The 56,467-nt window shown below is 55.0% G+C and carries 58 protein-coding genes and 2 tRNA genes (1 of these 60 cut by a window edge); 23 read left to right on the top strand and 37 right to left on the bottom strand.

The window, feature by feature from the left end; translation table 11 throughout:
• The 8 genes from pnp to ABLV17_RS15140 all read right to left on the bottom strand — a co-directional run.
• Positions 1–37 carry the 5' portion of a polyribonucleotide nucleotidyltransferase gene (pnp, locus tag ABLV17_RS15175; protein ID WP_045377942.1) on the bottom strand. 2,099 nt of this gene lie to the left of the window's left edge, so the window shows 37 of its 2,136 coding nt (coding positions 1–37); the start codon lies at positions 35–37; its stop codon lies beyond the left edge, outside the window.
• 241 nt (positions 38–278) lie between these two features.
• Positions 279–548, bottom strand: coding sequence for a 30S ribosomal protein S15 (rpsO, locus tag ABLV17_RS15170; protein WP_015369527.1), 270 nt, complete (start codon positions 546–548; stop codon positions 279–281).
• 148 nt (positions 549–696) lie between these two features.
• Positions 697–1,641: a tRNA pseudouridine(55) synthase TruB gene (truB, locus tag ABLV17_RS15165; protein ID WP_045394942.1), complete on the bottom strand. Its 945-nt coding sequence runs from the start codon at positions 1,639–1,641 to the stop codon at positions 697–699.
• Positions 1,641–2,042, bottom strand: coding sequence for a 30S ribosome-binding factor RbfA (gene rbfA, locus ABLV17_RS15160; RefSeq protein ID WP_002918248.1), 402 nt, complete (start codon positions 2,040–2,042; stop codon positions 1,641–1,643). The genes truB and rbfA overlap by 1 nt, the downstream gene beginning before the upstream one ends.
• A 105-nt stretch (positions 2,043–2,147) precedes the next feature.
• A complete protein-coding gene (gene infB, locus ABLV17_RS15155; protein ID WP_015369525.1) occupies positions 2,148–4,838 on the bottom strand; it encodes a translation initiation factor IF-2 in 2,691 nt (896 codons plus the stop codon).
• Positions 4,839–4,862: 24 nt separating this feature from the next.
• Positions 4,863–6,350 (bottom strand): transcription termination factor NusA, encoded by a 1,488-nt coding sequence (nusA, locus tag ABLV17_RS15150; protein ID WP_015369524.1) that lies wholly within the window; start codon positions 6,348–6,350, stop codon positions 4,863–4,865.
• A 27-nt stretch (positions 6,351–6,377) separates the two neighbouring features.
• Positions 6,378–6,830: a ribosome maturation factor RimP gene (rimP, locus tag ABLV17_RS15145; RefSeq protein WP_015703598.1), complete on the bottom strand. Its 453-nt coding sequence runs from the start codon at positions 6,828–6,830 to the stop codon at positions 6,378–6,380.
• A gap of 206 nt (positions 6,831–7,036) precedes the next feature.
• Positions 7,037–7,113, bottom strand: a tRNA-Met gene (locus tag ABLV17_RS15140).
• Positions 7,114–7,419: 306 nt separating this feature from the next.
• On the opposite strand from ABLV17_RS15140, the gene argG reads away from it, so the two are divergent.
• The 3 genes from argG to ABLV17_RS15125 all read left to right on the top strand — a co-directional run bounded on the left by argG (position 7,420) and on the right by ABLV17_RS15125 (position 10,288).
• Positions 7,420–8,763, top strand: coding sequence for an argininosuccinate synthase (gene argG / locus ABLV17_RS15135; RefSeq protein WP_015369521.1), 1,344 nt, complete (start codon positions 7,420–7,422; stop codon positions 8,761–8,763).
• 170 nt (positions 8,764–8,933) lie between these two features.
• Positions 8,934–9,563: a winged helix-turn-helix transcriptional regulator gene (locus ABLV17_RS15130; RefSeq protein WP_087859924.1), complete on the top strand. Its 630-nt coding sequence runs from the start codon at positions 8,934–8,936 to the stop codon at positions 9,561–9,563.
• A 173-nt stretch (positions 9,564–9,736) separates the two neighbouring features.
• Positions 9,737–10,288, top strand: coding sequence for a YfaZ family outer membrane protein (locus tag ABLV17_RS15125; RefSeq protein WP_087859925.1), 552 nt, complete (start codon positions 9,737–9,739; stop codon positions 10,286–10,288).
• 38 nt (positions 10,289–10,326) lie between these two features.
• Here ABLV17_RS15125 and ABLV17_RS15120 read toward each other — a convergent pair whose 3' ends face one another.
• The 7 genes from ABLV17_RS15120 to rlmE all read right to left on the bottom strand — a co-directional run bounded on the left by ABLV17_RS15120 (position 10,327) and on the right by rlmE (position 16,718).
• Positions 10,327–10,722 (bottom strand): hypothetical protein, encoded by a 396-nt coding sequence (locus tag ABLV17_RS15120; RefSeq protein WP_271032061.1) that lies wholly within the window; start codon positions 10,720–10,722, stop codon positions 10,327–10,329.
• A gap of 149 nt (positions 10,723–10,871) precedes the next feature.
• Positions 10,872–10,958 (bottom strand) — tRNA-Leu (locus ABLV17_RS15115).
• Positions 10,959–10,967: 9 nt separating this feature from the next.
• Entirely contained in the window at positions 10,968–11,297 is a 330-nt protein-coding gene (gene secG, locus ABLV17_RS15110) for a preprotein translocase subunit SecG (RefSeq protein ID WP_015369517.1), read from the bottom strand.
• Between the two features lie 227 nt (positions 11,298–11,524).
• Positions 11,525–12,862, bottom strand: coding sequence for a phosphoglucosamine mutase (glmM, locus tag ABLV17_RS15105; RefSeq protein WP_213316674.1), 1,338 nt, complete (start codon positions 12,860–12,862; stop codon positions 11,525–11,527).
• A complete protein-coding gene (gene folP, locus ABLV17_RS15100; RefSeq protein WP_063414636.1) occupies positions 12,855–13,703 on the bottom strand; it encodes a dihydropteroate synthase in 849 nt (282 codons plus the stop codon). The genes glmM and folP overlap by 8 nt, the downstream gene beginning before the upstream one ends.
• Before the next feature lie 351 nt (positions 13,704–14,054).
• Positions 14,055–15,989, bottom strand: a complete 1,935-nt coding sequence (gene ftsH / locus ABLV17_RS15095; protein WP_015369514.1) for an ATP-dependent zinc metalloprotease FtsH — start codon at positions 15,987–15,989, stop codon at positions 14,055–14,057.
• A 99-nt stretch (positions 15,990–16,088) separates the two neighbouring features.
• The gene (gene rlmE / locus ABLV17_RS15090; protein WP_008806638.1) at positions 16,089–16,718 is read right to left on the bottom strand and encodes a 23S rRNA (uridine(2552)-2'-O)-methyltransferase RlmE; all 630 of its coding nucleotides are present in this window, start codon (positions 16,716–16,718) and stop codon (positions 16,089–16,091) included.
• 123 nt (positions 16,719–16,841) lie between these two features.
• Between rlmE and yhbY the strand changes: the two genes are divergently transcribed.
• On the top strand, positions 16,842–17,135 hold the full coding sequence (gene yhbY / locus ABLV17_RS15085; RefSeq protein ID WP_002918374.1) for a ribosome assembly RNA-binding protein YhbY: 294 nt from the start codon (positions 16,842–16,844) through the stop codon (positions 17,133–17,135).
• Between the two features lie 152 nt (positions 17,136–17,287).
• On the opposite strand, the gene greA is transcribed toward yhbY, so the two are convergent.
• Positions 17,288–17,764 carry a transcription elongation factor GreA gene (gene greA / locus ABLV17_RS15080; RefSeq protein ID WP_045394952.1) on the bottom strand — a complete coding sequence of 159 codons (477 nt, stop codon included), beginning with the start codon at positions 17,762–17,764 and terminating at the stop codon, positions 17,288–17,290.
• A 235-nt stretch (positions 17,765–17,999) separates the two neighbouring features.
• On the opposite strand from greA, the gene dacB reads away from it, so the two are divergent.
• Positions 18,000–19,433 carry a serine-type D-Ala-D-Ala carboxypeptidase gene (gene dacB / locus ABLV17_RS15075; RefSeq protein WP_047044712.1) on the top strand — a complete coding sequence of 478 codons (1,434 nt, stop codon included), beginning with the start codon at positions 18,000–18,002 and terminating at the stop codon, positions 19,431–19,433.
• 45 nt (positions 19,434–19,478) lie between these two features.
• Here dacB and cgtA read toward each other — a convergent pair whose 3' ends face one another.
• The 4 genes from cgtA to rplU form a co-directional block, all read right to left on the bottom strand.
• Positions 19,479–20,654, bottom strand: a complete 1,176-nt coding sequence (gene cgtA / locus ABLV17_RS15070) for an Obg family GTPase CgtA (RefSeq protein WP_045377966.1) — start codon at positions 20,652–20,654, stop codon at positions 19,479–19,481.
• Between the two features lie 15 nt (positions 20,655–20,669).
• On the bottom strand, positions 20,670–21,635 hold the full coding sequence (locus ABLV17_RS15065; RefSeq protein ID WP_015369509.1) for a DMT family transporter: 966 nt from the start codon (positions 21,633–21,635) through the stop codon (positions 20,670–20,672).
• Between the two features lie 99 nt (positions 21,636–21,734).
• Positions 21,735–21,992 carry a 50S ribosomal protein L27 gene (gene rpmA, locus ABLV17_RS15060; protein WP_002434222.1) on the bottom strand — a complete coding sequence of 86 codons (258 nt, stop codon included), beginning with the start codon at positions 21,990–21,992 and terminating at the stop codon, positions 21,735–21,737.
• Between the two features lie 21 nt (positions 21,993–22,013).
• Positions 22,014–22,325: a 50S ribosomal protein L21 gene (gene rplU / locus ABLV17_RS15055; RefSeq protein ID WP_015703604.1), complete on the bottom strand. Its 312-nt coding sequence runs from the start codon at positions 22,323–22,325 to the stop codon at positions 22,014–22,016.
• A gap of 260 nt (positions 22,326–22,585) precedes the next feature.
• On the opposite strand from rplU, the gene ispB reads away from it, so the two are divergent.
• Together ispB and sfsB are read left to right on the top strand one after the other, a co-directional pair.
• Positions 22,586–23,557, top strand: a complete 972-nt coding sequence (gene ispB / locus ABLV17_RS15050; RefSeq protein ID WP_213793684.1) for an octaprenyl diphosphate synthase — start codon at positions 22,586–22,588, stop codon at positions 23,555–23,557.
• A gap of 195 nt (positions 23,558–23,752) precedes the next feature.
• The gene (gene sfsB, locus ABLV17_RS15045) at positions 23,753–24,025 is read left to right on the top strand and encodes a DNA-binding transcriptional regulator SfsB (RefSeq protein WP_087859930.1); all 273 of its coding nucleotides are present in this window, start codon (positions 23,753–23,755) and stop codon (positions 24,023–24,025) included.
• Between the two features lie 62 nt (positions 24,026–24,087).
• On the opposite strand, the gene murA is transcribed toward sfsB, so the two are convergent.
• From murA to mlaF, 7 genes are all read right to left on the bottom strand, one after another.
• Complete coding sequence (murA, locus tag ABLV17_RS15040) at positions 24,088–25,347, bottom strand: UDP-N-acetylglucosamine 1-carboxyvinyltransferase (RefSeq protein WP_045394960.1); 1,260 nt, start codon at positions 25,345–25,347, stop codon at positions 24,088–24,090.
• A gap of 54 nt (positions 25,348–25,401) precedes the next feature.
• Positions 25,402–25,656, bottom strand: coding sequence for a BolA family iron metabolism protein IbaG (gene ibaG / locus ABLV17_RS15035; protein WP_015369504.1), 255 nt, complete (start codon positions 25,654–25,656; stop codon positions 25,402–25,404).
• A gap of 136 nt (positions 25,657–25,792) precedes the next feature.
• Entirely contained in the window at positions 25,793–26,083 is a 291-nt protein-coding gene (mlaB, locus tag ABLV17_RS15030; RefSeq protein ID WP_015369503.1) for a lipid asymmetry maintenance protein MlaB, read from the bottom strand.
• A complete protein-coding gene (gene mlaC, locus ABLV17_RS15025; protein WP_015369502.1) occupies positions 26,083–26,718 on the bottom strand; it encodes a phospholipid-binding protein MlaC in 636 nt (211 codons plus the stop codon). Before mlaC ends, mlaB begins: the two co-directional genes overlap by 1 nt.
• Positions 26,719–26,736: 18 nt before the next feature.
• Positions 26,737–27,288, bottom strand: coding sequence for an outer membrane lipid asymmetry maintenance protein MlaD (mlaD, locus tag ABLV17_RS15020; protein WP_213793685.1), 552 nt, complete (start codon positions 27,286–27,288; stop codon positions 26,737–26,739).
• Between the two features lie 4 nt (positions 27,289–27,292).
• Positions 27,293–28,075 carry a lipid asymmetry maintenance ABC transporter permease subunit MlaE gene (gene mlaE, locus ABLV17_RS15015; protein ID WP_015369500.1) on the bottom strand — a complete coding sequence of 261 codons (783 nt, stop codon included), beginning with the start codon at positions 28,073–28,075 and terminating at the stop codon, positions 27,293–27,295.
• A 7-nt stretch (positions 28,076–28,082) separates the two neighbouring features.
• The gene (mlaF, locus tag ABLV17_RS15010) at positions 28,083–28,895 is read right to left on the bottom strand and encodes a phospholipid ABC transporter ATP-binding protein MlaF (RefSeq protein ID WP_015369499.1); all 813 of its coding nucleotides are present in this window, start codon (positions 28,893–28,895) and stop codon (positions 28,083–28,085) included.
• 206 nt (positions 28,896–29,101) lie between these two features.
• Between mlaF and ABLV17_RS15005 the strand changes: the two genes are divergently transcribed.
• The 11 genes from ABLV17_RS15005 to npr are packed head-to-tail and all read left to right on the top strand — an operon-like array spanning position 29,102 to position 36,986.
• Positions 29,102–30,079 (top strand): calcium/sodium antiporter, encoded by a 978-nt coding sequence (locus tag ABLV17_RS15005; protein ID WP_113373138.1) that lies wholly within the window; start codon positions 29,102–29,104, stop codon positions 30,077–30,079.
• Positions 30,080–30,093: 14 nt separating this feature from the next.
• Positions 30,094–31,080 carry an arabinose-5-phosphate isomerase KdsD gene (kdsD, locus tag ABLV17_RS15000; protein ID WP_015369497.1) on the top strand — a complete coding sequence of 329 codons (987 nt, stop codon included), beginning with the start codon at positions 30,094–30,096 and terminating at the stop codon, positions 31,078–31,080.
• A gap of 14 nt (positions 31,081–31,094) precedes the next feature.
• Complete coding sequence (gene kdsC, locus ABLV17_RS14995; RefSeq protein WP_015369496.1) at positions 31,095–31,661, top strand: 3-deoxy-manno-octulosonate-8-phosphatase KdsC; 567 nt, start codon at positions 31,095–31,097, stop codon at positions 31,659–31,661.
• The gene (gene lptC / locus ABLV17_RS14990) at positions 31,658–32,233 is read left to right on the top strand and encodes an LPS export ABC transporter periplasmic protein LptC (protein WP_015369495.1); all 576 of its coding nucleotides are present in this window, start codon (positions 31,658–31,660) and stop codon (positions 32,231–32,233) included. The genes kdsC and lptC overlap by 4 nt, the downstream gene beginning before the upstream one ends.
• Positions 32,202–32,747 carry a lipopolysaccharide ABC transporter substrate-binding protein LptA gene (gene lptA / locus ABLV17_RS14985; protein WP_015369494.1) on the top strand — a complete coding sequence of 182 codons (546 nt, stop codon included), beginning with the start codon at positions 32,202–32,204 and terminating at the stop codon, positions 32,745–32,747. The genes lptC and lptA overlap by 32 nt, the downstream gene beginning before the upstream one ends.
• Positions 32,748–32,753: 6 nt before the next feature.
• Positions 32,754–33,479, top strand: a complete 726-nt coding sequence (gene lptB / locus ABLV17_RS14980; RefSeq protein ID WP_004206203.1) for an LPS export ABC transporter ATP-binding protein — start codon at positions 32,754–32,756, stop codon at positions 33,477–33,479.
• Between the two features lie 47 nt (positions 33,480–33,526).
• Positions 33,527–34,960: an RNA polymerase factor sigma-54 gene (gene rpoN, locus ABLV17_RS14975; RefSeq protein ID WP_047044697.1), complete on the top strand. Its 1,434-nt coding sequence runs from the start codon at positions 33,527–33,529 to the stop codon at positions 34,958–34,960.
• Positions 34,961–34,982: 22 nt separating this feature from the next.
• Positions 34,983–35,270, top strand: a complete 288-nt coding sequence (hpf, locus tag ABLV17_RS14970; RefSeq protein ID WP_004125711.1) for a ribosome hibernation promoting factor — start codon at positions 34,983–34,985, stop codon at positions 35,268–35,270.
• 58 nt (positions 35,271–35,328) lie between these two features.
• Entirely contained in the window at positions 35,329–35,817 is a 489-nt protein-coding gene (gene ptsN, locus ABLV17_RS14965) for a PTS IIA-like nitrogen regulatory protein PtsN (protein WP_015369492.1), read from the top strand.
• Positions 35,818–35,862: 45 nt separating this feature from the next.
• The gene (rapZ, locus tag ABLV17_RS14960; RefSeq protein ID WP_015369491.1) at positions 35,863–36,717 is read left to right on the top strand and encodes an RNase adapter RapZ; all 855 of its coding nucleotides are present in this window, start codon (positions 35,863–35,865) and stop codon (positions 36,715–36,717) included.
• Entirely contained in the window at positions 36,714–36,986 is a 273-nt protein-coding gene (npr, locus tag ABLV17_RS14955; protein ID WP_002918431.1) for a PTS phosphocarrier protein NPr, read from the top strand. The genes rapZ and npr overlap by 4 nt, the downstream gene beginning before the upstream one ends.
• A gap of 22 nt (positions 36,987–37,008) precedes the next feature.
• On the opposite strand, the gene mtgA is transcribed toward npr, so the two are convergent.
• From mtgA to ABLV17_RS14935, 4 genes are all read right to left on the bottom strand, one after another.
• Positions 37,009–37,734, bottom strand: coding sequence for a monofunctional biosynthetic peptidoglycan transglycosylase (gene mtgA, locus ABLV17_RS14950; RefSeq protein ID WP_113373140.1), 726 nt, complete (start codon positions 37,732–37,734; stop codon positions 37,009–37,011).
• Positions 37,731–38,384: an isoprenoid biosynthesis glyoxalase ElbB gene (gene elbB, locus ABLV17_RS14945; protein ID WP_087859933.1), complete on the bottom strand. Its 654-nt coding sequence runs from the start codon at positions 38,382–38,384 to the stop codon at positions 37,731–37,733. The genes mtgA and elbB overlap by 4 nt, the downstream gene beginning before the upstream one ends.
• 234 nt (positions 38,385–38,618) lie before the next feature.
• Entirely contained in the window at positions 38,619–40,955 is a 2,337-nt protein-coding gene (gene arcB / locus ABLV17_RS14940) for an aerobic respiration two-component sensor histidine kinase ArcB (protein WP_087859934.1), read from the bottom strand.
• A 107-nt stretch (positions 40,956–41,062) separates the two neighbouring features.
• Complete coding sequence (locus ABLV17_RS14935; RefSeq protein WP_213316678.1) at positions 41,063–41,989, bottom strand: TIGR01212 family radical SAM protein; 927 nt, start codon at positions 41,987–41,989, stop codon at positions 41,063–41,065.
• 685 nt (positions 41,990–42,674) lie between these two features.
• Here ABLV17_RS14935 and gltB point away from each other — a divergent pair.
• Both gltB and gltD read left to right on the top strand, forming a co-directional pair.
• Complete coding sequence (gene gltB / locus ABLV17_RS14930) at positions 42,675–47,135, top strand: glutamate synthase large subunit (protein WP_072050360.1); 4,461 nt, start codon at positions 42,675–42,677, stop codon at positions 47,133–47,135.
• Between the two features lie 9 nt (positions 47,136–47,144).
• A complete protein-coding gene (gltD, locus tag ABLV17_RS14925; protein ID WP_087859936.1) occupies positions 47,145–48,563 on the top strand; it encodes a glutamate synthase subunit GltD in 1,419 nt (472 codons plus the stop codon).
• Positions 48,564–48,678: 115 nt separating this feature from the next.
• Here the strand turns inward: gltD and sspB are convergent, their stop codons facing one another.
• The 5 genes from sspB to zapE form a co-directional block, all read right to left on the bottom strand.
• A complete protein-coding gene (gene sspB, locus ABLV17_RS14920; RefSeq protein ID WP_045394985.1) occupies positions 48,679–49,176 on the bottom strand; it encodes a ClpXP protease specificity-enhancing factor in 498 nt (165 codons plus the stop codon).
• A 3-nt stretch (positions 49,177–49,179) separates the two neighbouring features.
• Positions 49,180–49,818, bottom strand: a complete 639-nt coding sequence (gene sspA, locus ABLV17_RS14915) for a stringent starvation protein SspA (RefSeq protein ID WP_015369483.1) — start codon at positions 49,816–49,818, stop codon at positions 49,180–49,182.
• Between the two features lie 309 nt (positions 49,819–50,127).
• Positions 50,128–50,520 carry a 30S ribosomal protein S9 gene (rpsI, locus tag ABLV17_RS14910; protein ID WP_000829818.1) on the bottom strand — a complete coding sequence of 131 codons (393 nt, stop codon included), beginning with the start codon at positions 50,518–50,520 and terminating at the stop codon, positions 50,128–50,130.
• A 15-nt stretch (positions 50,521–50,535) separates the two neighbouring features.
• Entirely contained in the window at positions 50,536–50,964 is a 429-nt protein-coding gene (gene rplM / locus ABLV17_RS14905) for a 50S ribosomal protein L13 (RefSeq protein WP_002918559.1), read from the bottom strand.
• Positions 50,965–51,211: 247 nt separating this feature from the next.
• Positions 51,212–52,342, bottom strand: a complete 1,131-nt coding sequence (gene zapE / locus ABLV17_RS14900; RefSeq protein ID WP_213793689.1) for a cell division protein ZapE — start codon at positions 52,340–52,342, stop codon at positions 51,212–51,214.
• Between the two features lie 190 nt (positions 52,343–52,532).
• Between zapE and zapG the strand changes: the two genes are divergently transcribed.
• From zapG to degS, 3 genes are all read left to right on the top strand, one after another.
• Positions 52,533–52,931, top strand: a complete 399-nt coding sequence (zapG, locus tag ABLV17_RS14895; protein WP_015703613.1) for a Z-ring associated protein ZapG — start codon at positions 52,533–52,535, stop codon at positions 52,929–52,931.
• 173 nt (positions 52,932–53,104) lie between these two features.
• Positions 53,105–54,472, top strand: coding sequence for a serine endoprotease DegQ (degQ, locus tag ABLV17_RS14890; protein WP_308957720.1), 1,368 nt, complete (start codon positions 53,105–53,107; stop codon positions 54,470–54,472).
• A gap of 87 nt (positions 54,473–54,559) precedes the next feature.
• The gene (degS, locus tag ABLV17_RS14885; RefSeq protein WP_015703614.1) at positions 54,560–55,618 is read left to right on the top strand and encodes an outer membrane-stress sensor serine endopeptidase DegS; all 1,059 of its coding nucleotides are present in this window, start codon (positions 54,560–54,562) and stop codon (positions 55,616–55,618) included.
• A 28-nt stretch (positions 55,619–55,646) separates the two neighbouring features.
• On the opposite strand, the gene ABLV17_RS14880 is transcribed toward degS, so the two are convergent.
• A complete protein-coding gene (locus tag ABLV17_RS14880; RefSeq protein WP_213316680.1) occupies positions 55,647–56,345 on the bottom strand; it encodes a hypothetical protein in 699 nt (232 codons plus the stop codon).
• Positions 56,346–56,467: the final 122 nt, after the last annotated feature.

The raw sequence follows: 56,467 nt of genomic DNA, 5'->3' as shown, positions 1-56,467 counted from the left end.
GGCCGTACTGGAATTTACGAACGATCGGATTAAGCAAAATTCTATCCTTTTATCTAAAAATGACGCCATATCCACGATATCGCGTCTGATGACCCGATCCTCTGCATCCTCGCGACTAATGACAACCTTTACCCGCCCCTGCGGATGAAGCCTCTCATTAGCCGCGCGAACCTCTGCATGAAGATCATTAATAGCAACAATACATGAGTTTTTAATGAATTGCTGCCGCCTGGTCGAAAAAAGGGGCCGTGAGGCCCCTTTTTCTGAAACTCGCAGAATTAGCGACGCAGACCCAGACGCTCGATCAGCGAAGAGTAACGTGCAACATCTTTACGTTTCAGGTAGTCGAGCAGTTTACGACGCTGAGAAACCATGCGCAGCAGACCACGACGGCTGTGGTGATCTTTTTTGTGCTCTGCAAAGTGACCCTGCAGGTGGTTGATCTGTGCAGTCAGCAGTGCAACCTGAACTTCAGTAGAACCGCTGTCGTTTGCGCCACGACCGAACTCAGAAACGATTTGTGCTTTAGCTTCAACGCTTAGAGACATTTTCAAACTCCAAAATTATAAGTAAAGAAAGGGTGCCGATCTCTAATTCAGCAACCCCTGATGCAACGCCCGAAAATGTTAAAACACTTTAGCGGACGTTAAGCGGCGATATTCTACTCGTAGCAGGCTTTTATCGCAACAAAAGCGCTCACTGCGGGTATTCCACCACCAAACGACGAGGCGCGACGCGGCCTTCATCGTCTATTTCGCCCATGCCGAGGAACTTGCCGGACTCGCTTTCCATCACCCGCACCAGCCCGTTAAGCGGCGCGCCTGACTGACGAACCGGATTACCGTTCTTAAAGTAGACCGCGGAAGTTTCTGGAATATGAACCAGCGGATAATCCGACGCCGGGCTGTCCATCGGCATCAACAGCGGGTCAAGCAGTTGAGCGGCGGGAATATCCTGCGCCGCCGCCTGTTCGACCAGCGCCTGCAGTTGTTCAAGAGTCACCATCCGCTCGACCGGGTATTTGCTCACCGCCAGGCGACGCAGGAAAATCACGTGCGCGCCGCAGCCAAGCTTCTCGCCCAAATCATCGATAATCGTACGGATGTAGGTGCCTTTCGAACAGTGGATCTCAAGCTCCAGTTCATCTCCTTCATGGCGAATAAACAGCAGCTCATAGACCGTAATCGGCCGGGCTTCACGCGGAACCTCAATACCCTGACGAGCGTATTCGTACAGCTTTTTACCCTGATATTTCAGCGCCGAGTACATCGACGGCACCTGCTGCGTTTCGCCGCGGAAGCTATCCAGCGCCGCCGCCAGCTGTTCTTCGCTAAAGGTGAGCGGGCGTTCTTCTACCACCTGGCCATCGGCGTCGGAGGTGTCCGTACGCTGACCAAGCTTGGCAATCACGCGATAACGCTTATCAGAGTCCAGCAGATACTGGGAAAACTTAGTCGCTTCGCCTAGACACACCGGCAGCATACCGGTCGCCAGCGGATCCAGCGCGCCGGTATGCCCAGCGCGGTTGGCGTTATAAATGCGTTTTACTTTCTGCAGCACATCGTTGCTGGAGGCGCCCTGAGGCTTATCCAGCAGCAATACGCCGTGCACGTCGCGGCCGCGACGACGAGGACGACTCATTAGTCCTCCTTGCTGTCGTCCGGGTTCACACGACGCTCATCGTCGTGTTTCACCACGCTGGTAACCAGATTGGACATGCGCATCCCTTCTACCAGCGAGTTGTCGTAGAAGAAAGTCAGTTCCGGCACGATGCGCAGGCGCATCGCTTTGCCCAGCAGAGAGCGGATAAAACCAGACGCTTCCTGCAGCGCTTTGATGCCCGCTTTCACCGCGGCTTCATCTTTGTCGTTGAGGAAGGTGACATACACTTTGGCATAGGCCAGGTCACGGGACATTTCTACGCCGGAAACGGTAGTCATCATGCCCAGACGCGGGTCTTTGATTTCACGCTGCAGGATGATGGCAATTTCTTTTTGCATCTCCTGGGCCACGCGCTGCGGGCGACCAAATTCTTTCGCCATAATAAATTCTCCAGAATAAAGACAAAAAAGGGGCCAAAAGCCCCTTTTTAAAATTATTGCCGGGTGGCGCTTCGCTTACCCGGCTTACGCTTAGCTATCTGACGATTAATCGATGCTACGCTGGATTTCGATGATTTCGAACACTTCGATCATATCGCCAACGCGAACGTCGTTGTAGTTCTTCACGCCGATACCACATTCCATGCCGTTACGGACTTCGTTAACGTCATCTTTGAAGCGGCGCAGGGATTCCAGCTCGCCTTCATAGATAACCACGTTGTCGCGCAGGACGCGGATTGGGTTGTGACGCTTAATCGTACCTTCGGTAACCATACAGCCCGCGATGGCGCCGAATTTCGGCGATTTGAAGACATCACGCACTTCAGCCAGACCAATGATCTGCTGTTTCAGTTCCGGAGACAGCATGCCGCTCATCGCCGCTTTCACTTCGTCGATCAGGTTATAGATGACGGAGTAGTAACGCAGATCCAGGCTTTCTGACTCGATAACTTTACGTGCGGAAGCATCGGCACGAACGTTGAAGCCAACCAGAATCGCGTTGGAAGCTGCAGCCAGGGTCGCGTCGGTTTCGGTGATACCACCTACGCCGGAACCGATGATCTTCACTTTCACTTCGTCGGTAGACAGTTTCAGTAAGGAATCGGAAATCGCTTCGACAGAACCCTGCACGTCCGCTTTCAGTACGATGTTCACTTCGTGAACTTCGCCTTCGGTCATGTTAGCGAACATGTTTTCCAGTTTAGATTTCTGCTGGCGAGCCAGTTTAACTTCACGGAATTTGCCCTGACGATACAGCGCAACTTCACGCGCTTTTTTCTCGTCACGAACGACGGTAACTTCATCACCCGCCGCCGGAACGCCGGACAGACCGAGGATTTCCACCGGAATGGACGGACCCGCTTCCAGCACTTCGCGACCCAGCTCGTCACGCATCGCACGTACGCGGCCATATTCAAAGCCACACAGTACGATATCACCCTTGTGCAGAGTACCTTCGCGAACCAGAACGGTAGCCACCGGGCCACGACCTTTGTCCAGGAAGGATTCGATGACCGCGCCGCTCGCCATACCGTTACGTACCGCTTTCAGCTCGAGAACTTCAGCCTGCAGCAGGATAGCGTTCAGCAGGTCGTCGATACCGGTACCGACTTTCGCTGATACTGGGATGAACTGCGCTTCGCCGCCCCACTCTTCCGGCATAACGCCGTACTGGGAGAGTTCGTTCTTCACGCGATCCATATCCGCTTCCGGCTTATCGATCTTGTTCACTGCAACTACTACCGGCACCTGCGCCGCTTTGGCGTGCTGGATAGCTTCCACAGTCTGCGGCATCACGCCGTCGTCTGCCGCCACGACCAGAACCACGATATCCGTCGCCTGCGCGCCACGAGCACGCATGGAGGTAAACGCGGCGTGGCCCGGGGTGTCCAGGAAGGTGATCATGCCGTTGTCGGTTTCTACGTGGTACGCACCGATGTGCTGGGTAATACCACCCGCTTCGCCGGAGGCAACCTTAGTAGAACGAATGTAGTCCAGCAGAGAGGTTTTACCGTGGTCAACGTGACCCATGATGGTCACTACCGGTGCGCGCGGTTCAGCCGCAGCGCCGGTGTCACGGTCGCTCATTACTGCTTCTTCCAGCTCGTTTTCACGACGCAGGATAACTTTGTGGCCCATCTCTTCGGCAACCAGCTGGGCGGTTTCCTGGTCGATGACCTGGTTGATGGTCGCCATCGCGCCCAGTTTCATCATCGCTTTGATGACCTGAGAACCTTTGACCGCCATTTTGTTGGCCAGCTCGCCAACGGTAATGGTTTCGCCGATCACAACATCACGGTTAACGGCCTGAGCCGGCTTCTGGAAGCCCTGCTGCAGAGAAGAACCTTTGCGATGTTTGCCGCCTTTACCGCCGCGAACGGCCGCACGGGCTTCTTCACGGTCAGCTTTCGATTCAGCGTGTTTGTTGCCTTTCTTCGCCGGGCGAGCAGCTTTGCTGTTACGGCCACGGCCGCGACCGCCTTCAACTTCACGATCGTTATCATCTTCAGCCTGACGCGCATGCTGAGACGTGGTTACGTGATAGTCGGTCGTTTCTTCTGGGGTTTCCGGAGTTTCACTCCAGTTTTTTTCATTTTCTTCAGCCATACGGCGTGCTTCTTCCGCTACACGGCGCGCTTCTTCTTCAAGTTTGCGGCGTGCTTCTTCTTCCGATTTGCGCTTCAGCTCCGCTGCTTCGTTCTCACGGCGGGTCTTTTCAGCCTGGGCGGTCTTGGTCATTTCGTCGGTATGTTGATTGCTCACTTTGTCTTTTTCCGCGGCTTCACGTTTCGCTTTTTCAGCGACTTCACGTTTAGCTTGTTCTGCGGCCTCACGTTCAGCTTTTAATTGCGCCTCGCGTTTAGCTGCTTCTTCAGCTTCACGACGGGCCTGCTCTTCCGCTTCACGCTGCGCCTGCTCTTCCGCGGCCAGGCGTTCAGCCTCTTGCGGATCGCGTTTCACAAAGGTGCGTTTCTTGCGGACTTCGATTTGTACCGATTTACTCTTTCCACCGGTACCTGGAATATTCAACGTGCTGCGCGTTTTACGCTGCAACGTCAGCTTGTCAGGCGCCGAGCCGTGTTCACGGTTCAGGTGCGTTAACAAGGTTTGCTTCTCTTGCGCGGTCACAGAATCATCAGCCGATTTGCGAATACCTGCATCAGCAAATTGCTGTATCAGGCGATCCACAGAGGTCTGAATTTCTGAGGCCAGCGCTTTAATAGTCACATCTGTCATGCTGTTCCTTCCTGCTACAGTTTATTACGCTTCGTCGCCGAACCAACAAATGTTGCGAGCAGCCATGATGAGTTCACCAGCTTTCTCGTCGGTCATACCTTCGATATCAGCCAGGTCATCAACGCCCTGTTCGGCGAGATCTTCCAGCGTACAAACACCACGGGCAGCCAGCTTAAACGCCAGAGCACGGTCCAAACCTTCCAGATTCAGTAAATCGTCGGCAGGTTTGTTGTCTCCCAGGCTTTCTTCCTGAGCCAGCGCCAGTGTAGTCAGTGCGTTTTTCGCACGCTCACGAAGTGCTTCAACGGTCGCTTCATCAAGGCCGTCGATTTCCAGCAGTTCTTTCATCGGCACATAGGCCAGTTCTTCCAGCGAGGAGAAGCCCTCTTCAACCAGTACGGTTGCGAAATCTTCATCAATATCGAGATATTTGGTGAAGGTATCGATAGCGGCATGGGCTTCAGCCTGGTGCTTAGCCTGCAGGTCATCAACGGTCATGACGTTGAGTTCCCAGCCGCTGAGCTGCGATGCCAGGCGGACGTTCTGACCGTTACGGCCGATCGCCTGCGCCAGGTTGCCTGCTTCTACCGCGATGTCCATGGTGTGTTTATCTTCATCCACCACGATGGACGCAACGTCAGCCGGCGCCATAGCGTTAATCACGAACTGCGCCGGGTTATCATCCCACAGGACGATATCGATGCGCTCGCCGCCAAGCTCGGTAGAAACCGCCTGAACGCGCGCGCCGCGCATACCTACGCAAGCGCCAACCGGGTCGATACGCTTGTCATTGGTTTTCACGGCGATTTTCGCACGAGAACCCGGATCGCGGGCTGCGGCTTTGATTTCCAGCACTTCTTCGCCAATTTCCGGCACTTCAATGCGGAACAGTTCGACCAGCATCTCCGGTTTGGAGCGAGTCACGAACAGCTGCGCGCCGCGCGCTTCCGGACGAACGGCGTACAGCACACCGCGAATACGGTCGCCCGGACGGAAGTTTTCACGCGGCAGCATATCTTCACGCAGGATCACGGCTTCAGCGTTGCTGCCCAGATCCAGAGTGATGTTGTCGCGGTTTACTTTTTTCACCACGCCGGTGATGATCTCACCTTCGTGCTCGCGGAACTGATCGACAACCATCGCGCGCTCAGCTTCACGTACTTTCTGTACGATAACCTGTTTAGCGGTCTGCGTGGTGATACGGTCGAAGGTGACAGATTCAATCTGATCTTCAACGTAGTCGCCGACGTTCATGCTTTCATCTTCGTAACGCGCCGCTTCCAGCGTGATCTCGCGAGTCGGTTGAGTCACCTCTTCAACCACCAGCCAGCGACGGAAGGTGTCGAAATCACCGCTTTTACGGTCGATTTCTACGCGAACGTCGATCTCTTGTTCGTATTTTTTCTTGGTCGCCGTTGCCAGAGCGCTTTCCAACGCTTCGAAAATCTTCTCGCGCGGCAGCGCTTTTTCGTTGGAAACGGCTTCAACAACAGCCAAAATTTCTTTGTTCATCGGGGCCTTTCACCTCAATCCAGACTGTTAAAAGTGGGGAACCAGGTTCGCCTTCTGGATGTTACTCAGCGCGAACACTTCATCTTTGCCTTCGACGGTTACCGTGATCATCTCACCGTCTACCGCTTTGATAATGCCCTGCCATTTACGACGGTTCTGTACCGCCATACGTAGCACCAGCGAAACTTCTTCACCGGTGAAACGTTGATAGTGTTCAGCAGTAAACATCGGACGGTCGAGACCAGGCGAAGAGACTTCCAGGTTGTAAGCGACGGTGATTGGATCTTCGACATCCATGACAGCACTGACCTGGTGGCTCACATCAGCACAATCATCAACATTGATGCCATCTTCACTATCAATATAGATGCGCAGTGTGGATGTGCGACCGCGAATAAATTCGATGCCGACCAGCTCAAAGCCAAGCGCTTCAACTGGCGCAGTGAGCATCTCTGTTAATTTTTGCTCTAATGTGGACAAACCCACCCCCAAGACATAAAAAAAGGGCGTATAGCCCAGTTATTCTGAAGTCAGATAACAAAAAACCCCGATAAATCGGGGCTTTAGATAACTGAACCCTGAGACCGCAATTGCGATCTGGAACACCTTCCAGAAGAATTCTTTCAAATCCGGCTACGAAGGACCTAGTCCTCACAGTATATTTGAAAAAGTACTTAATGGGAAAGTGGTTGCGGGGGCCGGATTTGAACCGACGACCTTCGGGTTATGAGCCCGACGAGCTACCAGGCTGCTCCACCCCGCGCCTGAAACGTGGCATATTTTACTCTTTCTGAGTAAAAGACGCAAATACTGCTGGGATTTGGTACCGAGGACGGGACATAAAATCGTGGTGAATTGTATCGATAAATCATATATTTTGTCAACATCCATTTTACACCACTCGCTTGCCGTTTATGCTGGCATTTCAGGCTTTTTTAGCAAAATCACCATCAGGCTCTTCCTGTCGCCAGCAAAAGATGATTAAATGAAAACTCACAATTAGTGCATAAAAATGCAAATTTGTTGTTGAGTCGAACTCACCACAGTCTATCTAGCAGGGTTTTATTTTATGACGACGATTCTTAAGCATCTCCCGGTTGGTCAACGTATTGGTATTGCTTTCTCTGGTGGACTGGATACCAGCGCCGCCCTGCTGTGGATGCGTAAAAAAGGCGCGGTTCCTTATGCATATACCGCGAACCTGGGCCAGCCTGACGAAGACGACTACGAGGCCATTCCGCGTCGTGCAAAAGAGTATGGCGCTGAAGGCGCTCGTCTGATTGATTGCCGCAAACAACTGGTGGCGGAAGGCATCGCGGCGATTCAGTGCGGCGCATTCCATAACACCACCGGCGGCTTAACCTATTTCAACACCACGCCGCTGGGCCGCGCCGTAACCGGCACCATGCTGGTTGCCGCGATGAAAGAAGACGGCGTCAACATCTGGGGCGACGGTAGCACTTATAAAGGCAACGATATCGAGCGTTTTTATCGCTACGGCCTGCTGACCAATGCGGAACTGCAGATTTACAAACCGTGGCTGGATAGCGACTTCATTGATGAACTGGGCGGCCGTCATGAAATGTCCGAGTTTATGATAGCCTGCGGCTTCGACTACAAAATGTCTGTCGAAAAAGCCTACTCCACCGACTCCAACATGCTGGGCGCGACGCACGAAGCGAAAGATCTCGAATTCCTTAATTCCAGCGTGAAAATCGTCAACCCGATTATGGGCGTGAAGTTCTGGGATGAAAGCGTAAAAATCGCCGCTGAAGAAGTGACCGTGCGTTTTGAACAGGGCCACCCGGTTGCGTTGAATGGCAAAACGTTCAGCGATGACGTCGAACTGATGCTGGAAGCTAACCGCATCGGTGGTCGCCACGGTCTGGGCATGAGCGATCAGATTGAAAACCGCATCATTGAAGCGAAAAGCCGCGGCATCTATGAAGCTCCGGGGATGGCACTGCTGCATATCGCCTACGAGCGCCTGCTGACCGGTATCCATAACGAAGATACCATTGAGCAATATCATGCTCATGGCCGCCAGTTGGGTCGCCTGCTCTATCAGGGTCGCTGGTTCGATTCCCAGGCGCTGATGCTGCGCGATTCGCTGCAGCGTTGGGTTGCCAGCCAGATCACCGGCGAAGTGACGCTGGAACTGCGTCGCGGCAACGACTACTCAATCCTGAATACCGTTTCAGACAATCTGACCTATAAAGCAGAGCGTCTGACCATGGAAAAAGGCGATTCTATGTTTACCGCTGAAGATCGTATCGGCCAGTTGACCATGCGCAACCTGGACATTACCGATACCCGTGAGAAGCTCTTCGGCTATGCCCAATCCGGGCTGCTCAGCGCATCTTCCGCCACCGGTCTGCCACAAGTTGAAAACCTGGAAAATCGCGATAAATAAACCGCGAAGCCAAACTCTCCAGCCGGCGCTAACCCGCCGGCTTTTTTATTTCCGCAATAAATCCTAAATGACAACCCTACTTTATCGTTATAGTTTATGGCATCACTATTTTTAATAATCACCATCTATAATTTATCGAATACCTGTACTCTTATACCGAGAGGATCGCAATGAATATTAAACCTCCCGTTCGGCCGCAAGAGGCGATCAATCGTCTGATGGCGCTGCTGGAACCGTATGCCACGCCAATAAATATGGTCGCAAGGAAAAGGCTTAGCTGGGAATATAAAGGCAAAATCCAGCTCTATCTGTTTAAGAAAGGTGAGTTATCTATTTTTCGCTCATCGGACAGATTACTCATGGTCACCGTCTATGAACCGCACCTGTTTGGCGTAGCCGAGATGCTGCAGCCCAGCCGTAGCCACGGCCTTCGCGCGGAAGTCGACACGGAGATCCTGCGGATTGACAGCGACAAAGCCATGCAACTCATCAGTGAGCATAACATGTGGGAAGAGGTCACCCGACTGCTGGCTTACCACACCTCTTATTTGGTATATCGCGACGATTTAGTATTACAACAGCGGACTTATTCGGTCATTCGTAATCATTTAATGGAAATGTTACTCCTTCCGGAAGAAACCCGATTGCGGGTATCCATGCTGGAATATATTCAGGACCGCACACACCTGTCGCGCAGCAGCATTCTGAATGTGTTATCAGCGTTGAAAAAGGGTGGCTATATCGAGTTTGCCCGCGGTGGTTATTTACAGAGTATCACCTCCCTGCCTGAGAAGTTTTAATCCCCTATCGACCCTGCCACTTATCGCCCCACCATTGTTTAAAATTAAACATATAAACGGTAACGGTGGGCGATAAATGCTTTTATTCTGCACATAACTATTAAACCAGAAACCCGTTAATTTTTGCCCGAACGCTCGTATCGGGCATTTTTTTACCCGAAGGAATACGAATAATGAGCATGTTCAGACTGAAATCCATCCTGCTTATCGCCGCCCTGAGCGCCAGCAGCGCCGCCTTCGCTTCCGTTAGTCTTCACGGTGAAGCCGGTTCAGAATTCACCAACTTATCAGCCAGCTTTAATCCGCAGTCTCCCGGAATGACCTTTAACGGTAACTGGGCGCATAGCGATAACGATGGCGATACGGTGGGATTAGGTATGGGTTATAACTTCGATCTGGGTCCGTTCCTGCTGACGGCCGGCGGTAAAGCGGTATACCTGAATCCGAACGATGGCGATGAAGGCTATGCGATTGCCCTCGGCGGCGGCGCTCAACTACCGCTTGGCGATTTCTTTACCTTGTTCGGTGAGGCTTATTATTCCCCGGATTCCATGTCCAGCGGCGTTGATGAATATCTCGAAGCCAATGCCGGCTTACGCGTGAATATCATCAAATCCATGAGCATCGAAGCGGGCTATCGCTATATCGATATGGCGGGTAAACATGACCACCGCGATAACGTTCTGGCGGATGGCGCCTATGCAGGTTTCAATTTCCGTTTCTAAGCGCGGCAAAAGGGATTGCCTGCCGGCAATCCCTCTTTTTATGCAAGAGATGGTATGGTTTTCAGCAGTTTATTAATTTCCTGCAAGCCCGCAATATTGTTCTCTTTACGGTAGACGTCGTTCATCGACGCCATTTGCTCAAGTTTGGTTAACGCACCGTAGACTTGAAACGCCTCGCTATCCTTATCAAAGACATCCCGTTTATCCACATCCTGTAAATAGTTGCTTTTAAGCGACTGGCTTAACTTGCTGATGAGTAGACTGTTATCCTTAAAACAGTTAACGACCGTTGATGATTCCGGCGCGGGCGCGGAATTATTAATAACCGGCACCTGTAGGGTATTCAACGTGTCTACTGTTTCTGGCGACGAATGGCTGCTGCATCCGGCCAGGCCCAACATACCGGCAATGATAACTACTTTTAAAGTACGCATGGCGTCACTGAACCTCGTCAAAATTGATGAGGGCGACTTTAGCGATTTCACGGGGTTCAAAACCAGCGGAGTGTTGTTTATAAATAAACAGCCAACAGGAAGGACAAAAACAAAAAAAGACGCTTTTCAGCGTCTTTTTTCTGGAATATTGGTACCGAGGATGGGACTCGAACCCACAAGCCCGTTAGGGCACTACCACCTCAAGGTAGCGTGTCTACCAATTCCACCACCTCGGTACAGAATACTTAGTGCGGGATATCGCTGGCCGGCTGAGCCGGTGCAGTTGGCTGAGTCTGCTCAGATTTCGGCGCACTCAGGTTATCCCACTCGCTTCCTTTATTGGTCTTGTTGCTGTTGATATTACCCAGCGCCAGACTGATGATGAAGAACAGCGCGGCCAGGATGCCGGTCATACGGGTCATGAAGTTACCAGAACCGCTAGAACCAAACAACGTGCCAGAAGCGCCTGCTCCGAAGGAGGCTCCCATGTCAGCGCCTTTACCTTGCTGCAGCATGATCAGGCCAACAAGGGCAATCGCTACAATAAGGAAAATTACTAAAAGAGCTTCGTACATAATCAACCTGTTCCTTGCGGATTCGCCGCATACCAAGTGCTTCACCAATAAAGCGGGACGTTTTAATATTTCCCACTGAAGCGGGTGTGAATACTAACCAAAGCGAATAACCTTCGCAAGGGCAATTTTGGCGTATTGTATCAACTGCGGAAAAAAACAGCAAAAAGCGTTTTTATATGCTTAAAAAGGCAGCAAGAGCCGCCTTTTTAATCACTTAGCTGCGATAGTTATACGCTTTTGACCGCATCGGCGATACGGTGGGCAAATTCCTTCACCTGCTCTTCATGCTCGCCTTCAACCATCACGCGGATCAGCGGTTCAGTGCCCGATTTACGCAGCAGCACGCGTCCACGGTTCCCCAAAGCGGCCTCTACTTCGGCAGTGACCGCTTTTACGCTTTCATGCTCCAGCGGATTGCCGCTGCCTTCGGTAAAGCGTACGTTGACCAGAATCTGCGGGAACATTTTCATACCGCTACACAAATCGTGCAGGCTCATATGATTGCGCACCATCGCCGCCACCACCTGCAGGCTGGCGACAATGCCATCGCCGGTGGTGGTTTTGTCCAGCAGGATCACGTGGCCGGAGTTTTCCGCACCGATACGCCAGCCTTTTTCCTGCAGTTTTTCCAGCACGTAACGGTCACCCACTTTCGCGCGGGTAAACGGAATGCCAAGCTGCTTAAGCGCCAGCTCAAGACCCATGTTGCTCATCAGCGTGCCGACTGCGCCACCGCGCAGCTGGCCCTGACGTAGGCCTTCACGGGCGATAATATAGAGGATCTGATCGCCATCGACTTTATTACCTTCATGGTCAACCATGATGACGCGATCGCCATCGCCGTCATAGGCAATACCCAGATCGGCTTTTTCCGCCAGCACACGAGCCTGCAGCGCGCGTACGTCGGTTGCGCCGACCTCTTCGTTAATGTTCAGCCCATCAGGTTCACAGCCCATCGCGATAACCTGCGCGCCCAATTCGCGGAATACATTCGGCGCAATGTGGTAAGTCGCGCCGTGGGCGCAATCCACCACCACCTTCAGCGAGCCGAGGCTCAGCTCATTCGGGAAGGTGCCTTTGCAAAACTCAATATAGCGGCCGGCGGCGTCGACGATACGGCTGGCTTTTCCTAGCTCAGCGGAATCAACGCAGGTCAGCTCTTTTTCCATTTCTGCTTCAATCGCTTCTTCGACGTCATCCGGAAGCTTAGTGCCTTCGATGGAAAAGAATTTAATACCGTTGTCGTAGAAAGGGTTATGAGAGGCAGAGATGACGATTCCCGCTTCAGCGCGGAAGGCGCGAGTCAGATAGGCGATAGCCGGCGTCGGCATAGGGCCGGTAAACGAGGCGGACAAACCCGCAGCCGCCAGGCCAGCTTCCAGCGCGGATTCCAGCATATAGCCAGAAATTCGCGTGTCTTTGCCGATAATGATTTTACGTGAACCATGGCGTGCCAGCACTTTGCCTGCCGCCCAACCCAGCTTCAGCACGAACTCAGGTGTAATAGGTGCGTCGCCAACGCGGCCACGAATACCATCGGTGCCAAAATATTTGCGGTTACTCATAACGTTTATTTTCCTTAGCGGCCAGGGTGGCTTCCACCACGCGCAGCGCTTCTACCGTTTCTTTGACATCATGGACGCGAATTATCTGCGCGCCCTGCATTGCAGCAATGACTGCGCAGGACAAGCTGCCGCTCAGCCGTTCCGACGGCCCTACGTTCAACAGCTGACCCACCATCGACTTACGCGACATCCCCACCAGCAGCGGGAGCCCAAAATGATGGAACTCCCCTAGTCGGGCAAGCAGTTCATAGTTATGGGAAAGATTTTTACCGAATCCGAATCCCGGGTCGAGCAACAATTTTTCTTTTGCGATCCCCGCCTGTTCGCAGCGCACAATGTGTTCAGCAAAAAAACGGTCAACATCGGCAAAAACATCTTCGTACTTCGGCGCTTCCTGCATCGTTTTCGGCTGCCCCTGCATATGCATCAGGCACACCGGTAGCCCGGTTTGCGCGGCGGCCTGCAGGGCGCCAGGCTCGGTTAATGAACGGATATCGTTAATGATATGTGCGCCAGCGCGCGCGGATTCGCGGATGACCTCGGCTTTCGAGGTATCAACCGAGATCCAGACTTCAAAACGCTGTGCAATTGCCTCAACCACCGGGATCACCCGCGCCAGCTCTTCCTCGACGCTGACATCCGCCGCGCCAGGCCGGGTTGATTCACCGCCGATATCAATAATAGTCGCCCCGGCGTTAATCATCAGGTTGGCATGCTTAACCGCTTCAATCAGTGAATTGTGGCTGCCGCCATCGGAGAAGGAATCCGGCGTAACGTTAAGGATCCCCATCACATGCGGATGGGAGAGATCGAGCGTTGACCCCTGGGCGTGTAATTGCATGTTTTCTTTCCGCTATGGTTTATACAGTTGTAGTACGGACAGGGCTCGGCCCGCACCATCTTAGAGATTCTGGCGGTGACATCATTCAATTCCTCAAGAGGATAATGAAGCACCGGCGTTTAAATATTCAAAAAATGAATATTATCAGACAGACGGCTCATCCGCGCGTGTTGCAGCCGCCGCCATCCCGAAAACATTTTACGCGATGGACGATAGCACGCCATCGCCATAGTTATGTTCTGAAAGAGGATCCCGCGCAGCCGGTAAAGACGGGCGTATAAAAACAAAAGGGCCGCAGCGGATTAGGCTGCGGCCCTTATTCGTCAGAGCGCTTTAGCAAAGCGTGGAGACTTATTTGTCGCCCAGCTGTTCCGACATGGTATTGCCCGGGTTCGGCGTACGCGGCTCATCAACCGGACGCGGCGCCGTCGGGGTGCCATTGTTGCCAGAGTTGTTAGAAGAACCAGGTTCTTCCCAACCCGCCGGCGGACGAACATCGCGACGAGCCATCAGGTCGTCAATCTGCGGCGCATCGATGGTCTCATATTTCATGAGCGCATCTTTCATCGCGTGCAGAATATCCATGTTGTCGTTCAGCAGCTGGCGAGCACGACCGTAGTTACGCTCAATCAGCGATTTCACTTCCTGGTCGATGATGCGCGCGGTTTCATCAGACATATGCTTCGCTTTCGCGACGCTACGGCCGAGGAACACTTCGCCCTCTTCTTCGGCATACAGCAGCGGGCCGAGTTTGTCAGAGAAGCCCCACTGGGTGACCATGTTACGCGCCAGGTTAGTCGCAACTTTAATATCGTTGGACGCGCCGGTAGAAACATGTTCCGCACCGTAGATAATCTCTTCAGCCAGACGCCCGCCGTACAGAGTGGAGATCTGACTTTCCAGTTTCTGACGGCTGGCGCTGATAGCATCGCCTTCCGGCAGGAAGAAGGTCACACCCAGCGCACGGCCGCGCGGGATAATCGTCACTTTGTGTACAGGATCGTGCTCTGGTACCAGACGGCCGATAATCGCGTGGCCCGCTTCGTGGTATGCGGTCGATTCTTTCTGCGCTTCCGTCATCACCATGGAGCGACGTTCCGCACCCATCATGATTTTGTCTTTCGCTTTTTCGAACTCAACCATCGAGACGACGCGTTTGTTGCCACGGGCAGCAAACAGGGCTGCTTCGTTCACCAGGTTCGCGAGGTCAGCACCGGAGAAACCAGGAGTACCACGGGCAATAATTGCCGCGTCGATATCCGGCGCCAGCGGTACGCGACGCATGTGAACTTTAAGGATCTGCTCACGACCACGAACATCCGGCAGACCAACGACAACCTGACGGTCGAAACGGCCAGGACGCAGCAGTGCCGGGTCCAGAACGTCCGGACGGTTAGTCGCGGCGATAACGATGATACCTTCGTTACCTTCGAAGCCGTCCATCTCAACCAGCATCTGGTTCAGGGTCTGTTCACGCTCATCGTGACCACCGCCAAGACCGGCGCCACGCTGGCGACCGACGGCGTCGATTTCATCGATGAAGATGATGCAAGGCGCTGCTTTCTTAGCTTGTTCGAACATGTCGCGTACGCGAGACGCGCCGACACCCACAAACATTTCTACGAAGTCAGAACCGGAAATAGTAAAGAACGGCACTTTGGCTTCGCCGGCGATAGCTTTCGCCAGCAGCGTTTTACCGGTACCCGGAGGGCCGACCATCAGGACGCCTTTCGGGATTTTACCGCCCAGCTTCTGGAAACGGCTCGGTTCGCGCAGATATTCAACCAGCTCGCCCACTTCCTCTTTCGCTTCGTCGCAACCGGCAACGTCAGCAAAGGTGGTTTTGATCTGGTCTTCGGTCAGCATTCGGGCTTTGCTCTTGCCGAAGGACATCGCGCCCTTTCCGCCGCCGCCCTGCATCTGACGCATAAAGAATATCCAGACGCCGATCAGTAGCAGCATCGGGAACCAGGAAATGAAGATGGAAGCCAGCAGGCTCGGTTCTTCCGGCGGTTCGCCAACCACTTTGACGTTTTTAGTCAACAGGTTGTCGAGCAGCTTCGGATCGTTAACCGGAATGTAAGTCGTGTAACGGTTACTATCTTTCTTGGTAACGTTGATCTCACGTCCGTTGATACGCGCTTCGCGAACCTGGTCCTGATTGACCTCTTGCAGGAAGGTAGAATAATCCACCTTGCGGCCATTCGACTCGCTGGGCCCAAAGCTCTGGAATACTGACATCAGCACAACGGCAATGACCAGCCAGAGTATTAGGTTTTTCGCCATGTCACTCAAGGGATTAACCTCTTATTACAACTGTGTTAAAAACAGCGTCAGGATACTCTATATCCAGCGTCTTTCAAACTTTCGTTTGAAATCTACCGGTTATGGTTTACGCCCGGTCGCTACAATATACACTTCACGCGAACGAGCGCGGGAAGAGTCCGGCTTACGAACTTTGACCTTCGTAAACAGGGAGCGAATTTCTCTAAGATACTCATCGAAGCCTTCGCCCTGGAACACCTTCACAACAAAACTACCACCTGGCGCTAATACATCACGAGACATTTCAAGCGCCAGTTCTACCAGATACATAGCCCGGGGAATATCCACCGCCGGTGTTCCGCACATATTCGGCGCCATATCGGACATGACAACTTGTACTTTACTGTCGCCTACTCGCTCAAGTAACGCTTTCAGGACTAATTCATCACGAAAATCGCCCTGAAGGAAGTCCACACCGACGATTGGATCCATTGGTAAAAGATCGCAAGCGATGATGCGGCCGCTGTTTCCGATCTGCGTAACCGCGTATTGCGACCAGCCACCGGGAGCAGCGCCGAGATCGACTATCGTCATCCCCGGCTTAAAAATCTTGTCACTTTGCTGTATTTCATCAAGTTTAAACCAGGCACGGGAACGTAACCCCTTTTTCTGTGCCTGTTGAACATATTTATCGCTAAAGTGTTCCTGAAGCCAGCGGCTTGAGCTGGCAGAACGCTTTTTACCTGTCATTTAACATTCCCATTCGGGTTCATCGTACTTTACTGCGTAAAAATCGACGCGGTAGTTTGGCGATATATGGGAGATGGCGGTAGAATGACCCGTTTTCAATCCCAACGTAAGCAAAAAAATACGATGAATCTGAGTACTAAACAAAAACAGCACCTGAAAGGTCTGGCACATCCGCTCAAGCCGGTAGTTATGCTTGGCAATAATGGTTTGACCGAAGGGGTACTGGCCGAGATCGAACAAGCGTTAGGGCACCATGAGCTCATCAAGGTGAAGATCGCCTCAGAAGATCGCGAAACTAAAGCCTTGATCGTGGAAGCCATCGTGCGTGAAACCGGCGCCTGTAACGTACAGGTCATCGGTAAAACGCTGGTTCTGTACCGCCCAACGCCAGAGCGTAAAATCTCGCTGCCACGCTAAGAATATCCTGAATCCCGACACAACATTGTGTAAAACGAGGGATTTCTGTGGCCAGGCGAGCAAAATGCCATGCTCCTGACGTTGATAAAAGGCCGCTATGCGGCCTTTTTCCTTTCTTTACAATCTATAAACATCGTAGCGGGAAATACGCCTTACAGGTATTCAACCTTGGTAATTTCGTATTCCACTTCACCACCCGGGGTACGGATAGTGACGACGTCATCCTGCTCTTTGCCGATCAGGCCGCGGGCGATCGGTGAATTCACAGAGATCAGATTCTGTTTAAAATCCGCTTCGTCATCGCCCACGATGCGGTAAGTCTGCTCTTCGTCGTTATCCAGGTTCAGCACGCTGACCGTAGAGCCGAAAATCACGCGGCCATTATTCGGCATCTTAGTGATATCGATAACCTGCGCATTCGACAGTTTTGCTTCGATATCCTTGATACGACCTTCGCAGAAGCCCTGCTGTTCGCGGGCGGCGTGGTATTCCGCGTTCTCTTTCAGATCGCCGTGCTCACGCGCCTCAGCGATAGCAGCAATAATCTCTGGACGACGTACGGACTTCAGGAAATCCAGTTCTTCGCGCAGTTTTTCTGCGCCACGTAAGGTCATCGGAATAGCTTGCATTTGTTATACCTCTTTATCATTCCTTCATGGAACGGACGGAGTCGTTCCGCCATCGGTCACGTCTTAGCCATGGCCGAAGCAAAAAGAAAACCGACCCGGGAAACACTCCCCAGGTCAGCAGCAATTTTCAATTTGATACGCATTTTACCCTGAAGTTCACTATGGGTCATCGTTTACTTTACAGGGCGATGCACCGTAGTATGACGGCTTGGTTTCAGGTTGTTAGCGCGAGATTATGCGATTTCCCAGATTTATCATCGGATTGACTGCCGGTATAGCGCTTAGCGCTCAGGCCGCGAATATTGACGAGTACATCAGCCAGCTTCCTGCCGGCGCGAACCTTGCCTTCATGGCGCAAAAGGTTGGCTCCCCGACGCCGGAGATAGACTTTCACAGCCAGCAGATGGCGCTGCCTGCCAGTACCCAGAAGGTGATCACCGCGCTGGCCGCGTTGTTGCAGCTGGGGCCGGACTTCCGCTTCACTACGACGCTGGAAACCAAAGGTTCCCTTGACGGCGGCGTGCTGAAAGGCGACCTGATTGCCCGCTTCGGCGGCGATCCGACGCTAAAGCGTCAGGATATCCGCAACATGGTGGCGTCGCTGAAAAAAGCCGGCGTGCAGCGCATTGAAGGAAATGTGCTTATCGATACCTCGGTTTTCGCCAGCCACGATAAAGCCCCCGGCTGGCCATGGAATGACATGACGCAGTGCTTCAGCGCCCCGCCAGCGGCAGCGATCGTTGATCGTAACTGTTTCTCCGTCTCGCTCTATAGCGCACAGAAACCCGGCGATTTGGCCTTTATCCGCGTGGCCTCTTACTATCCGGTCACCATGTTCAGCCAGGTGCGGACGCTGGCGCGCGGCTCCGCAGAAGCGCAGTACTGCGAGCTGGACGTCGTACCAGGCGATCTCAACCGCTACACCCTCACTGGCTGCCTGCCGCAGCGCAGCGAACCGCTACCGCTGGCGTTCGCCATTCAGGACGGCGCAGGCTATGCAGGTGCGATCCTGAAAGCTGAGCTCACCGATGCGGGTATTACCTACAGCGGCACTCTCTTGCGCCAGACCCTGGCCAACGATCCGGGCACCGTGCTGGCGACGACCCAATCGGCGCCGTTGCACGATCTTCTGCGCATCATGCTGAAGAAATCCGATAACATGATTGCTGATACGGTGTTTCGTACTATCGGCCACGCGCGGATGGGCGTGCCGGGAACCTGGCGCGCAGGTTCCGACGCGGTGCGGCAAATCCTGCGCCAGCAGGCGGGTATTGACCTCGGTAACACGATTATCGCCGATGGCTCAGGCCTGTCCCGACACAACCTTATCGCGCCGGCGACGATGATGCAGGTATTGCAGTACATCGCTCAGCACGATAACGAGCTCAACTTTATCTCGATGTTGCCGCTTGCCGGACACGATGGTTCACTGCAGTATCGCGCCGGTCTTCATCAGGCGGGCGTAGACGGTAAGGTTTCGGCGAAGACCGGTTCTCTGCAGGGGGTATATAACCTGGCAGGTTTCATCACCACCGCCAGCGGGCAAAAGATGGCTTTCGTGCAGTACCTCTCCGGCTACGCGGTGCCGCCGGGTGACCAGCGCAACCGCCGCATACCATTGGTGCGCTTCGAAAGTCGACTGTATAAAGATTTGTACCAGAACAACTAAAAACAAAAGGGCCGCATTGGATGATGCGGCCCTTTTTACTCAGGATTAACGTTTGTAGATGAATTCGACGCCTTCTTCGTCGTCTTCGTCCCAGTCGTCATCCCAGTCTTCGTCATCTTCTTCCAGTTCGGCTTCTTCAAGCTGCTGACGGTGATAGTCGTCCCACATGAACTCGACTTTCTCCGGCTTCTGCTCTTCTTCCGCCTGCACGATTGGGTTTTCGATGATAAAGGTCATCACGTCCCAGCACAGGTCTTTAACGCCCTGCTGGCTGGCCGCGGAGATCAGATAGAATTTATCTTCCCAACCCAGCGCTTCGGCGATGGCCTTCGCTTTGGCTTCAGCCTCCGCTTTGTCCATCAGGTCAATCTTGTTGAAGACCAACCAGCGCGGTTTAGAGGCCAGCTTCTCGCTGTATTTCTCCAGTTCGCCGATGATAATGCGCGCATTCTCAACCGGATCGGAACCGTCGATAGGCTCGATGTCGATAAGATGCAGCAGCACGCGGCAGCGCTCGAGGTGCTTAAGGAAGCGAATACCAAGGCCAGCGCCTTCCGCCGCGCCCTCAATCAGCCCCGGAATATCGGCGACCACAAAGCTCTTCTCGTTGTCCATACGCACCACGCCCAGGCTCGGCACCAGGGTGGTAAATGGATAATCGGCTACTTTCGGCTTCGCCGCGGAGACCGCGCGAATGAAGGTGGATTTACCGGCATTCGGCATCCCCAGCATCCCCACGTCGGCCAGCAGCATCAGTTCGAGCTGCAGATCGCGCTTATCGCCCGGCGTACCCATGGTTTTCTGACGCGGGGTACGGTTAACGGATGATTTGAAGCGCGTGTTGCCCAGACCGTGCCAGCCGCCTTTTGCGACCATTAAACGCTGACCGTGCTTGGTCATATCGCCCATGGTCTCGCCGGTCCCCTGGTCGATGACGCGGGTCCCTACAGGCACTTTCACCGTAACATCTTTACCGCGTTTACCGGTGCAGTCGCGGCTCTGACCGTTCTGTCCGCGTTCTGCGCGGAAAGATTTTTCGAATCGATAGTCGATCAGGGTGTTGAGGTTCTCGTCCGCTTCCAGCCAAACGTCGCCGCCGTCACCGCCATCACCGCCGTCAGGGCCGCCTCGCGGAATATATTTTTCGCGGCGGAAGCTAACGCAACCATTGCCGCCGTCACCTGCTACGACCAGGATCGTTGCTTCATCTACAAACTTCATTTTACTCTCCGTAAATCATTCGCCTGAGCGGGGCAGCGGTACAACCGCCTCTCGCTTGCGCCAACGTCCCCAAAGACGATGGCCAATGGCGGAATACATCGCGCCCGCAACCACGACAAACGCACCGAGATAACCAATCAGGTTTAACATCGGTCTGGCGAAAACATCGGGCCAGGCCATTGATAATAAATCAGAAAACAGTAGCGTAAACAGTGGCGTTAAGGTAATTAACGCGCTGACCTGAGCCGCCTGCCAGCGCGCCATGGCTTCCGCCAGCGCCCCGTAGCCGACCAGGGTATTCAGCCCGCAAAAAATCAGGCAAGCCAGTTGCCAGTCGCTCAGTTGGGAGATAACCCCCGGTTTAGCGAGCGGCAGTAAAGCAATCGTACATAAAGTGTACAGCAAAAATAGTATCTGCTGTGATGCCAGGCGCCGCAATAACACCTTTTGCGCGACTCCGTAGCTTACCCACACCGTTGCCGCTGCGACACCAAAAATTACCCCCCACGTGTAGTCCGTGAGACGGGTAAAGATTTCAATCAGGCTGGTGTTGAAGAACATCACCAGCCCGCTGAGCAACATCAGCGCCCCCACAACCTGGGTACCACGCATGCGCTCTTTCAGAATCACAACGCTTGCCACCATCATACCGACCGGCGATAGCTGGCCGATGACCTGGGAGGCCGTTGGACTGAGATATTGCAGGGAAGAGCTGAACAGAATGAAGTTACCGAACAAACCGCCGGTAGCAATCGCTAATAAAACCAACCAGCGCGGCTTGCGAAAAATTCGCAGCGGCGGCAGCTTGCCTTTGATGGCGAGGATCGCGCCAAGACCAATACTGGCCATCAAAAAGCGATAAAAGACCACCGTTGGCGGCTCCATCACTTCGAGAACCTGCTTCATTGCAATTGGCAGTGCTCCCCAACACATCGCGGTGGTTAGCGCCAAAAGAATGCCAATGCCGGCCTGCTGCTTCATGATGCCCGTTTTCCCTGCAGAAATTTTTTCCGGGATTCTAATGTAAAAAGCCCCGCAACGTGTTGCGGGGCTTTCATCCGTCACCAGGACGCGAAAAACTTATTCAGCAACGATGCTGATGAATTTACGGTTTTTCGGGCCTTTAACTTCGAACTTGACTTTACCGTCAGTCAAAGCGAACAGAGTGTGGTCACGGCCGCAACCAACGTTGGTGCCAGCGTGGAATTTAGTACCACGTTGACGAACGATGATGCTACCTGCCAGAACTGCTTCACCGCCGAAACGTTTTACGCCCAGACGTTTAGCTTCTGAATCGCGACCGTTACGAGTCGAGCCGCCAGCCTTTTTATGTGCCATTTAAATCTACTCCCTCAAGTCTTAGGCGCTGATGCCAGTGATTTTCACATCAGTGAACCACTGACGGTGGCCTGCTTGCTTACGATAGTGTTTACGACGACGAAACTTAACGATTTTAACTTTCTCGCCACGACCGTGAGCAACAACTTCAGCTTTGATCACGCCGCCCTCAACGAAAGGAACGCCGATCTTGATTTCTTCACCGTTTGCGATCATCAGAACTTCAGCGAACTCAACAGCTTCGCCAGTTGCGATGTCCAGCTTTTCCAGGCGAACGGTCTGACCTTCGCTTACTCGGTGTTGTTTACCACCACTTTGGAAAACCGCGTACATATAAAACTCCGCTTCCGCGCACCTCTTCGTGTGATTCAGAGTGCGCTATAAATATTCACAATAGGGCGCGAATATTACGCAAAACGCGACCCTTTGACAAGAGCGATCATCGATCAACGCAGAAAAAAAACACAACTTTCACGCTAACGTTTATCTGCGCTGATTTTTCAGTACAATCATATCTTCTTTTAATTCTATCTTAATCCTTCTGTGATCCCACCTGGATTCGCGGTAACAGGACATTTGGCCCGGCTTTTGCGATGAATTTAGAAAAAATCAATGAGTTAACCGCGCAGGATATGGCGGGTGTCAATGCGGCAATCCTTGAGCAGCTCAACTCAGATGTTCAGCTTATCAATCAGTTAGGCTACTACATCGTCAGCGGAGGCGGTAAACGTATTCGTCCGATGATCGCCGTGCTTTCAGCTCGCGCGGTCGGCTATCAGGGGAATGCGCACGTCAACATTGCCGCACTGATCGAATTTATTCATACCGCGACCCTACTGCATGACGACGTCGTCGACGAGTCCGATATGCGCCGCGGCAAGGCGACGGCCAATGCCGCATTCGGCAATGCCGCCAGCGTACTGGTGGGCGACTTTATCTACACCCGCGCCTTCCAGATGATGACCCGTCTCGGTTCGCTGAAGGTGCTGGAAGTGATGTCGGAAGCCGTAAACGTCATCGCCGAAGGCGAAGTCCTGCAGTTGATGAACGTCAACGACCCGGATATCACGGAAGAGAACTATATGCGGGTCATCTACAGTAAGACCGCCCGTCTGTTCGAAGCCGCTTCGCAGTGTTCCGGCATCCTGGCTGGTTGCAGCGCGGAAGAAGAGCAGGCGCTGCAGGATTATGGCCGTTACCTCGGCACCGCGTTCCAGCTGATTGACGATCTGCTGGATTACAGTTCCGATGGCGAACGCCTTGGCAAAAACGTCGGTGATGACCTGAACGAAGGCAAACCAACGCTGCCTCTGCTGCACGCGATGCATCACGGTACCCCGGATCAGGCGGCGATGATTCGCGGCGCTATCGAGCAGGGGAACGGGCGCCATTTGCTTGACGCGGTACTTGAAACCATGGCGGCCTGCGGTTCGCTGGAGTGGACGCAGAAACGTGCGGAAGAAGAAGCCGATAAAGCTATCGCCGCGCTGCAGGTTCTGCCGGATACGCCGTGGCGCGAGGCGCTCATCGGCCTTGCCCATATCGCCGTTCAGCGCGACCACTAATCCCCCCCTTTCTCCCGCGCGCATTGCGCGGGAGAGTTCCAATAAAATCCAATATCCTTCAAATGACGCCAGAAACCTTAATATATTCTGAATATACAGGAACAATAAGGGAACTTGTTAAAACCATATAAGAACCAGGGTATAGTATTCCAGCCGTCCGTATTGACGCGCAGACAGTTATCACCGGGAGAATTTATGGATAAGTTCATCGACTGGCATTCAGCGGATATTATTGCCGGCCTTCGCAAAAAGGGGACGTCGCTCGCAGCTGAGTCGCGACGTCACGGTTTAAGCTCTTCTACGCTTGCCAACGCGCTAACCCGTCCGTGGCCAAAGGGCGAATTGATTATTGCTAACGCGCTGGGAACCGAGCCGTGGGTTATCTGGCCATCGCGTTATCACGATCCCATTACCCATCAGTTCATCGACAGAACGCAGATGATGCGTCAGAAGAGAAATAAGACCTAATGTGAGGGAGAGCTCGATAACAGCCCCCGGACGGACGTCAGAGGGCTGCTACCGAAGCGGGATTACTCGCCTTTGACGCGTTCGATATTCGCGCCCAGAGCCTGCAGTTTATCTTCGATGCGCTCATAGCCGCGATCGATGTGATAGATACGGTCGACGATGGTCGTCCCTTCCGCAATACAACCCGCCAGCACCAGGCTTGCAGATGCACGCAGGTCGGTCGCCATGACCTGTGCGCCAGACAGCTTCGCGACACCATGGCAAATCGCGGTATTGCTTTCAATTTCCGCGTGCGCGCCCATACGGATCAGTTCCGGAATGTGCATGAAGCGGTTTTCGAAGATGGTTTCGGTGATAACGCCAGTCCCTTCAGCCACCAGGTTCAACAAAGTGAACTGAGCCTGCATGTCGGTTGGGAAACCCGGGTGCGGCGCGGTACGCACGTTGACCGCTTTCGGACGGTTACCGTGCATATCGAGGCTAATCCAGTCTTCACCGACTTCAATATCCGCGCCAGCTTCACGCAGCTTCGCCAGTACCGCATCCAGGGTATCCGGCTGCGCATGGCGGCACATAATTTTACCGCCGGAGATCGCCGCGGCAACCAGGAAGGTACCGGTTTCGATACGGTCCGGCAGTACGCGATAAACGCCGCCACCCAGACGCGCGACGCCTTCGATGGTGATACGGTCGCTGCCCTGGCCTTTGATTTTCGCACCCAGCGCGTTAAGGAAGTTGGCGGTATCGACGATTTCCGGCTCGCGCGCGGCGTTTTCGATAACGGTGGTGCCTTCAGCCAGCGTCGCCGCGCTCATGATAGTCACGGTCGCGCCTACGCTCACCTTATCCATCACGATATGCGCGCCTTTCAGACGCCCGTTAACCGACGCCTTCACATAGCCTTCTTCCAGTTTGATTTCCGCGCCCAGCTGTTCCAGGCCGGTAATGTGCAGGTCGACCGGACGCGCGCCGATAGCGCAGCCGCCCGGCAGAGAAACCTGGCCCTGGCCGAAACGCGCCACCAGCGGCCCCAGCGCCCAAATGGAAGCACGCATGGTTTTCACTAAATCGTACGGAGCACAGAAAACATTTACCGGGCCAGCATCGATCCATACGGAACCATTGCGCTCGACCTTCGCGCCCAACTGACTCAGCAGCTTCATGGTGGTATCGATATCTTTCAGCTTCGGTACGTTCTGGATTTCAATCGGCTCTTCGGCTAACAGCGCGGCAAAGAGGATTGGCAGGGCAGCGTTTTTAGCGCCGGAAATGGTGACCTCGCCCTGCAGGCGAGTCGGCCCCTGAACACGGAATTTATCCATTGATTCTGTTCTCGGTTAAAAATTCATCAACGCTGTAGGGAACATCCCTACAGCTTAAAAGCCATTAAGTTTGCGATCGCGCGCCCATTCTTGCGGGGTAAACGCTTTGATCGACAGCGCATGAATGCGATTGTCGGCAATATATTCCATCAGCGGCGCGTAGATAGCCTGCTGTTTTTTTACCCGGCTCATGCCGTCGAACATCTCACCCACAGCGATAACCTGAAAGTGGCTGCCATCGCCAGAGACGTGGACTTCCTGAAGGGAGAGTGCGTTCATCAGCACGGTCTGAATTTCATGATTTTCCATGGGATCAAATTTTTCTGAGAGTGAAAACAGCCCAACATCTTAGAGGAAAGTGGCGCTGTCTTAAACAAGCAAAAAGCCCCATCGAACAGATTGATGAGGCTTTCAGAATAGCTTCAGCATTAACTCACTGAAAAAATTACGGGATCATGTCCGCCGGAAGGTTGTAAAGACTGACCAGCGTTTGCAGGTTTTCGCTTTTCCCCACCACTTGCGCCGTTTTGCCCTGCCGACGTACCAGCGCGACAAAATGAACCAGTAACGCCACCCCGGCGCTATCGACCCGTGAAACGTCGCTGAGGTCGATAGTGGATACGCCGTCGGTCGCCTGCGCGCGTGCATTCCATAGCGGCAGTATAAATTCCTGATCCAGTTCGCCGCGCAACGCCAGGCGTTCACCGTCGCGGTTCCAGCTCAGTTGCTCACTCATTATTTTTTCTGATCCAGAGTGATCGGCTGGGCTGAAATAGCTTTCAGCTGCGCGGTCAGACCATCAACGCCTTTCGTACGCAGCAGGTCGCTCCACTCGTTTTGTTTGGTGGTGATCATGCTGACGCCTTCGGCGATCATGTCATAAGCCTGCCAGTTGCCGGTCTGGGTATTTTTACGCCATTGGAAGTCCAGACGTACCGGAGGACGGCCGTTCGGATCGAGGATAGTGACGCGAATCGGCACGATGGTTGCGCTACCCAGCGGCTGTTCAGGCGCAATTTGGTATGTCTGGCCGTGATACATCGCCAGCGCCTGACCGTAAGCCTGTTTCAGATACTCGCGGAAGGCGGCGAAGTAGGCTTCACGCTGTGCAGGCGTCGCCTCTTTGTAGTAACGGCCCAGCACCAGCGCACCGGCGTATTTCACCTGCACGTAAGGCAGCAGTTCCTGATCGACGATATCACGCAGATAGTTCGGGTTCGCTTTGATCTTCGGCTGTTCGTTCTTCAGACGATCGAAGGTCTTCTGCGCCGCCTCGTCCATCAGCTTATACGGGTTAGTTTGATCCGCGGCATGCGCGGCGGTCAGTGGAGCAATCACCAGCATGGCGACCATGAGTAAGCGTTTAAACATATCTTGTCTCTCCTGAAATTAATGCGTCATGCCGGCCTGCGGCGTAGCGTCAGTATCACCCTCAGCCGCCGCCTTATCATTGTCAGAATTCTGATTATCGCCGCCCTTGCTGTTATAGAGGAACTGGCCTATCAGATCTTCCAGCACCATCGCGGACTTGGTGTCCTGAATCGTACCGCCGTCTTTAAGAATAGCGGTGCCCAACTCCGGGTCTTCGAAACCGACATTCAGCGCCAGGTACTGCTCCCCGAGCAAACCAGAAGTACGAATCGCCAGCGAACTGGTATCCGGAATGTGGTTGTAGCTTTCGTCGATATCGATGGCAACGCGCGGCAGATAGGTTTTTGGATCGAGGGTGATATCCGCGACGCGACCAACCACCACGCCGCCAATACGCACCGGTGAACGCGCTTTCAGGCCGCCGATGTTATCGAAGGTCGCATAAAGACGATAAGTCGGTTCGGTACGTAACGAGGTCACGTTTGCCGCCTTCAGACAGACAAACAGCGCCGCCAGCAGCGCTGCCAGTAAGAACACACCTACCCAGATCTCATTTTTTTTCGTTTGCATGAACTTAATTCCCAAACATCAGCGCAGTCAGCACAAAATCCAGCCCCAGAACCGCCAGCGACGAATGCACCACGGTGCGCGTCGTTGCCCGGCTAATCCCAGCGGAAGTGGGGATAGCGTCATAACCATTGAATAACGCAATCCAGGTTACCGTAACGGCAAAAACCAGACTTTTAATCAGGCAGTTAACCAGATCCATTCGCCAGTCGACGGCGTTTTGCATCGCGGTCCAGAAGAACCCCGCGTCGATGCCTTTCCAGCTGACGCCAACCAGCGAACCGCCCCAGACGCCCACGGCGACGAAAATGATCGTCAACAGCGGTAGCGAGATGACTCCGGCCCAGAAGCGCGGCGAAATCACCCGGCGCAGCGGATCTACCGCCATCATTTCCATGCTGGAGAGCTGCTCGGTCGCCCGCATCAGGCCAATCTCGGCGGTTAACGCCGAACCGGCTCGTCCGGCGAACAGCAGCGCTGCCACCACCGGCCCCAGCTCGCGCAGCAGCGACAGCGCCACCAGCATACCCAGACTGGTCTCTGCGCTATAGGTCGTTAATACCAGATAGCCCTGCAGCCCCAGTACCATACCGATGAACAGCCCCGAGACGATAATAATCAGCATCGATAGCACGCCGACGTTATACAGCTGGCGTACCAGCAGCGGCGCATGCTTGCGAAATTCCGGCTTGCCCACCACGGCATTAAATAGCATTAATCCGGCGCGCCCGAAGGTCGCGGTGGTTTTGATGCCGCGGTGTCCGAGCGCTGCCAGCGCATTAAATAGCATGAGTCGTTTAACTCCCTTTGCCTAATAAATCATGGTGGTAATCGCCCGCAGGATAGCGGAACGGCACCGGGCCGTCAGCGATGCCATCAATGAACTGGCGCACGCGCGGATCGCTATTTTCACGCAGCGATTGCGCGCTGCCGTGGGCAACGATTTTCTTATCCGCCACAATGTAGGCGTAATCCGCAATGCTCAGCACTTCCGGCACGTCGTGCGATACCACAATGCAGGTCACTCCCAGGGTACTATTTAGCTCTGAGATAAGTTTAACCAATACGCCCATGGTGATGGGATCCTGTCCGACGAAGGGTTCGTCAAACATGATCAGATCCGGCTCAAGGGCAATCGCCCGCGCCAGCGCCGCGCGCCGCGCCATCCCGCCGGAGAGCTCCGAAGGCATCAGTTTCGCCGCGCCGCGTAACCCAACCGCTTCCAGCTTCATCATGACGGTGGTATGCAGCAGCGCATCCGGCAACTGCGTATGTTCACGCAGCGGGTAAGCTACGTTATCAAACACGTTCATATCGGTGAATAGCGCGCCGGACTGAAACAGCATGCTCATGCGTTTACGCACGGTATACAGCCGCGAGCGCGTCATTTGCGGCACGTTTTCGCCGTCAAACAGGATCTCGCCGCTGTCCGGCGGGATCTGGCCGCCTATCAAACGCAGCAGGGTCGTCTTGCCGATCCCCGATGGCCCCATAATGGCGGTAATCTTGCCGCGAGGCACCGATAGCGAGATATCATCGAAGATGACGCGGTCGCCCCGAGAGAAACGAATACCGCGAACCTCGACTAAATTCGCCAGAGTTTGGCTCATAAAATCATCCTTACTAAACCTTCGGGCTAAGCATGGCGCTTTCTTTCACCACAAACCCAACATTTTTACAGAATCTTACCTGCCCGGGTTAGCGAAAGCTGGCATTTGTTTTACTTTTGCCACACATAAAGTCAAAATTAAGAATTCGTTACGCTGTGTACGGACGGCCAGCGAGGCGACGATTATACCTGAAGAAAGGACTTTAGATGCTCTTAGCAACGGCTCTGTTAATAATTGGTTTACTGCTGGTAGTTTACAGCGCCGATCGTCTGGTATACGCCGCTTCAATACTGTGTCGCATGATGGGGATCCCGCCGCTCATCATCGGCATGACTGTCGTGAGCATCGGTACCAGCCTGCCGGAGATCATCGTTTCCACCGCGGCCTCCCTTCACGGGCAAACCGATCTGGCGATCGGTACGGCGTTGGGATCCAATATTACGAATATTCTATTAATTCTCGGTCTTGCCGCCCTGCTCCATCCATTTACCGTGCATTCTGATATCCTGCGCCGCGAATTGCCGTTAATGTTGCTGGTTAGTTTACTGGCGGGATTTGTGCTCTACGATGGCCAGCTGTCGCGTCTGGATGGTCTGTTTTTACTGGCGCTGGCCATACTATGGCTGGTATTCACTCTAAAAATAGCGCGCCTGGCGGAACGTCAGGGCAGCGATAGCCTGACGCGGGAACAGCTGGCGGAGCTGCCGCGCGGCGGTTCGCTGCCCGTCGCCCTGCTATGGCTCGGGGTGGCGATGATCGTCATGCCGATGGCCACCCGCATGGTGGTGGATAACGCCACGGTGCTGGCGAACTATTTCGCCATTAGCGAACTGACGGTCGGCTTAACGGTTATTGCTATCGGCACCAGCCTGCCGGAACTGGCCACCGCCATCGCCGGCGCACGAAAAGGGGAAGACGATATCGCCATCGGGAATATCATTGGCGCCAATATTCTTAACCTCGTGCTGGTGCTCGGGCTGCCGGCGTTAATCGCCCCTGGCGCCTTCCCTGCCGAAGCTTTTACGCGCGACTACAGCGTGATGCTGCTGGTGAGCGCGATCTTCGCGCTGCTGTGCTGGCGGCGTAAACGGCAGCCGGGTCGCGTAGCGGGCGCCTTGCTGGTCGGCGGCTTTATGGTTTGGTTGGCGCTGCTGTTTTGTTCAGCGCCGTACTTCGTTGAATGAATTGGGATAACATCATGTCGCAAATAGATTTGCCAACGGATTTTGACTTTCAACAGGCAGGACGTCAGGTTCTGGAAATTGAACGTGAAGGTCTGGCCCAGCTCGATCAGTATATTAATGAAGATTTCACCCGCGCCTGTGAGACGATTTTCCGCTGCGGCGGTAAGGTCGTCGTGATGGGTATGGGCAAATCCGGTCATATCGGGCGCAAAATGGCGGCGACCTTCGCCAGTACCGGCACCTCGGCTTTTTTTGTCCACCCCGGTGAAGCCGCGCACGGCGATCTGGGGATGGTGACGCCGCAGGATGTGGTCATCGCGTTATCTAACTCCGGTGAATCCAATGAAATCCTGGCGTTGATTCCGGTGCTTAAACGCCAGCAGGTGCCGCTTATCTGCGTCACCAGTCGTCCGGATAGCAGCATGGCGCGCGCCGCCGATATTCATCTGTGCGTGAAAGTGCCGAAAGAAGCCTGTCCGCTAGGTCTGGCGCCGACCTCCAGCACCACCGCCGCGCTGGTGATGGGCGACGCCCTCGCCGTGGCGCTGCTCGAAGCGCGCGGTTTTACCGCCGAAGATTTCGCCCTGTCGCACCCCGGCGGCGCACTCGGTCGTAAGCTGCTGCTGCGGGTCAATGATATTATGCATACCGGCGACGAGATCCCCCACGTCGGCCTGCAGGCTACCCTGCGCGACGCGCTGCTGGAAATCACCCGCAAAAATCTGGGCATGACGGCCATCTGCGATGACGAGATGAATATCATCGGCATCTTCACCGACGGCGATCTGCGCCGCGTCTTCGATACCGGCGTCGATATGCGCAACGCCAGCATCGCTGAAGTCATGACTCCAGGCGGGATCCGCATTCGTCCGGGCATGCTGGCGGTAGATGCGCTCAACCTGATGCAGTCCCGCCATATCACCTGCGTGCTGGTTGCCGATGGCGACCGGCTGCTAGGTGTGGTACATATGCACGATCTGCTGCGCGCTGGCGTAGTGTAAGTAAGGATAAAATAATGAATAATGCTGATGCCCAGGTCGACACCTGCTACGGGCCGGTAAGCCAGGAATTTATCGATCGGGCGGCGAAGATCCGTTTACTGATCCTCGACGTCGACGGCGTGCTTTCCGACGGCCTTATCTATATGGGCAACAACGGCGAAGAGCTGAAAGCGTTTAACGTCCGCGATGGCTACGGGATCCGCTGTGCGCTGACTTCCGGTATTGAAGTCGCGATTATTACCGGGCGAAAAGCTAAACTGGTAGAAGACCGCTGCCAGACGCTGGGCATTACGCATCTGTATCAAGGTCAGTCCGATAAGCTGTTGGCGTTTCGTGAATTATTAAGCAAACTGGCGGTTCGCCCGGATGAAGTGGCTTATATTGGCGACGATCTGATCGACTGGCCGGTAATGGCGGAAGTCGGTTTAAGCGTCGCCGTCGCCGATGCGCATCCGCTGCTGCTGCCACGGGCGAATTACGTCACGCGAATTAACGGCGGACGCGGCGCGGTACGCGAAGTCTGCGATTTGTTACTATTGGCGCAGGGCAAGCTTGATGAGGCCAAAGGGCAATCAATATGAGTAAAACCAGACGTTGGGTTATCATCTTACTATCGCTGGTCGCGTTGATCCTGATCGGCCTGAACCTGGCGAGTACGGACGACACCGCGACCGTCGCGGTCAATCCTAACGATCCGACGTATAAAAGCGAGCATACCGATACCGTGGTGTACAGCCCGGAAGGCGCGCTGAGCTATCGTCTGATAGCCGAGCATGTCGAATACTTTTCCGAACAAGAAGTATCGTGGTTCACCAACCCGGTGATGACCACCTTTGATACCAATAAGGTTCCGACCTGGTCAATCAGAGCGGATAAAGCCAAGTTAACCAACGACCGTATGCTGTATCTTTACGGCCACGTTGAGGTCGACGCGTTGAGTCCCGACTCTCAACTGCGCAAAATTACCACCGATAACGCGCAGGTAAACCTGGTGACCCAGGATGTAACCTCTGACGATATGGTGACGTTATACGGAACAACATTTAATTCCAGCGGCCTGAAAATGCGCGGGAACCTACGCAGCAAAAATGCCGAGCTGATTGAAAAGGTTAGAACCTCTTATGAAATTCAGAACAAACAAACTCAGCCTTAACATTGCGCTCGCAAGCGCGCTTCTGGCCGCCAGCCTGCCGGCTCTGGCAAAAACCGGCGATACCGATCAGCCGATTCACATCGAATCCGATCAGCAGTCGCTGGATATGCAGGGCAACGTCGTGACCTTCACCGGCAACGTGGTCGTCACCCAGGGGACCATTAAGATCAATGCCGACAAAGTCGTGGTTACCCGCCCTGGCGGTGAAAAAGGCAAAGAAGTGATCGACGGTTTCGGCAATCCGGCCACCTTCTATCAGATGCAGGACAACGGTAAGCCGGTGAAAGGCCGCGCGTCGAAAATGCATTATGAACTGCAGAACGATTTCGTGGTGCTGACCGGCAACGCGCATCTGGAACAGCTGGATAGCAATATTCAGGGCGACAAAATCACCTATCTGGTGAAAGAGCAGAAAATGCAGGCCTTCAGCAACAAAGGAGGTCGCGTGACTACGGTGCTGGTGCCTTCGCAGTTGCAGGACAAAAGCGGCGATCAGCAGAAGAAAGGTAAGTAATCCGTTATGGCAACATTAACTGCAAAAAACCTCGCCAAAGCCTACAAAGGCCGCCGCGTGGTGGAAGACGTCAGCCTGACCGTCAACTCCGGTGAGATAGTCGGCCTGCTGGGCCCGAACGGCGCCGGTAAGACCACCACCTTTTATATGGTAGTGGGCATCGTGCCGCGCGATGCCGGCAACATTATCATTGACGATGAAGATATCAGCCTGCTGCCGCTACATGCCCGCGCGCGCCGCGGCATCGGTTACCTGCCGCAGGAAGCCTCTATTTTCCGCCGCCTGAGCGTCTACGATAACCTGATGGCGGTGCTACAAATCCGCGACGATCTCAGCAGCGAGCAGCGTGAAGATCGCGCTAAAGAGCTGATGGAAGAGTTCCACATCGAACACCTGCGCGATAGCCTGGGTCAGGCGCTCTCCGGCGGTGAACGCCGCCGCGTCGAAATCGCCCGCGCGCTGGCGGCGAACCCGAAATTCATCCTGCTGGATGAACCGTTCGCCGGGGTTGACCCTATCTCCGTTATCGATATTAAACGCATCATCGAACACCTGCGCGACAGCGGGCTGGGCGTACTCATTACTGACCATAACGTCAGGGAGACGCTGGCGGTTTGTGAACGAGCTTATATCGTAAGCCAGGGCCACCTCATCGCCCACGGCACCCCGCAGCAAATCCTTGAAGACGAGCAGGTAAAACGCGTGTACCTTGGGGAAGACTTCAGACTCTGATAGGGTAGAGGTTATAGACGTTTTAGCCGGAGATATTGACCCTGAACATGAAGCAAGGTTTGCAATTAAGGCTAAGCCAACAGCTTGCCATGACGCCCCAACTGCAGCAGGCTATCCGCTTGTTGCAGCTGTCCACGTTAGAACTCCAGCAAGAACTCCAGCAGGCGCTGGAGAGTAACCCGTTGCTTGAGCAAACCGATCTTCACGAAGAGGTTGAGACCACAGAAGCCGAGGACCGCGAATCTCTGGATACCGTCGACGCGCTCGAACAAAAAGAGATGCCGGATGAGCTTCCGCTGGACGCCAGCTGGGATGAAATCTACACCGCCGGCACGCCGTCGGGTAATGGCGTCGACTACCAGGACGATGAACTGCCGATCTATCAGGGTGAAACCACCCAGAGCCTGCAGGATTATCTGATGTGGCAGGTTGAGCTCACGCCTTTCACCGATACCGACCGCGCGATTGCCACCTCCATCGTCGATGCCGTTGACGATACCGGTTACCTTACTATTCCCATTCAGGACATTGTCGATAGTATCGAAGATGATGAAATTGGCATTGAGGAAGTGGAAGCGGTACTCAAACGCGTGCAGCGTTTCGATCCGGTCGGCGTCGCCGCCAGGGATCTCCGTGACTGTCTGCTGATCCAGCTTTCACAATTTGCCAAAGAGACACCATGGCTGGAAGAAGCCCGGTTGATCATCAGCGAGCATCTTGATCTCCTGGCCAACCATGATTTCCGCAGCCTGATGCGCGTCACCCGCTTGAAAGAAGACGTTCTGAAAGAGGCGGTTTGCCTGATCCAGTCGCTGGATCCGCGCCCGGGGCAGTCCATTCAAACCAGCGAGCCGGAATACGTGATCCCGGATGTGCTGGTGCGTAAAGTCAGCGGCCGCTGGGTCGTCGAACTCAATTCCGACAGCATTCCGCGGCTGAAAATCAATCAGCAATACGCGGCGATGGGCAATAATGCGCGCAACGACGCCGACAGCCAGTTTATCCGCAGCAACCTGCAGGAAGCCCGCTGGCTGATTAAAAGCCTTGAGAGCCGTAACGATACCCTGCTGCGCGTGAGCCGTTGCATCGTCGAGCAACAGCAGGCCTTCTTTGAGCAGGGCGAAGAATTTATGAAACCGATGGTGCTGGCGGACATCGCCCAGGCCGTCGAGATGCATGAATCAACAATTTCACGCGTTACCACGCAAAAATATCTGCACAGTCCACGCGGTATTTTTGAGTTGAAGTATTTCTTTTCCAGCCACGTCAATACCGAAGGCGGCGGCGAAGCCTCGTCTACCGCCATTCGCGCGCTGGTGAAGAAGTTAATCGCCGCGGAGAACCCCGCGAAGCCGTTGAGCGACAGCAAGCTCACCACCATGCTCTCCGATCAGGGTATTATGGTGGCGCGACGCACTGTTGCTAAGTACCGAGAGTCTTTATCCATTCCGCCGTCAAACCAGCGCAAACAACTGGTCTGACACAACCGATAAGGAAGACACTATGCAGCTCAACATTACAGGACACAACGTCGAGATCACTCCTGCTATGCGCGACTTCGTTACCACGAAGTTCAGCAAACTGGAGCAGTTTTTCGATAGGATCAACCAGGTCTATATTGTGTTAAAAGTAGAGAAGGTGACGCAAATCGCGGACGCCAATTTGCATGTCAACGGTGGCGAAATCCATGCCAGTGCGGAAGGGCAGGATATGTATGCCGCTATCGATGGTCTTATCGATAAGCTGGCAAGACAGTTAACAAAACATAAAGATAAACTGAAACAACACTAATTGTCCGGGCGATCGCCCTTATCCGCAGCCCGCGGATAAGGGCAGCTCAGGTGAAATTATGATGAACAACGATTCCGCTCTACAACTGAGCAATGTCCTTAACCAGGATTGTACCCGTAGCCAGGTTCACTGCCAGAGCAAGAAACGCGCGCTGGAAATCATCAGCGAACTGGCGGCGAAGCAGCTAGGTTTACCGCCGCAGGTGGTCTTTGAAGCGATCCTGACCCGTGAAAAAATGGGCAGTACCGGAATCGGCAACGGCATTGCGATCCCTCACGGCAAGCTTGAAGAGGATACCCTGCGCGCCGTTGGCGTCTTTGTGCAGCTGGAAACGCCGATCGCCTTCGATGCGATCGACAATCAGCCGGTCGATCTGCTGTTTGCGCTACTGGTGCCGGCCGATCAAACCAAAACCCATCTGCATACGCTCTCGCTGGTCGCCAAACGTCTGGCGGACAAAACCATCTGCCGTCGCCTGCGCGCTGCGGTGAGCGATGAAGAGTTGTATGAGATCATCACCGAAGCAGGAAGCAGCGATGACGCTTAACGTGAGTCGCGACTTAACCTTTATCGTACTGAGGAGAAACGGTACATGGTACTGATGATCGTCAGCGGCCGCTCTGGCTCGGGGAAATCCGTCGCCCTGCGAGCGCTGGAAGATATGGGCTTCTACTGTGTGGATAACCTGCCGGTAGTGCTGTTGCCTGAGCTGGCGCGAACGCTGGCCGACCGCGATATCTCCGCGGCCGTCAGCATTGACGTGCGTAATATGCCGGAATCACCGGAAATCTTTGAACAAGCGATGCAGAATCTGCCGGAATCCTTCTCCCCGCAGCTGCTGTTCCTTGATGCCGACCGCAACACCCTGATCCGCCGTTACAGCGATACCCGCCGCTTGCATCCGCTCTCCAGCAAGAATCTGTCGCTCGAAAGCGCGATCGACGAAGAGAGCGATCTGCTCGAGCCGCTGCGCTCCCGTGCGGATCTGATCGTCGATACTTCCGAAATGTCGGTGCATGAACTGGCCGAGATGCTGCGTACTCGCCTGTTAGGTAAACGCGAGCGTGAATTGACGATGGTGTTTGAATCATTCGGCTTCAAACACGGTATCCCTATCGATGCCGATTACGTCTTTGACGTCCGCTTCCTGCCAAACCCGCACTGGGATCCAAAGCTGCGCCCGATGACCGGCCTCGATAAACCGGTTGCCGCCTTCCTCGATCGCCATACGGAAGTGCATAACTTTATTTATCAGACGCGTAGCTATCTTGAGCTATGGTTGCCAATGCTGGAAACCAATAACCGCAGCTATTTGACGGTGGCCATTGGTTGTACCGGCGGTAAGCATCGCTCGGTCTATATTGCCGAACAGCTGGCTGACTACTTCCGCTCGCGCGGTAAGAACGTACAATCTCGTCACCGGACGCTGGAAAAACGTAAATCATGACCGTCAAGCAAACCGTTGAAATCACCAACAAGCTGGGTATGCACGCGCGCCCGGCAATGAAGCTTTTCGAGCTGATGCAGAATTTCGATGCGGAAGTATTGCTACGCAACGACGAAGGCACGGAGGCGGAAGCCAACAGCGTTATCGCCCTGCTGATGCTGGATTCCGCCAAAGGACGCCAAATTGAGGTTGAGGCCAGCGGCCCGCAGGAAGTCGAAGCGCTGGCGGCGGTGATTGCGCTGTTCAACGCCGGGTTTGATGAAGACTAATCATCTCCCGGCGGGATCGCGGTTAATGCAGCTTATTGGCCTGCATAAAGCCTTCGCCGCCTAACTGACGCATCTGGCGCAGGATCCACGCCTGTCGGCTGCGAACATAGCCTGACGGCGCATCGGCGCGAAAACGAATCGGGTTCGGTAATACCGCCGCCAGCAGCGCGGCCTCTGCAGGGGTTAAACGGCTGGCCGGCTTATGAAAATAGCGCTGGGCCGCCGCTTCAACACCAAAAATACCGTCGCCAAACTCGGCAATATTCAAGTACACGGTGAGAATGCGTTTCTTGCTCCAGACCGTTTCGATACCGACGGTCAAGCCCACTTCCAGCCCCTTGCGCAACCAGCTACGGCCATCCCATAAAAACAGGTTTTTCGCCGTCTGCTGAGAGAGCGTCGACGCGCCGCGAATTCGATTTTCATTCCGTTCGTTGTGCGCCAGCGCTTTTTCGATTGCCGGCACGTCAAAACCCCAGTGGTCGGGGAATTTCTGATCTTCAGCGGCAATCACCGCCAGCCCCATCCAGGGGGAAATCTCGTCCATCCCAACCCAATCAGAATGGGCGACATAATGAAAATCACCGGAGAACCAGGCGCTAACCTGGCGCTCCAGCATCACCGCTGAGAACGGCACCGGCAGGACGCTGAATAAGGCGATACCGCCGCCCCAGAACACCACGCAGATAAGCGCCAGGCGTAACAGCAGGCGCTTGATCATCGCCAGCGGCGCAACACGCTTACTCATTCAGCGAGAACCAGTACGCGATCGACCAGTTTCTCAATACCGCTGGCGGCCTCGGCGATATTCTGCGCCAGCATATAAGCAGGCGTAGTCACTACTTTGTTGTCTTCATCGACCACGATGTCGTCAACCGGGCACGGCACGTGCTCCGCGCCCATCTCTTCCAGCACCTCGGCAGTATCCGGATCGGTACCGATGGTTATCCGCAGCGGCGTCGGGAAAATCTTCGGCAACAGCGCCGGCGCGATACACATAAAGCCCAGCGGCTTACCCGCTTCGTGCATCGCCAGCGTTAGCGTCTGCAAATCGCGGTCAACCGCGCACTCACTCCCCTGGGCGGCAAAATTACTCAGGTTTTTCGCCGCGCCAAAGCCGCCGGGCACAATCAGCGCATCCAGCTCGTCCGCGCGGGCGCTGGCCAAAGGATGAATAGCGCCGCGCGCCAGGCGCGCCGCTTCAATCAGCACGTTGCGGCTTTCCGCCATCGTTTCGCCGGTCAGATGGTTGATCACGTCGCTTTGCGCCTTATCCGGCGCAAAGCAAACCGCCTGCGCGCCGCGACGCGCAATGGCCAACAGGGTAATGACCGCTTCATGAATTTCTGCGCCGTCGTAAACACCGCAGCCGCTTAGTACCACGCCAATCTTCTTCATCTTGCTAACCCCTTAGCGCAACTCTATGAAACAAGTAAATAATTTTGATTTACTCGCTATGCTTCACATATTTTACCGATTCACGTAACAAAATATTTATGGTTTGCTATCTTAATGAGCGAGCAAGCCAAATCCTCAGGTTGCGCCGTGTAAAAAAATCACTCGAACAATCCTGGCTCAACAACCAGTTCCCTGGTGTTGGCGCAGTATTCGCGCACCCCGGTTTATCCGGGGTCATTTTTTATCCGCCGCCGCAATCCAGGCCTTCAGTACCGCAACATCGTTTTGCCACTCGGATTTCATCTCTTCCACCCACTCACCGACGTTGTCTTCCCAGGCAGGTAAATCTGGCGTTTGGATCTGCTGCCCCAACTGCTGGATATGGCGCAAGCCTATCGACCCCGCCGCGCCCTTAATTTTATGGCCTTCATCGACGATACCTTTCTGGTCGCGCGCGGTGAGATTCGATTCCAGCACGGACATGTAGCCCGGCATCATCTTCTCGAACACCGCCAGCCCGTCGGTAATCAGCTTCGGCCCCACCAGCTCGATATATTGTTCCAGCATGTCGGTATCCAGTACCGATGCCGATTTCGCCACATCCACCGCGGGCGGCTCATGGCCATCGTCTTCCGGCGCATCCCAGAACTTCTTAATAATTGCGGTTAATGCGGGTACCGACAGCGGCTTGCTCAGCACATCGTCCATGCCGGCATCAAGATACTCTTTTTTATCCTTCAGGACGTTGGCGGTCAGCGCCACCAGCGGCGGCAGCTCATCGGCGGCATAGCGCTGTTTTAGCTGTCGCGAGATATCGAGGCCAGTCATGTCCGGTAGCTGAATGTCCAGCAACACCAGGTCGTATTCGCCGGGTTCGAACATCTCCAGCGCGGCTTTACCGGTCATCGCCACGTCCACGCTGTTGCCCAATTTTTCCAGCACCGAACGGGCGACAATCACGTTCAGTTCGATATCTTCCACCAGCAGCACGTTCAGCGCCGGCAGCGGCATATCGTCTTCGGCCAGCGTATCTTCGACTTCATCAGCCACCGCCTGCGCGTGTACGGTCAGGGTAAACGTCGCCCCCTGCCCCGGCTGGCTGGTCACGCTGATATCGCCGCCCATATTACGCGCCAGACGGCGCGACACCGCCAGGCCAATCCCGGTACCGGTTGCCGGTTTACCGCCGTGGCTGTCTTTCACCTGATAATACATGGCGAAAATTTTGTCCTGCTCCGCCTGTGGGATACCGATACCGGAGTCCTCAACTTCGAAGTGCAGCATATCGCCTTCGTCATAGCGGACGCGCACGGTGACATTGCCCTGTTGGGTAAACTTCACCGCATTGCTGATCAGGTTCCACAGGATCTGCCGCAGGCGCGTACCATCAGTTACCACTTTATGCGGCAGCGGCTGGGTTGGCTCCATCACAAAGCGTAAACCTTTCTGCTGCGCCTGCAGGCCTGAGAGGTTTTCCAGGTCGGCAAGGAAGCTGGTGAAGTCCACTTCCTGATTATCGAGCTGCACTTTACGCCGCTCCATTTTATCCATGTCGATAATATCATTGAAGATATTCCCTAGCGTCACCGCTGAAACATGGATAGTTTTCAGATATTTTTCCTGCTCGTTGGTCAGTTCAGTATCCAGCAGGATGCGGCTGAGCCCAACGATGCCGTTGAGCGGCGTACGCAGCTCGTGGCTGATGGTTGAGATAAAGGTGGTCTTGTCCCGGCTGGCGCGCTCCAGCGCGTCCTGATAGCGCTTACGCTCGGTAATATCGCGACCAAAGCCCATCAGGCCACGGCGCTTGCCCACGCGGTCATAGTAGGGGACCTTGCGGATCTCAAAGCAGGCTTTACGCCCATCGGGATAATCGAGCCATTGTTCGTAGGTTAGCGAGACATTGTGGCGGAAGACTTTCTCATCGGTCTCCAGCACTTTTACCGCGGCTTCTTCGCTATAGACATCCTGCGGCTTGAGGTGAATCAGCTGCTTTTCGCTTTTTCCGGTCAACAGCTCCATCGCCCGGTTACAGCCGGAGAACTCCTTATCTTCGTTACGATAGAAAACCAGATCCGGTGAGGCATCAAGGAAAGAGCGCAGGAAGGAGGACTGTTGTTCCAGCTGAATCTGCGTCTCTTCACGCTCTTTCATCTCTATTTTCAGCTGTTCCAGCGTGGTTTCACGTTCCGCTTCCGCTTTCTCACGTTCGCCAATTTCCTGATTCAACTGGGCGATATTGTCCTTGAGCTGCACGTTAAGCTTAAGATCGCGCTCGCGCATCTCTTCCAGCTTTTCCACCAGCCGCGAGAGCCGCTGGCGCGACTCTTCCAGTTGTTCGACCACCACCGACAGAAAATAGACCGCCCAGGGGGTAATCAGCAGCCCGAAGAATATAGAGCGGATAACATCGATACTCTCAACCTGCCCATGCAGCACCATCGTGACGGCCATCTGCACCACGATAGCCAGCACCACCAGCGCCAGAGCCAACAGCATTGAAAAGCGCACCAGACCTAACTTCATCATCAGATCGACATAGTACTGCGCCAGCATACGAATTTGCTTCATGAAGGATTCCTTATCGCCAACTCCGCACAATAATACCCAATTCTGAACATTACGCTGTAAGTTGTGCAAAAAATGCGGCGGTAATCAGCCGTTAAGGAAGTGGAACATCAGGCGGGCAGGACCCACGGCGTCCCCAATGCCGACCCCTGAACGCCATGGGTATTAAGGTATTTGTCCAACTCGACCATACCGGTCCAGCGGTTTTCGCACCACAGCGGCGCCAGGAGCGTCGGGCGACGGGCGCTGGCCGAGATGCGATGATAAATCACCTCCGGCGGGGTATGGCGAATCATCTCACCGGCGGTGACCGTATAATCATCCAGCGCAATACCGTTCAGGCGCCCCGCCTGCCAGGCTTTCGCCATGATGCTGCCGGTCACGATGTGCAACGGGTGCAGCTTGATGCCATCGACCCCGGTTTCGACTACCCGTTGCAAGGTTTGCAGGCACTGCTGCTGGGTTTCGCCCGGCAGGCCGACGATAAGATGCGCGCAGACCTTTAATCCGCGCTCGCGCGCCAGTCGGGTGGTGCGCTGGTAGCAGGCAAAGTCATGGCCGCGATTGATACGATGCAGCGTTTTATCATGCGCGGTCTGCAATCCCAGCTCCAGCCAGATTTCATAGCCCTGCTCCCGATATTCGCTGAGCAGATCCAGCACCGCATCGGGAACGCAGTCGGGACGGGTGCCGACGCACAGCCCAACGATATTCGCCTGGCTCACCGCCTGCTGATACATTGAACGCAGCAGCTGTACTTCGGCAAAGGTGCTGGTGTAGGCCTGGAAATAAGCAAGGTAGCGTTTCGCTCGGTTAACCAACTGCGCCTGGTGCGCCAGTTGATCGGCAATCGAACGGTACTGCTGGGCCTCGTCGGCGAAGGAGGCGACATTACAAAATGTGCAGCCGCCGCGGCCGATTGTGCCATCGCGATTCGGGCAGCTAAATCCACCATGCAGCGTCAGTTTATGTACCTTTTCGCCGTAGCGGCGCGTAAGATCCCCACCAAACATGTTGACTAATTTTTGTAACTGCATAATCTGATAGACCGGCCTCAAGAAAGGGGCCAAGCCTGCCATTTTTAGCCTCCGACGGCGATGACCTGGATCAATCGTCAGCGCGGCCGCTTACCTAATTGCATAATCAATCAAAATAAACGCGGTTTCATTCACACCCGCGGTAATAACATTTACTTATACTTCAATGCTGAGTTTCAATTATCTTTGTCGCAGCAAAAAACAGTTTTATTTCCTGCCATTAAGAATACCAGTAGTCAAATACTCTGCTATAAAAAAACAATTCAGCACAGAAAGGTAATCTTAGGCTGCGGATATAGTGAGACAGATCACACTAGATTACGCATCCCTGAGAGTTTATATGCCTTTAAAAAAACAACAATTCTTTTTAAAATCATAATATTAAACACCTCTTAGCACACTTTTGTATAAATAAGATTGCCATTTGACGTAAGTGTGGATTCTCGATAAGTTGGGAATCCGCTGGAAGCTTTCTGGATGAGCGCTCTGCTCATCATATTTATGCAGTAATTGAGATTCCCTCTTAATAGCAAGTCCTCAAACTTGTGTACCGATGCGAAAAGGATTTAAAGAGGGCGAATGCGAGGTAGGCAAAGATGCCCTTACCCCGTCGCCATGCTCTTGCTGTGCCTTGCGCGCAATCGATTAAGGGGGCGTCCCGTAGAGCCTGGGGAGGTTCACTGATATGTTGTACGACAAATCCCTTGAGCGGGATAACTGTGGTTTCGGCCTGATCGCCCACATAGAAGGCGAACCTAGCCACAAGGTAGTGCGCACCGCTATACACGCACTGGCCCGAATGCAGCACCGCGGCGCGATCCTTGCCGATGGTAAAACCGGCGACGGTTGCGGCCTGCTGTTACAAAAACCCGATCGTTTCTTCCGGATTGTGGCGGAAGAGCGCGGCTGGCGCTTAGCCAAAAACTACGCCGTCGGGATGCTGTTCCTGAATAAAGACCCCGAGCTGGCAAGCGCTGCGCGCCGTATCGTTGAAGAAGAGCTGCAACGCGAAACATTGTCTATCGTTGGCTGGCGCGATGTGCCAACTAACGAAGGCGTACTCGGTGAAATCGCCCTCTCCTCGCTGCCTCGTATTGAACAAATTTTTGTTAACGCCCCGGCAGGCTGGCGTCCGCGCGATATGGAACGCCGTCTGTTCATCGCCCGCCGTCGCATTGAAAAGCGCCTGCAGGAAGACAAAGATTTCTACGTTTGTAGCCTGTCGAACCTGGTTAATATCTATAAAGGTCTGTGTATGCCGGCGGATCTGCCGCGCTTCTACCTGGACCTCGCGGACCTGCGCCTGGAATCCGCCATCTGCCTGTTCCACCAGCGCTTCTCCACCAATACCGTACCGCGCTGGCCGCTGGCGCAGCCGTTCCGCTATCTGGCGCACAATGGTGAAATCAATACCATCACCGGTAACCGCCAGTGGGCCCGCGCACGTACCTATAAATTCCAGACCCCGCTGATCCCCGATCTGCATGACGCCGCGCCGTTCGTCAATGAAACCGGCTCTGACTCAAGCTCGATGGATAATATGCTGGAACTGCTGCTGGCAGGCGGGATGGATATCGTCCGCGCGATGCGCCTGCTGGTACCGCCAGCCTGGCAGAATAACCCGGACATGGATCCGGAGCTGCGCGCGTTCTTCGACTTTAACTCCATGCATATGGAGCCGTGGGACGGCCCGGCGGGCATCGTCATGTCCGACGGCCGCTACGCCGCCTGTAACCTCGACCGTAACGGTCTGCGTCCGGCGCGCTACGTCATCACTAAAGACAAACTCATCACCTGTGCGTCTGAAGTCGGTATCTGGGACTACCAGCCGGATGAGGTGATGGAAAAAGGCCGCGTTGGGCCTGGCGAGCTGATGGTCATCGATACCCGCAGCGGGCGTATTCTGCACTCGGCGGAAACCGATAACGATCTGAAAAGCCGCCATCCGTACAAAGAGTGGATGGAGAAAAACGTCCGCCGTCTGGTGCCGTTCGAAGACCTGCCGGAAGAAGAAGTCGGCAGCCGTCAGTTGGATGATGACACGCTCGCCAGCTACCAGAAACAGTTTAACTACAGCGCCGAAGAGCTGGACTCCGTCCTGCGCGTCCTTGGGGAAAATGGCCAGGAAGCGGTCGGTTCGATGGGCGATGATACCCCATTCGCCGTGCTCTCCAGCCAGCCGCGTATCATTTACGATTATTTCCGCCAGCAGTTCGCCCAGGTGACAAACCCGCCTATCGATCCGCTGCGTGAAGCGCACGTGATGTCGCTGGCTACCAGTATCGGCCGTGAAATGAACGTCTTCTGCGAAGCGGAAGGCCAGGCGCACCGCCTGAGCTTCAAATCGCCGATCCTGCTGTACTCAGACTTTAAACAGCTGACCACCATGGAAGAGGAGCACTATCGCGCCGACACCCTGGATATTACCTTTGATGCCAACGAAACCACGCTGGCCGAGACGGTAAAAGCGCTGTGCGATAAAGCGGAACAGATGGTGCGTAACGGCACCGTACTGCTGGTGCTGTCCGACCGCAACATCGCGAAAGATCGTCTGCCGGTACCGGCGCCGATGGCCGTTGGCGCCATCCAGACGCGCCTCGTCGATAAGAGCCTGCGCTGCGACGCTAACATCATCGTCGAAACCGCCAGCGCCCGAGACCCGCACCACTTTGCGGTGCTGCTGGGCTTTGGCGCGACGGCTATCTATCCGTATCTAGCTTATGAAACCCTGGCGAAGCTGGTAGATAGCAAAGCTATCGATAAAGAATACCGTGCGGTGATGCTGAACTACCGTAACGGCATCAACAAAGGCCTGTACAAAATCATGTCGAAGATGGGGATCTCGACCATCGCCTCCTACCGCTGCTCGAAGCTGTTCGAAGCGGTCGGTCTGCATCGCGACGTGGCCGACCTCTGCTTCCAGGGCGTAGTGAGCCGCATCGGCGGCGCCGGTTTCGACGATTTCCAGCAGGACCTGCTGAATCTGTCGAAACGCGCATGGCTGGCGCGTAAACCGCTGGCTCAGGGCGGCTTGCTGAAATATGTCCACGGCGGCGAATATCACGCCTATAACCCGGACGTCGTTCGCACCCTGCAGCAGGCGGTTCAGAGCGGCGAATACCGTGATTATCAGGAATACGCGAAGCTGGTTAATGAACGCCCGGCGGCCACGCTGCGCGATCTGCTGGCGCTCAACCCAGGCGATGAAGCCGTAAGCATCAATGAGGTGGAATCAGCGAAAGAGCTGTTTAAACGCTTCGATACCGCGGCCATGTCGATCGGCGCACTGAGCCCGGAAGCGCACGAATCACTGGCGGAAGCGATGAACAGCATCGGCGGCTTCTCCAACTCCGGTGAAGGCGGTGAAGACCCGGCGCGCTACGGCACCAACAAAGTCTCGCGTATTAAGCAGGTGGCTTCCGGTCGTTTCGGCGTTACTCCAGCCTACCTGGTGAATGCCGACGTGATCCAGATTAAAGTCGCCCAGGGCGCGAAACCCGGTGAAGGCGGACAGTTGCCGGGTGACAAAGTGACGCCTTATATCGCCAAACTGCGTTATTCGGTACCTGGCGTGACGCTGATCTCCCCGCCGCCGCACCACGATATTTACTCTATCGAGGATCTGGCGCAGCTGATTTTCGACCTCAAGCAGGTCAATCCGAAGGCGATGATTTCCGTCAAACTGGTTTCCGAACCGGGTGTCGGCACTATCGCCACCGGCGTGGCGAAAGCCTACGCAGACCTTATCACTATCGCCGGCTACGATGGCGGCACCGGGGCGAGCCCGCTCTCATCGGTGAAATATGCCGGCTGTCCGTGGGAACTTGGCCTGGTGGAAACCCAGCAGGCGCTGGTCGCCAACGGTCTGCGTCATAAAATTCGCCTGCAGGTAGACGGCGGCCTGAAAACCGGCCTCGATATCATCAAAGCGGCGATCCTTGGCGCGGAAAGCTTCGGCTTCGGCACCGGCCCAATGGTCGCGCTGGGCTGTAAATACCTGCGTATCTGTCATCTGAACAACTGCGCCACCGGCGTGGCGACCCAGGACGACAAACTGCGTAAGAACCACTACCACGGCCTGCCGTTCAAAGTGACCAACTACTTTGAATTCATCGCCCGCGAAACCCGCGAGCTGATGGCGCAGCTGGGCGTGAAGCGTCTGGTGGACCTGATCGGCCGCACCGACCTGCTGAAAGAACTGGAAGGCTTTACGGCGAAACAGCAGAAACTGGAGCTCGGCAAGCTGCTGGAAACCGCTGAGCCGCTGCCAGGCAAGGCGTTGTACTGCACCGAGAGCAACCCGCCGTTCGATAACGGCGTGCTCAACGCGCAGCTGCTGCAGCAGGCGAAGCCGTATGTGGATAACAAACAGAGCAAAACGTTCTGGTTCGATATTCGCAACACCGACCGTTCCGTTGGGGCGTCGCTGTCCGGTTATATCGCCCAGACTCACGGCGACCAGGGGCTGGCCGCCGACCCGATTACCGCCCACTTTAGCGGTACCGCGGGCCAGAGCTTCGGCGTCTGGAACGCCGGCGGCGTTGAGCTGCACCTGACCGGCGACGCCAACGACTACGTGGGTAAAGGCATGGCGGGCGGTCTGCTGTCGATTCGTCCTCCGGTCGGCTCCGCCTTCCGTAGCCATGAAGCAAGCATCATTGGCAACACCTGTCTGTATGGCGCAACCGGCGGTCGTCTGTACGCGGCAGGACGCGCGGGCGAACGCTTTGCGGTACGTAACTCCGGCGCCATCACCGTGGTGGAAGGCATCGGCGACAACGGCTGTGAATACATGACCGGCGGTATTGTCTGTATCCTGGGGAAAACCGGCGTGAACTTCGGCGCGGGTATGACCGGCGGCTTTGCTTACGTCCTGGATGAAGATGGCGACTTCCGTAAACGCGTTAACCCCGAACTGGTGGAAGTTCTGGACGTGGACACGCTGGCTATCCATGAGGAGCACCTGCGCGGCTTAATTACCGAACACGTCCAGCTTACCGGTTCGCAGCGCGGCGAAGAGATCCTCGCCAACTGGCCGGCCTTCGCGGCGAAGTTTGCGCTGGTTAAACCGAAGTCCAGCGATGTTAAAGCACTGTTGGGTCACCGTAGTCGTTCCGCAGCTGAGCTGCGGGTGCAGGCGCAGTAAGGGGTTAAGATGAGTCAGAACGTATACCAATTTATCGACCTGCAGCGCGTTGATCCGCCAAAGAAACCGCTGAAGATCCGTAAAATTGAATTTGTAGAAATTTACGAGCCGTTTTCAGAAGGCCAGGCCAAGGCGCAGGCGGATCGCTGCCTCTCCTGCGGCAACCCGTACTGCGAATGGAAATGTCCGGTGCACAACTACATCCCTAACTGGCTGAAACTGGCCAACGAGGGGCGTATTTTTGAAGCGGCGGAGCTGTCGCATCAGACCAACACCCTGCCGGAAGTCTGCGGACGCGTCTGCCCGCAGGACCGCCTGTGCGAAGGTTCCTGCACCCTGAACGATGAGTTCGGCGCGGTGACCATCGGCAACATTGAACGCTATATCAACGATAAGGCGTTTGAGATGGGCTGGCGTCCGGACTTGTCCGGCGTGAAGCAAACCGGAAAAACCGTCGCCATTATCGGCGCCGGTCCGGCAGGCCTGGCCTGCGCGGATGTGCTGACCCGCAACGGCGTGAAGGCTATCGTCTTCGATCGTCATCCGGAAATCGGCGGTCTGCTGACCTTCGGCATCCCGGCGTTTAAGCTGGAAAAAGAGGTGATGACCCGCCGCCGCGAGATCTTCACCGGCATGGGGATTGAATTCCGGCTCAATACCGAAGTGGGTCGTGACGTCCAGCTCGACGAGCTGCTGAAAGAGTACGACGCGGTATTTCTGGGCGTGGGCACCTACCAGTCCATGCGCGGCGGACTGGAAAACGAAGATGCCAACGGCGTGTATGACGCGCTGCCGTTCCTTATCGCCAACACCAAACAGATCATGGGCTTTGGCGAAACGGCGCACGAACCGTTCGTCAGTATGGAAGGCAAACGCGTGGTGGTTCTCGGCGGCGGCGACACCGCGATGGACTGCGTGCGGACCTCTGTTCGTCAGGGGGCGGCGCACGTTATCTGCGCCTATCGCCGTGACGAAGAAAACATGCCAGGCTCCAAACGTGAAGTGAAAAACGCGCGTGAAGAGGGTGTCGAATTCCAGTTCAACGTCCAGCCGCTGGGCGTGGAAGTGAACGCCAACGGCAAAGTGTGCGGCGTGAAAATGGCGCGCACCGAAATGGGCCAGCCGGATGCGAAAGGCCGCCGCCGCGCGGAAATCGTCGCCGGTTCCGAGCACGTGGTGCCCGCAGACGCGGTGGTGATGGCGTTTGGTTTCCGTCCACACAGCATGGAATGGCTGGCGAAGCATAGCGTCGAGCTGGATTCTCAGGGCCGCATCATCGCCCCGGAAGGCAGCGACAACGCGTTCCAGACCAGCAACCCGAAAATCTTTGCCGGCGGCGATATCGTTCGCGGTTCAGACCTGGTGGTAACGGCGATTGCCGAAGGCCGCAAAGCGGCGGACGGTATCCTCAATTACCTTGAAGTCTGATTAAAGCCTGAGTCTCAGCGCATAAAAGCCCGATGGTTAACGCCACCGGGCTTTTTTATGCTTGATCGTGGTTAAGCGTGGGCAAAAAAACAGGCCCCGGAGGGCCTGTCAGGAATTACTTCACAACGCGCAGCGCCGGACGACCACCGCGCGGCGGCGGTGGCGTATCGTCAGGATCGTCATCGTGATTATCCGGCTTATCGCCATCAATCACCGACATCACCGTTTCGTTTTCGCTCTCAGGCGCAACGTCATCATCGTTGAGGCTGCTGACATCTTCGTCATAGGCCGCTTCAGGTTCAAACATCGTTCCTGCGCCGTTCTCACGGGCATAGATAGCGAGTACCGCAGCCAGCGGCACGGAAACGTTGCGCGGTACGCCGCCGAAGCGAGCGTTAAAGCGCACTTCGTCATTCGCCAGTTCCAGATTGCCCACCGCACGCGGCGCAATGTTCAGAACGATTTGGCCGTCGCGAGCGTACTCCATCGGCACGAGAACGCCTGGCAGCGTCACATCGACGACCAGGTGCGGAGTCAGCTGGTTATCCAGCAGCCACTCATAGAACGCCCGCAGCAGGTACGGGCGACGCGGCGTCAGCTGTGATACATCCATTATTTAGCCCCGGCCGAGGCGCATTTCACGCTCGGCTTCAGTTAAAGAAGCGAGGAAAGAATCACGTTCGAAGACGCGAGTCATATAGCCCTTAAGCTCTTTCGCGCCAGCACCCACCAGTTCTACGCCGAGAACCGGCAAACGCCACAGCAGCGGAGCCAGGTAGCAATCGACCAGGCTGAATTCGTCGCTCAGGAAGTAAGGCTTCTGAGTAAAGACCGGCGCAATCGCCTGCAGTTCTTCACGCAGCTGCTTACGAGCGGCATCAGCCTGGGCCGCGGTACCGGTCTGGATGGTATTCATCAGCGAATACCAGTCTTTCTCGATACGTTGCATGTACAGACGGCTTTCACCACGCGCCACCGGGTAAACCGGCATTAGCGGCGGATGCGGGAAACGCTCATCCAGGTATTCCATAATGATGCGGGATTCCCACAGAGTGAGCTCACGATCCACCAGCGTCGGGACGCTTTGATTCGGGTTGAGGTCAATCAGATCCTGAGGCGGGTTATCCTTCTCCACGTGCTCTATCTCAAAACTGACACCTTTTTCGGCCAGCACGATGCGGACCTGATGGCTATAGATGTCAGTAGGACCAGAAAACAGCGTCATTACCGAACGTTTGTTGGCAGCGACAGCCATGAAAACCTCCAGGTATATTCAGAATTTTTACTGCTGCCGACCACGCATGGCCAGCCAGATGTATAAACCCCATTCGCACGGCGACGATATGTTCATTGATTAACTAAAAAATGAACAACCACCAGCATTTGGGCAGAAAATTGGATGATAGTTTACCAGATTTTGCGGACGTTGTGGTGAGGGTATTCTGGAAATGCTGAAAAAGTGGTAAGAACAGGCCATTTCTTTGTGGATAACAGCCGTTTTATCCATAAAAAAACCCGCCGAAGCGGGTTTTTTCGCAAATTGTTCTGCGTGAGCAGAAAACAATTAACGTTTGGAGAACTGCGGACGACGACGTGCTTTACGCAGACCGACTTTCTTACGTTCAACCTGACGAGCGTCACGAGTAACGAAGCCAGCTTTACGCAGTTCAGAACGCAGGGACTCGTCGTACTCCATCAGAGCGCGGGTGATACCGTGACGGATCGCACCAGCCTGACCAGAGATACCACCACCTTTAACAGTGATGTACAGATCCAGTTTCTCAACCATGTCGACCAGTTCCAGCGGCTGACGAACTACCATGCGGGCAGTTTCACGACCGAAGTACTGTTCCAGCGAACGCTGGTTGATTACGATTTTGCCGTTGCCCGGTTTGATGAAAACGCGAGCTGCGGAACTTTTGCGGCGACCAGTGCCGTAGTATTGATTTTCAGCCATTGCCTATAATCCCGATTAGATGTCAAGAACTTGCGGTTGCTGTGCCGCGTGGTTGTGCTCGTTACCAGCGTAAACTTTCAGTTTACGGTACATAGCACGACCCAGCGGGCCTTTTGGCAGCATGCCTTTAACCGCGATTTCAATCACACGCTCAGGACGGCGGGCAATCATCTCTTCAAAGGTCGCTTCTTTGATACCACCGATGTGGCCGGTGTGGTGGTAGTACATTTTGTCTTCGCGCTTGTTGCCGGTTACAGCAACTTTTTCTGCGTTCAGAACGATGATGTAATCACCAGTATCAACGTGCGGAGTGTATTCCGCTTTGTGCTTACCGCGCAGGCGACGAGCCAGTTCAGTAGCCAGACGGCCCAGAGTTTTACCGGTCGCGTCAACAACATACCAGTCGCGTTTTACGGTTTCTGGTTTAGCTGTAAAAGTTTTCATTAAAAGCTTACCCAAATAAATAAGTTACACGTTGGTGAACACCCAAACGTTTAGTCAGTTGAGGTTCACACGACAAAGTCCGGCAAACCTACCCCTTCGAATAGCCTATGCCAGCACATAGAAGATTTCGGGAAAAAAAACCTTCTCGTAACGTGGGGTCGCAAGATTATAGAGAAGTAGGGGCCAAAGATCGACCCCTTTATGTGATTTGCAGCAGGTTTTTCTCAGCGTGAGAAGAAGGCTGGATTCAGGGCATGTGCGGCTGCTTCAGATACTCTTCGCTTTGCATTTCCTGCAGGCGCGATAAACAGCGCTGGAACTCAAATTTCAGGCGTTCGCCCTGATAGATCTCATACAGCGGCACCGCCGCGCTGACCACCAGCTTCACGTGGCGTTCGTAGAATTCATCCACCAGCGCGATAAAGCGCCGCGCTTCGCTCTCGAGCTGCGTCGTCATCACCGGCACATCGAACAACATCACGGTGTGGAACAGGCGTGACAGCGCGATGTAATCATGCTGGCTGCGCGCATCCACGCACAGAGTATCAAACGAAGCCGCCAGGGTCTGGTTTTCCACGCCCAACGTCGGCAGCGGCCGGTGGTTAATTTCCAGCGTCGGCATCTGCTCGCGTTTGGCCCCCGCCAGCGCCAACCAGAGCTTATCCATTTGCTGGCTGGTCTCGCCATTGAGCGGCGACAGCCACAGATGCGCCTGGGTCAAAGTGCGCAGGCGGTAATCAATCCCCGCATCCACGTTCATAATGTCGCAGTGCTGTTTGATGGCGTCTATCGCCGGCAGGAAACGCGCGCGTTGCAGACCATTGCGGTAGAGTTCGTCCGGCGGGATGTTCGAGGTAGCGACCAGCGTAATCCCACGCGAGAACAGCGCTTTCATTAAGCCGCCGAGCAGCATGGCATCGGTGATGTCGGAGACAAAAAACTCGTCGAAGCACAACACATCGGTTTGCGCTTTAAAGCGATCGGCAACGATCTCCAGCGGGTCACTATGCCCCTGCAGGGTGGTTAACTCTTCGTGCACGCGCAACATAAAGCGATGGAAATGCAGGCGCTGTTTACGTTCGCCCGGCAGGCTTTGATAAAACATATCCATCAGCCAGGTTTTACCGCGGCCCACGCCGCCCCACATATACAGGCCACGCACGGCGGTTGCTTCCGCCGTCGGTTCGCGCTTGCCGAGTAGTTTGCTGAATTTCGCCCGCAGACCGCCGCCCGCGGGCGCTGCGGCTACAGGTTTTTCCTGCAGTTCACGATAGATGGTATCGAGGCGGCTGACCGCTTCTTGTTGCACGTCGTCAGGTTGATGGCTGCCCTCTTTGAGAGCTAAAAGGTAACGCGATGTTGGGGACAGGCTTTGCATGATCTTATTGTTATTCCTTGAAAACCGTGGCGCCGTGACGCACGATTGACGAAAAAAAGGCGGTTCTACAGTACGCGATGATACGCCAGGATTCCACTTCTGTGGAATTAGCGGTTATAGTGGCACTATCGGGCGCAGGCGGAGAGCCTAACAGCCACCCTACGGAACCACAAAACAACGGGAGATGTTCATGACCTGGGAATACGCGCTAATTGGATTAGTCGTCGGTATCATCATCGGTGCCGTCGCCATGCGTTTTGGTAACCGCAAATTGCGTCAGCAACAAGCGCTGCAGTTCGAACTGGAAAAGAATAAAGCAGAGCTTGAAGAGTATCGCGAAGAGCTGGTCAGCCATTTTGCGCGCAGCGCAGAACTGCTGGACAACATGGCGGATGACTACCGTCAGCTGTATCAGCACATGGCAAAAAGCTCCAGCAGCCTGCTGCCGGACGCGATGGCGGAAGCTAATCCGTTCCGCAATCGCCTGGCGGAGTCCGAAGCCAGCAACGATCAGGCGCCTGTCCAGATGCCGCGCGATTATTCTGAAGGCGCATCCGGCCTGCTGCGCGGTGGCGCGAAACGCGACTGATCCCGCTGTCTGAGTAAAAATATTTACCGGGCGCGCCTTCCGCGCCCGTCTTCCCCCTGCATCCCAGCTACAATTTAAGCACGGACCGCATTGTTAGCCGGTCGAAAATTCAATAACATCAAATCATTCGGACGTTTTTTCCATACACCTCAGGTTACGAGAGCCAGCATCTAATGAAGAAACAGACTTTGCTGTTGAGTGCGTTAGCGTTAAGCATTGGATTATCGTTGTCGGTCCTGCCTCCGGCGGCGGCATCACTGCCGACCCAGGTTCCAGGCCAGGGCGCGCTACCGAGCCTCGCGCCGATGCTGGAAAAAGTATTGCCTGCGGTGGTGAGCGTGCAGGTAGAAGGCACCGCCTCGCCGGTGCAGAATATGCCGGAAGAGCTGAAAAAATACTTCGGCGACAACGCGCCGCAAGAGCAGGCGCAGCCGTTTGAAGGCCTCGGTTCAGGGGTGATTATCGACGCCGCCAAAGGCTACGTGCTGACCAACAACCACGTAATAAGCCAGGCGCAGAAAATCAGCATTCAGTTGAACGATGGCCGCGAGTTCGATGCCAAACTGGTCGGCAGCGACGAGCAGAGCGATATCGCCCTGCTGCAGGTTTTAAAACCCAGCAATTTAACGCAAATCGCCATCGCGGATTCCGACAAGCTGCGCGTCGGCGATTTCGCCGTTGCCGTCGGCAACCCCTTCGGCCTCGGCCAAACCGCCACTTCCGGCATCATCTCCGCGCTGGGCCGAAGCGGCCTTAATCTCGAAGGGCTGGAAAACTTTATTCAGACCGATGCCTCAATTAACCGCGGCAACTCCGGCGGCGCGCTGCTGAATCTCAACGGCGAGCTTATCGGCATTAATACCGCCATTCTGGCGCCGGGCGGCGGCAGCATCGGCATCGGCTTCGCCATTCCGAGCAACATGGCGAAGACCCTCGCCGATCAGCTTATTCAATACGGCGAAATCAAACGCGGCCTGCTGGGCATTAAAGGCATGGAAATGAGCGCGGATATCGCCAAAGCGATGAACATCAACGCTCAGCGCGGCGCCTTCGTAAGCGAAGTCCTGGCCAATTCCGGCTCCGCAAAAGCGGGGATTAAATCCGGTGACGTTATCGTCAGCATGAACGGCAAGCCGCTAAGCAGCTTCGCCGAGCTGCGTTCGCGTATCGCCACTACCGCCCCTGGCACTAAAGTAAAACTGGGGCTACTGCGCGACGGCAAACCATTGGATGTCGAAGTCACGCTGGATAAGAGCACCTCTTCCACCGCCAGCGCCGATCTGATTATCCCGGCCCTGCAGGGAGCGGCGCTAAGCGATGGCCAGCTGAAAGACGGCACTAAGGGCGTGACCATCGATAACGTCGATAAAGGCAGCGCGGCGTCGCAGGTTGGCTTGCATAAAGACGATCTGATTATCGGCCTCAACCGCCAGCGCGTGCGTTCCATCGCCGAGCTACGTAAAGTGCTGGAAACCAAACCGGCCGTCATCGCGCTGAATGTGCTGCGCGGTAACGAAAGCATTTATCTGCTGCTACGCTGACGGCTGCTTCCGGACATCGTGCGTCGTGCGATGTCCGGATAAGTCATGCTATGCTGCGCCTGCCCATTAATTAACGATATTCGCATCATGCCAGGAAAGCTTTTACGTTCAGTCCTTATCGGTTTAATCGTCGGCGGCATCCTGCTGGCGGCGATGCCTTCGCTGCGCCAGTGGCAACTCTCATCGGCGACGCCGAGCGATACCGCTGATGAATCGCCCGCCAGCTATAATGCTGCGGTAAGACGCGCCGCGCCTGCGGTGGTCAACGTCTATAACCGCGCGCTGAACAGCACCAGCCATAACCAGCTGACGCTTGGATCCGGCGTTATCATGGACCAACGCGGATATATCCTCACTAACAAGCACGTCATCAACGATGCCGATCAGATAATCATCGCTTTGCAGGATGGACGGGTATTTGAAGCCCTGTTGGTCGGTTCTGATACCCTGACCGACCTGGCGGTGCTCAAAATCAACGCCAGCGGCGGCCTGCCGGTCATCCCGATTAACCCGAAACGCGTTCCACACATCGGCGATGTAGTACTGGCGATAGGCAACCCGTATAACCTCGGGCAAACCATCACCCAGGGCATCATCAGCGCGACCGGTCGTATCGGCCTGAACCCTACCGGGCGGCAGAATTTCCTGCAAACCGATGCTTCTATCAACCACGGCAACTCCGGCGGCGCGCTGGTCAACTCGCTGGGTGAACTGATGGGTATTAACACCCTGTCATTCGATAAGAGCAATGACGGCGAAACGCCGGAAGGGATCGGCTTTGCCATCCCGTTCCAGCTGGCGACCAAAATCATGGATAAACTGATCCGTGACGGCCGGGTGATCCGCGGTTACATCGGGATCAGCGGCCGCGAGATCGCGCCGATGCATGCGCAGAGCGGCGGCATGGATCAGATCCAGGGGATCGTCGTCAATGACGTCGCCCCGGATGGCCCGGCGGCGCAGGCGGGGATCCGCGCTAATGACGTGATCATCTCGGTGAACGATAAACCAGCGGTTTCGGCGCTGGAAACCATGGACCAGGTCGCAGAAATTCGCCCGGGTTCAGAAATCCCGGTGGTCATCATGCGCGATGATAAGAAAATCACCCTGCACGTGGCGGTACAGGAATATCCGGCGACAAATTAACGATTAGCGCTCCGTTATCGGAGCGCGATTAATCAACAAACAGCGGCCCGGCCGGGAATCTGGCCAGAAACCCGGTCACCGCCAGCAGCGACCACAACGATGGCCAGCGGACCTGCCGCTCCCGCAGTTCATCATCCAGCGTCAGTAACGCGAACTCCCCTCTCTCGCCGAGAACGCCGCCCTGCCACAACAGCCGTTGCGCCTGCTGCCGCGCCCACGGCGATTCACTCTTCCAGGCCAGCAAATGCAGCAGCGACTGCTGTAAACAAACGCTGTGCGAATGACTGTCCCGCAGCAATCGTCGATACACCGGCAGCGAGATACTGCGTACGCTGTAGAAACCGCTGCGCGATTCACTATCAGCCTGCGCCACGCTGGCGCACATCTGCCCGGCGAGATCGCATAAACGGTTATGCGTCAGCGGCTGGCGCAGCGCATCCAGATGCCCGGCGGCGGCGCAAAGCAGGCCGCTCCTTTGCTGCTCATGCGTCCGCGAACCCAGCAACGCCGCTACCGTTTCATCCTCCCCGGTCTGCGCATGCTGTACACCCGCGTCATAACAACAGACAAAGAAATCATGGCTGCCATGGTCGATTGACGGGTGCGCCAGCAGATTCAAAGCCGGGTGCAGTTGTTCAAGCTCCTCCAGCGACGCCAGGGTGTCATCAACGACTCCCTCTTTTGCCGATGACCTGCTGCCAGGACGTAATGCTACCGTTTCATTCATCAAAGCCTCCTCAGGGAAAATTCCCGGCTCGCGCTGCGCTTACCGGGGCTACAAACCGGAGCGGACCGGTAGCCCGGATAAGGCGCCAGCCGCCATCCGGGAACCTCTCCCCGGTGGCGCTG

The sequence above is a fragment of the Klebsiella sp. CN_Kp091 genome, from assembly GCF_040065095.1.
Lineage (GTDB): Bacteria > Pseudomonadota > Gammaproteobacteria > Enterobacterales > Enterobacteriaceae > Klebsiella > Klebsiella aerogenes.
This window is presented reverse-complemented; position numbering and strand designations above follow the sequence as displayed.

Coding starts and splice junctions, on each gene's coding strand:
- rpsO (WP_015369527.1), bottom strand. CDS start 548: ATGTCTCTAAGCGTTGAAGCTAAAGCACAAATCGTTTCTGAGTTCGGT.
- truB (WP_045394942.1), bottom strand. CDS start 1,641: ATGAGTCGTCCTCGTCGTCGCGGCCGCGACGTGCACGGCGTATTGCTG.
- rbfA (WP_002918248.1), bottom strand. CDS start 2,042: ATGGCGAAAGAATTTGGTCGCCCGCAGCGCGTGGCCCAGGAGATGCAA.
- infB (WP_015369525.1), bottom strand. CDS start 4,838: ATGACAGATGTGACTATTAAAGCGCTGGCCTCAGAAATTCAGACCTCT.
- nusA (WP_015369524.1), bottom strand. CDS start 6,350: ATGAACAAAGAAATTTTGGCTGTTGTTGAAGCCGTTTCCAACGAAAAA.
- argG (WP_015369521.1), top strand. CDS start 7,420: ATGACGACGATTCTTAAGCATCTCCCGGTTGGTCAACGTATTGGTATT.
- ABLV17_RS15130 (WP_087859924.1), top strand. CDS start 8,934: ATGAATATTAAACCTCCCGTTCGGCCGCAAGAGGCGATCAATCGTCTG.
- ABLV17_RS15125 (WP_087859925.1), top strand. CDS start 9,737: ATGAGCATGTTCAGACTGAAATCCATCCTGCTTATCGCCGCCCTGAGC.
- ABLV17_RS15120 (WP_271032061.1), bottom strand. CDS start 10,722: ATGCGTACTTTAAAAGTAGTTATCATTGCCGGTATGTTGGGCCTGGCC.
- secG (WP_015369517.1), bottom strand. CDS start 11,297: ATGTACGAAGCTCTTTTAGTAATTTTCCTTATTGTAGCGATTGCCCTT.
- glmM (WP_213316674.1), bottom strand. CDS start 12,862: ATGAGTAACCGCAAATATTTTGGCACCGATGGTATTCGTGGCCGCGTT.
- folP (WP_063414636.1), bottom strand. CDS start 13,703: ATGCAATTACACGCCCAGGGGTCAACGCTCGATCTCTCCCATCCGCAT.
- ftsH (WP_015369514.1), bottom strand. CDS start 15,989: ATGGCGAAAAACCTAATACTCTGGCTGGTCATTGCCGTTGTGCTGATG.
- rlmE (WP_008806638.1), bottom strand. CDS start 16,718: ATGACAGGTAAAAAGCGTTCTGCCAGCTCAAGCCGCTGGCTTCAGGAA.
- yhbY (WP_002918374.1), top strand. CDS start 16,842: ATGAATCTGAGTACTAAACAAAAACAGCACCTGAAAGGTCTGGCACAT.
- greA (WP_045394952.1), bottom strand. CDS start 17,764: ATGCAAGCTATTCCGATGACCTTACGTGGCGCAGAAAAACTGCGCGAA.
- dacB (WP_047044712.1), top strand. CDS start 18,000: ATGCGATTTCCCAGATTTATCATCGGATTGACTGCCGGTATAGCGCTT.
- cgtA (WP_045377966.1), bottom strand. CDS start 20,654: ATGAAGTTTGTAGATGAAGCAACGATCCTGGTCGTAGCAGGTGACGGC.
- ABLV17_RS15065 (WP_015369509.1), bottom strand. CDS start 21,635: ATGAAGCAGCAGGCCGGCATTGGCATTCTTTTGGCGCTAACCACCGCG.
- rpmA (WP_002434222.1), bottom strand. CDS start 21,992: ATGGCACATAAAAAGGCTGGCGGCTCGACTCGTAACGGTCGCGATTCA.
- rplU (WP_015703604.1), bottom strand. CDS start 22,325: ATGTACGCGGTTTTCCAAAGTGGTGGTAAACAACACCGAGTAAGCGAA.
- ispB (WP_213793684.1), top strand. CDS start 22,586: ATGAATTTAGAAAAAATCAATGAGTTAACCGCGCAGGATATGGCGGGT.
- sfsB (WP_087859930.1), top strand. CDS start 23,753: ATGGATAAGTTCATCGACTGGCATTCAGCGGATATTATTGCCGGCCTT.
- murA (WP_045394960.1), bottom strand. CDS start 25,347: ATGGATAAATTCCGTGTTCAGGGGCCGACTCGCCTGCAGGGCGAGGTC.
- ibaG (WP_015369504.1), bottom strand. CDS start 25,656: ATGGAAAATCATGAAATTCAGACCGTGCTGATGAACGCACTCTCCCTT.
- mlaB (WP_015369503.1), bottom strand. CDS start 26,083: ATGAGTGAGCAACTGAGCTGGAACCGCGACGGTGAACGCCTGGCGTTG.
- mlaC (WP_015369502.1), bottom strand. CDS start 26,718: ATGTTTAAACGCTTACTCATGGTCGCCATGCTGGTGATTGCTCCACTG.
- mlaD (WP_213793685.1), bottom strand. CDS start 27,288: ATGCAAACGAAAAAAAATGAGATCTGGGTAGGTGTGTTCTTACTGGCA.
- mlaE (WP_015369500.1), bottom strand. CDS start 28,075: ATGCTATTTAATGCGCTGGCAGCGCTCGGACACCGCGGCATCAAAACC.
- mlaF (WP_015369499.1), bottom strand. CDS start 28,895: ATGAGCCAAACTCTGGCGAATTTAGTCGAGGTTCGCGGTATTCGTTTC.
- ABLV17_RS15005 (WP_113373138.1), top strand. CDS start 29,102: ATGCTCTTAGCAACGGCTCTGTTAATAATTGGTTTACTGCTGGTAGTT.
- kdsD (WP_015369497.1), top strand. CDS start 30,094: ATGTCGCAAATAGATTTGCCAACGGATTTTGACTTTCAACAGGCAGGA.
- kdsC (WP_015369496.1), top strand. CDS start 31,095: ATGAATAATGCTGATGCCCAGGTCGACACCTGCTACGGGCCGGTAAGC.
- lptC (WP_015369495.1), top strand. CDS start 31,658: ATGAGTAAAACCAGACGTTGGGTTATCATCTTACTATCGCTGGTCGCG.
- lptA (WP_015369494.1), top strand. CDS start 32,202: ATGAAATTCAGAACAAACAAACTCAGCCTTAACATTGCGCTCGCAAGC.
- lptB (WP_004206203.1), top strand. CDS start 32,754: ATGGCAACATTAACTGCAAAAAACCTCGCCAAAGCCTACAAAGGCCGC.
- rpoN (WP_047044697.1), top strand. CDS start 33,527: ATGAAGCAAGGTTTGCAATTAAGGCTAAGCCAACAGCTTGCCATGACG.
- hpf (WP_004125711.1), top strand. CDS start 34,983: ATGCAGCTCAACATTACAGGACACAACGTCGAGATCACTCCTGCTATG.
- ptsN (WP_015369492.1), top strand. CDS start 35,329: ATGATGAACAACGATTCCGCTCTACAACTGAGCAATGTCCTTAACCAG.
- rapZ (WP_015369491.1), top strand. CDS start 35,863: ATGGTACTGATGATCGTCAGCGGCCGCTCTGGCTCGGGGAAATCCGTC.
- npr (WP_002918431.1), top strand. CDS start 36,714: ATGACCGTCAAGCAAACCGTTGAAATCACCAACAAGCTGGGTATGCAC.
- mtgA (WP_113373140.1), bottom strand. CDS start 37,734: ATGAGTAAGCGTGTTGCGCCGCTGGCGATGATCAAGCGCCTGCTGTTA.
- elbB (WP_087859933.1), bottom strand. CDS start 38,384: ATGAAGAAGATTGGCGTGGTACTAAGCGGCTGCGGTGTTTACGACGGC.
- arcB (WP_087859934.1), bottom strand. CDS start 40,955: ATGAAGCAAATTCGTATGCTGGCGCAGTACTATGTCGATCTGATGATG.
- ABLV17_RS14935 (WP_213316678.1), bottom strand. CDS start 41,989: ATGCAGTTACAAAAATTAGTCAACATGTTTGGTGGGGATCTTACGCGC.
- gltB (WP_072050360.1), top strand. CDS start 42,675: ATGTTGTACGACAAATCCCTTGAGCGGGATAACTGTGGTTTCGGCCTG.
- gltD (WP_087859936.1), top strand. CDS start 47,145: ATGAGTCAGAACGTATACCAATTTATCGACCTGCAGCGCGTTGATCCG.
- sspB (WP_045394985.1), bottom strand. CDS start 49,176: ATGGATGTATCACAGCTGACGCCGCGTCGCCCGTACCTGCTGCGGGCG.
- sspA (WP_015369483.1), bottom strand. CDS start 49,818: ATGGCTGTCGCTGCCAACAAACGTTCGGTAATGACGCTGTTTTCTGGT.
- rpsI (WP_000829818.1), bottom strand. CDS start 50,520: ATGGCTGAAAATCAATACTACGGCACTGGTCGCCGCAAAAGTTCCGCA.
- rplM (WP_002918559.1), bottom strand. CDS start 50,964: ATGAAAACTTTTACAGCTAAACCAGAAACCGTAAAACGCGACTGGTAT.
- zapE (WP_213793689.1), bottom strand. CDS start 52,342: ATGCAAAGCCTGTCCCCAACATCGCGTTACCTTTTAGCTCTCAAAGAG.
- zapG (WP_015703613.1), top strand. CDS start 52,533: ATGACCTGGGAATACGCGCTAATTGGATTAGTCGTCGGTATCATCATC.
- degQ (WP_308957720.1), top strand. CDS start 53,105: ATGAAGAAACAGACTTTGCTGTTGAGTGCGTTAGCGTTAAGCATTGGA.
- degS (WP_015703614.1), top strand. CDS start 54,560: ATGCCAGGAAAGCTTTTACGTTCAGTCCTTATCGGTTTAATCGTCGGC.
- ABLV17_RS14880 (WP_213316680.1), bottom strand. CDS start 56,345: ATGAATGAAACGGTAGCATTACGTCCTGGCAGCAGGTCATCGGCAAAA.